Raw genomic sequence first — 54,278 nt, forward strand, 5'->3', positions numbered from 1 at the left:
CGGTGTAGTTTTTTTTTTTTTGTTATTCTCTGCCGTCCCGGTGGGCGGCGCGTGCGCGGCCGCCGCCGCCCCCCAACCGCCGTTCTACGGTCAGTTCTGCTCGTAGGTGCCGATCAGGGTGGCACGGCCGAGCGTGTGGAAGAACAGGTTGAAGCCGAGGTAGGCGGGCGTCGCGTCCGGTCCGACCTCGAGTTCGGGCACGTCGACGGCGTGCACGACGACGAAGTACCGGTGCGGCCCGTGGCCCTGCGGCGGGGCGGCGCCGACGAAGCCGGGGAAACCGCCGTCGTTGCGCAGGGTGACCGCACCGGCGGGCAGGGTGCCGCCTTCGCTGCCCGCGCCCGCGTCGAGCTCGGTGACCGAGGCGGGGATGTTGGCGACGGCCCAGTGCCAGAAGCCCGAGGCGGTCGGCGCGTCCGGGTCGTAGACGGTGACCGCGAAGCTCTGGGTGCCCTCGGGGAACCCGGACCAGCTCAGCTGGGGCGAGATGTCCTTGCCGCCCGCGCCGAACACACCGGAGACCTGGTCGTTGGCCAGCGGCTGACCCTCGGTGATGTCGGCGGAGGTGACGGTGAACGACGGAACCTGTGGCAGTGCGTCATACGGGTTGTAGCTCATGGAGTCTCCGATTCGTGGCGTCGTGCTCAGCTGTGCAGGAGGAAGTGTTCCAGTACCCGGGTGCCGAATTCCAGTGACCGCACCGGCACCCGCTCGTCCACCCCGTGGAACAGGGCGGTGAAGTCCAGTTCCGGCGGCAGCTGCAGCGGCGCGAAGCCGAAGCAGCGAATACCCAACCGCGCGAACGCTTTCGCGTCGGTGCCGCCGGAGAGCATGTAGGGCACGGTGCGCCCGTTCGCGTCGTGGGCGAGCACCGCGTCGTTCATGGCGTCGACGAGATGGCCGTCGAAGGTGGTCTCGTAGGAGTCGAGCTTGGTGATCCATTCGCGCTCGACGTCCGGGCCGATCAGCTCGTCGACCTCGCGTTCGAACGCGGCTTGGCGCCCCGGCACCACGCGGCAGTCCACCACGGCTTCCGCGGTCTGCGGGATGACATTGGCCTTGTAGCCGGCCTGCAGCATCGTCGGGTTGGCGGTGTCGCGCAGGGTGGCTCCGATGATGCGGGAAATGGTGCCGAGCTTGGCGAGCTGGCCCTCGATGTCGGGGCCCTCCGGGTCGAACTGCAGCCCGCTCTCCTCGCTGACCGCGGCGAGGAATTCGGCCACCGAGTCCGACAGCACCACCGGGAAGGTGTGCCTGCCCAGCCGGGCGACGGCCTCGGCGAGGATGGTGACGGCGTTGTCGTCGTGCAGGAACGAGCCGTGCCCGGCGCGGGCCTTGGCCCGCAACCGCATCCAGCCCAGCCCCTTCTCGGCGGTCTCCACCAGGTAGAGCCTGCGTTCGGTACCGTCGGGGCGCGGCACGGTGAGCGAGAAGCCACCGACCTCGCCGACCGCCTCGGTGACGCCGTCGAACAGATCGGGCCGATTGTCCACCAGCCACTGCGAACCCCACTTGCCGCCGTTCTCCTCGTCGGCGAGGAAGGCGAACACCAGATCGCGCGGCGGGACGGTGCCCTCGGCCTTGAACTGGCGGGCCAGGGCCAGCGTCATGCCGACCATGTCCTTCATGTCGATCGCGCCGCGACCCCACACATAGCCGTCGCGGACCGCGCCGGAGAACGGGTGCACGCTCCAGTCGGCGGCCTCGGCGGGCACGACGTCGAGATGGCCGTGGATCATCAGCGCGCCACGGCCGGAGTCGGCGCCCTTCAGCCGCGCGAAGACATTGCCGCGGCCGGGCGCGCCCGATTCGACGTACTCGGTCTCGTACCCGACCTCCTGGAGCTGCGCGGCCACCCATTCGGCGCACTCGCGTTCGCCTTTGGTGGTCGCCAGCTCACCGGTGTTGGAGGTGTCGAACCGGATCAGCGCACTGACCAGCTCCACCACCTCGTCCACCGCGCGGGACCGTTCGCTCGAACCAGAACTCTCGCCAGATGCCGACACGTCCCCTTTCCTACCACCCCGGCGGTGTCCCCCGCGCCATCTCCCCTGGCTCACCCGATTCCGCCGCTGCTGGCGACTACTGCTCGGGCTGAGCCGAATTCCGCCGGATTCGCGCGTCCGTCGCCCGGCGTGTTTGGCTGTGGCGATGAGATCGCGGGTCGTTCGGGTCGGGACGCTGCTGGTGGCGGGCGCGGCGACGGCGGCAGGCGCGCTGGGTGTGGCCCTGCACGTCGTCGGCTGGTCGGCCGAGCCGCTGGTGCTCGCCGCCTCGGGCGCGCCCTACCTGATGGGCGGGGCGATCCTGGGCGCGATGGGGTTCGCGGCGACCCGGCAGTGGGTGGCGACCGGTGCGGCGGTGGTCGTCGCCGGTCTCGGCGTCGCGACGCAGGCGCCGCTGTATGTCGCCGACGGTGGGGGCGACGGGCCCGCGATCACGGTGATGCAGGCGAATCTGCTCTTCGACGGCGCCGACCCGGCCGTGCTGGTGGCGCAGGTGCGGGCCAGGGATGTCGCGGTGCTCACGGTCAACGAGCTCACCCGGGCGGCCGTCACCGAGCTCGGGCGCGCGGGCTTGGACGACGCGCTGCCCTACCGCTATCTCGCGCCCGGTCAGACCGCCAGCGGCACCGGGATCTGGAGTCGGTTCCCCCTGTCGGACACCGTCGAATACGACGGCTACGTCCTCAATCAGATCTCGGCGACCGCCACCGTTCCCGACGTCGGGCCGGTCTCGGTATACGCGGTCCACCCGGTCCCGCCGGTCTACGACGCCGGGGTGTGGGCCGAGGAACTGTCCCGGCTCGACGAGGTCCTGCGCCGGGCCCCCGCCGATCGCCCGGTGATCGTCGGCGGCGACTTCAACGCCACCTACGATCACGCGCGGTTCCGGGCGCTGGCGTCGGGCCGGTTCGCCGATGCCGCCGCGCAGGCGGGTGCCGGGCATCTGGTCACCTATCCGACGGACAAGCGGCTGCCGCCACTGGTCGGTATCGACCATTTTCTGCTCGCCGGAGCACACGCCACCGCGGTGGCGACCGTCGCGCTGCCCGGTGCCGATCACCGGGCGCTGGTGGCCCGCGTGGTCCTCGACCGCCGGTAGGCGTTCAGCGGGCGGCGAGGAGTGCGTCGATCCGCGCTCCGACCGCGCGTCCGGCCGCGTGCAGTGGTTCGGCCGAGCGCAACGTTCTGGCCAGCACGAACGCGCCTTCCAGCGCGCTGAGCAGGCCGAGGACGAGATCGCGTGCCTCGCCCGCGGCCAGCCCGCGCCGCGTGAAATAGGCGGTGCCCTGGTCGATCCAGTCCGCGACGACCTCCGCGGCGACGGCCCGCAACTCCGGTTCGCTGTCGGCGATTTCCCCGGCGACGGTGCCGACCGGGCACATGTTGATCCACCCCGACTCGGCCATCGTGCGCGCGGCGTCGTCGAACGCGGCAGGCACCGCCACCCGCAGATCGGGGTGCGGGTCCATCAGCAGCGGCAGCAGCTGGATGTAGGCGGCGCCGGAGGTCCGCAGCGCCTCGGCCGCGATCTGCACCTTGCCGTGCGGGAAGTGGTGGTAGAGCGACCCCATCGGGGCCTGCGCGGCCGCGGTGATCTGTTTGACGGTGATCGCGCTGTACCCGTGCGTGCGCATCAGCTCGGCCACCGCGACGACCAGCCGATCCCGGGTGGCCGTTGACATCTTCTCGCTCACCGCTCCAGACTAGAGCAAACGCACTAGAGCGGATACTCTAACGCTGGAGGTTCTCATGCCGACCGCCGATCTGCCCGCGGGCCGCGTCCACTACCGCGAACGCGGCGACGGCCCACCGGTTGTGCTGCTGCACGGCCTGCTGATGAACCACACGGTCTGGGATTCCGTCCTCGACCTGCTCCCGACCGGCTTCCGCTACGTGCTGCCCGACCTGCCGCTGGGCGCGCACCCCGAACCGCTACGCCCCGGCACCGACCTGAGCCTGCGCGGCCTCAATCAGGTCGTCGCCGACTTCCTCTCGGCCCTCGACCTGCGCGAGGTCACCCTCGTGCACTCCGACTGGGGCGGTGCCCTGTTCCTCACCGCCTACGGTCTCGACGAGCGCGTCGGCAGGCTGATCGTCTTCCCGAGCGAGGCGTTCGACAACTTCCCGCCCGGGCTGCCCGGCAAGACCGCGACACTGGCCGCCTACCTGCCCGGCGGCGTCACCCTCGCGCTGCGTCAGCTCCGCATCCGGTGGTTGCGGGAGAGCCCGCTGATGTTCGGCTGGATGGCGAAGTTCCCGATCCCGCAGGACCTCGTCCACGGCTGGACCGCATCGGGGTTGCGCGATCGTGGCATCCGCCGCGACGTGCTCGCCTACATGCGCTCGGATCTCCGCGGGTCCGACCTCGTCGCGAATACCGAAGCGCTGCGGCACTTCCGGGGCGAGGCCCTGATCCTGTGGTCGTCGGCGGGCAAGGTCATGCCGCGCGAGCACGGCCGCCGCCTGGCCGAGCTGATCCCCCGCGCCCGGCTGGTCGAGATCGACGACGCCTATGTCCTGTCGATGCTCGACCAGCCCGTCGCGGTCGCGGCCGCCGTCACGGACTTCCTCGCCACCACCTCGGCGCAGCCGACCGAGCGCTGACGTCAGGTCTGCCGCAGCGGTTCGTAGGCGTCGGACCCGAGGCCGAAGGTCCAGGCGACGCCTTCACGCGCGGTGCGGGTGGTCGGCGGTACCCGCAGCCAGTACACGCGATGCGTGCCGTCGGGTTCGGGTGTCGAATTGACGACCTCGACCATGACCACGTCCTCGTCGCCGACGAGCTCGATCCGCCAGAGGATCCCGGTCTCGTCGCGATGGACGGGGCGGGCGTCGGATTCGGTCAGGTAGCGGTCGTAGCCGTAGTGCTCGAGCATGACCCGGCGCAGTTCGGCGTTCTCCTCGTCGCGAATACGCTGCGGTGTCAGCGAGGCCAGGCTGTCGAGGAATTCGGCCGGTACCGGCATCCCGCGCCACGCGTGCAGGGCGAAGCCGTCGGCGTAGGCCAGGGCGGGTCCGTCGGCGCGGTCGAGCCGGCCCGCTTCGTCGCGGTGCAGGGCCAGTGGGCGTTCGGAGATCACCGCGATCTTCTCGTAGGGCCACCACCAGCCCGCGTGCCGCGCTACGGCCGCGACCCCGCCGAGCGGCCCACCCGGTGCGGTGTCGTAGGCGCTGAGCCAGGCCGCCTCGTGCTGGCCGAGCACGGCATCGAGTAGCAGTACCCGGATCCGCCGTTCCTGCTTGCGGTCACCGGCCGCCGCCTCGACGACGCCGGCCCGGATCCGGTCGATCACCATCCCGGTGACCTCCCACAGATCGGCGCCGGTGGCTCGCCAGTGCGCGCTGTAACCGGGCCCGCCGAGTGCGGCGTGCAGGCGGGCACGTTCGGCCGCCCACGGCGCGCTGCGCACCGCCTCCCGCACCGGTGCGCCCGTCTCGATTCCCGAGGTCAGGATCCGGACGGCAGCCAGCGGTGAACGCGCCCAGCGGATCTGTTCGGGTTCGGGCAGCCCCGCGCGGGAATAGGCAAGGCGCACACCCGCTTCGGCGGCGGCCCGGTCGCCCGGTCCGGTGGCGGCGGCGATCGCCCGCCAGTCGTTGTCCGCCATCGTCGTCTCCCCGATCATCAGTCCGCCACCACCCGAACGGATCCCGGGATGTACTCGCGCTGGCGCACCACCCGGTACCACCCCTTCGGCAGGCCGATCGCCGCGTGCTCCTCGTGGACCACCCGTCCGCCTTCGGGCAGGTGCAGCAGCATCGGCCCGAACGCGCCCGCCTCCCTGATCAATCGGCCGGGCGCGGCGATCGCATGCGCGTGCCCGGTCACCTCCCCGAGGGCCAGCACGAGCCTGCCCCTCCCGTCGCGGTGCTCACCCCGCGCGGCCAGCGCGCTGCCGGGAACGGCCGTCTCGGCCACCGGCACGATCAGCACATCGCCTTGTCGATACATGAATTTCCTCCCGTCACGGCCCGCGACCGCTGCCGTGGCGAGGACGGTAGCGGCAGGGGCCGACAACTCGGGTCGCCGCGCGGATTGTCGGTGCCGCTTGGTAGAAACGCAGCTGTCACCACGGGGTCACTACGCCAGAAGGGGCGGGAACAGCTATGTCCATCGGAGAACATCTGCGCGGGTGGGGCGGTCTGCCCACCTATCCGTTCCCGGACCCGGAGAAGGACGCCGAAGCGCAGGAGACGGCCGTGCGGCTGCTGCCCGCCGCCGACGGTGTGGCATGGCGCATCGGTGTCGACTCCTACGACGCCGCCGAGACCTGGCCGGAGGCGTTCGCCCGGTTCCTCGACACCGTCGACGCGGCTCGGGTGCGGTCGATCGTGGTCGGTTCGTGGGCCGACGCCTACGACAACCGGCCCGACGATGTCATCGACGCCATCATCGCCGCCCGCGCGCAGCTGCCCGCGCTGCGGGCGCTGTTCGTCGGCGACATCGTCGGCGAGGAGTGCGAGATCTCCTGGATCAACCAGGGCGAGGTCACCCGGCTGCTCGACGCGTTCCCGCTGCTCGAGGAGTTCGGCGCGCGCGGTGGCGAACAGCTCGAGTTCCCGGCGGTCCGGCACGAGCATCTGCGCAAGCTGAAGGTGCAGGCCGGCGGCCTGCCGGTGGCGGTGGTGCGCGGTATCGCCGCGAGTGACCTGCCCGCCCTGCACGATCTGGAACTGTGGCTGGGCACCTCCGAATACGGTGGCGACGCCGATGTCGACGATCTCGCGCCGATCCTGTCCGGTGATCAGCTGCCCAGCCTCAAGCGTCTGGCCCTGCGCAACAGCGAGATCCAGGACGCGGTATGTGCCGCGATCGCCTCGGCTCCGGTGGTCGCCCGCCTCGAGGTGCTCGACCTGTCGATGGGTGTCCTCACCGACGACGGTGCCGCCGCGCTGCTCGGCGGCCAGCCGCTGACCCATCTGAAGTCGCTGGACCTGCACTACAACTACGTGAGCAAGGAGATCGGCGCCCGCCTCGCCGATACGCTCACCGCGGCGGGCGTGGAACTGAACCTCGACACCGACGACGCCGAGTCCGACGAGGACGACGACGGTTCGGTGTGGCGGTTCGTCGCGGTCGGCGAGTGATCCGACGTGCGCTGGGTGGTGGTCGGCAACGCCGAGAACCGGCGGGTCCGGCTGTTCACCGAGGCGGCCCGCGCCGCCGGGTTCCCGGCGCCGCGGGTGGTGGAGTGGCTGTCGGTCCTGACCGAGGGCGGTCACGAGTTCGCCGACGACGAGATCGTCCGGCTGGATTCGCCGGGCGAGAACATGGCAGTCGATGCACTGTTGCGCGGGGTGAATGATTCGACCCGGGTGGAGGGTTCGGCCCGCTGGTACACCCGATTTCTCGCGGCGGTGGACTCCCTGCGCGGCGGGCACCGGCTGGACGATCCGGCCGAACTCGCGGTGCTGTTCGACAAGCGGCGCTGCCATGCCCGCCTCGGCGCGGCTGGTGTGCCGGTCCCGCCGTCGCCGGTCACCGGTCCGGTGCCCGGCTGGGCCGAGGTCAAAGCACAGATGCGGGCGGCCGGGATGGCCAGGGTGTTCGTGAAAATCGCGCACGGTTCGTCGGCGTCAGGGGTGCTGGCGATCGAGTCCACCGCGTCGGGCCGCTGGCAGGCGACCACCTCGGTCGAGGTGAGTACCGGGGGCGCCCTGCACAATTCGCTGCGGGTGCGCCGGTATCGCGACGAACGCACGATCGGCGCCATCGTCGACCGGCTCGCGCCCGACGGGCTGCACGTCGAACGCTGGATCCCCAAGGCCACCACCGGCGGCCGCTCGGCGGACTTGCGGGTGGTGGTGATCGCGGGCCGGGCCACCCATGCCGTCGTCCGCACCAGCCGTGGCCCGCTGACCAACCTGCACCTCGGCGGTGCCCGCGGTGACCTCGACCAGGTCCGGGCCACGATGGGTGACCGTTGGGCCGAGGCGAGGGAGAGCTGCGAACGCGCCGCCGCGTGCTTCCCCGGAACCCTGTGCGTCGGGGTCGATCTCCTGCCCGGTGCGCAGTGGCGGCGGTTCACCGTCGGCGAGGTCAACGCGTTCGGCGACCTGCTGCCGGGCCTGACCGGACTGCCCGGCACCCCGGCCGAGGGACTCGACACCTACGCCGCGCAGCTCGCCGCCGCGGCCCCGATCGGAGCGTCACGATGACCGTCCCGACCACGTCACGCCCCGACATGACCGAGGTCGTCGGCCGCGACGACCTGTTGCTGCTGACCCTCGACACCCTGCGCTACGACGTCGCCACCGAACTCGCGGCCGCGGGCAGGCTCCCCACGCTGGCCGCCCATCTGCCGCAGGGCCGCTGGGAGAAGCGCCACGCGCCGGGCAGTTTCACCTACGCCTCGCACCACGCGATGTTCGCCGGGTTCCTGCCGACCCCGGCCGCGCCCGGCCAGCACCCGCGCCTGTTCGCGGCCCGCTTCGCCGGCAGCGAGACCACCGCCGACGGCACCTTCGTCTTCGAGGAACCCGATCTGGTGACGGCGCTGGCGGCCCGCGGGTATCACACCGTGTGTATCGGCGGTGTCGGCTTCTTCAACAAGCAGGGCGCGCTGGGCAGCGTGCTGCCCGGCCTGTTCGCCGAAAGCCATTGGGCGCCGGAGTTCTCCGTGGCCGCACCGACCTCGTTCGAGGCGCAGGTGGCCTGCGCCGAACGCGCGGTCGCCGCCGTGCCCGCCGATCAGCGGCTGTTCCTGTTCCTCAACGCCTCGGCACTGCATCAGCCGAACTGGTTCCACCTGCCGGGCGCGACCCGCGACGCGGGCGACAGCCGCGACACCCACGCGGCGGCGCTGGAGTACATCGACGCCCACGTCGGCAGGCTCTTCGACGCGATGCGCTCGCGCCGCCGGTGTTTCGCGATCGTGTGCTCCGATCACGGCACCGCCTACGGCGACGACGGGTACACCGGTCACCGGCTCGGCCACGAGTCGGTGTGGACGGTCCCCTACAGCCACTTCTTCCTGGAGCCCGACGCATGATCGACACCGCGCTACCGCGCCCGTACCAGAACTACGTCTACGCCTATCCGCACAAGACGGCCTATCGTCCACTGCCGGATCGACCGCCACTGTCACGGGTGTGGGCGGGCGAATCCCGGTCGGCGCTCTCGCTGTATCTGCACATCCCGTTCTGTGAGGTGCGCTGCGGCTTCTGCAATCTGTTCACCCGGGTCGGCGCTCCGGACGGTCTCACCGGCCGCTATCTCGACGCGCTCGCCCGCCAGGCCACCGCCGTGCGCGACGGTCTCGGCGACGCCGAACCCCTTCGCTTCGCCAACGCGGCGTTCGGCGGCGGCACCCCGACCTTCCTCACAGCCGACGAGCTGAGCAGGCTGTGCGATATCGCCGAGCGGATCATGGGCGCCGACCTGCGCACGATCCCGCTGTCGGTGGAGGCGTCGCCGTCCACGGCCACCGCCGACCGGCTGACGGTGCTGGCCGAGCGCGGGGCGACCCGGCTGAGCCTGGGCGTGCAGAGTTTCATCGACGCCGAGGCCAGGGCGGCGGTGCGGCCGCAACGGCGGGCCGAGGTCGAAGCGGCGCTGGGCCGGGTCCGCGACGCGGGCATCCCCGTCCTCAATATCGACCTGATCTACGGCATCGACGGCCAGACCGCCGCGAGCTGGCGGGTCTCGCTGGACGCGGCCCTGGCCTGGCGGCCGGAGGAGATCTATCTCTACCCGCTCTACGTGCGCCCGCTGACCGGCTTGGCCCGGCACGCCGATCCCGCTGTCGCCGACCGGGATTGGGACCGCGACCGGCTCGCGTTGTACGCGCGGGGCCGCGATCACCTGCTGGCCGCCGGCTACGAGCAGGTGTCCATGCGGATGTTCCGCCGCGCCGACGCACCGCCGCAGGGCCCCGACGACTACGCCTGCCAGACCGACGGCATGATCGGGCTCGGCTGCGGCGCCCGCTCCTACACGAGCACGCTGCACTATTCCTTCGACTACGCCGTCGACCTGCGCGAGGTGCGCGGCATCATCGACACCTACGTCGCGACGACGGATTTCGGTTCGGCCCTGCACGGCCGGGTGGTCGACAGCGACGAAGCCGCCCGCAGGCACCTGCTGCAATCCCTGCTGCAAGCCGACGGGCTCCCCGTCGCCGACTACCGCGCCCGCTTCGGCACCGATCCCCGGGACGACTTCGCCGACGAGTTGCGCACCGTGGCCGAGCGTGGCTGGCTGGCCGACACCGGCACCGACCTGCTGCGCCTGTCACCGGAGGGCCTGGCCTACTCCGATGCGATCGGCCCCGGTTTCTTCTCCCCCGCGGTACGCGCCGCGATGGCCGCCTACGAGCTGCGCTGACCGTGGACCTGACCCTGCTGTATCGCGGCCCGCTCGCCTCCTGCGACTACGACTGCCCGTACTGCCCGTTCGCCAAGCGCCGCGACTCTACCGATCAGCTGCGCGCCGACCGGGCCGCGCTGCGCCGCTTCACCGAGTGGGCGCACGCGCAGACCGGGGACCGGCTGTCGGTGCTGTTCACGCCGTGGGGTGAGGGCCTGGTGCGATCGTGGTACCGGACGGCACTGATCGAGCTGTCCCATCGCCCGCACGTCGACCGGGTCGCCATCCAGACCAACCTGAGCGGCCGGATCGACTGGACCGCCGACGCCGACCCCGACACCCTCGCCCTCTGGTGCACCTACCATCCCGGCCAGACGCCCTATCGACGCTTCCTGGACAAGGCCGAACGGCTGGCCGAGGCCGGAATCCGGTTCAGCGTCGGCATCGTCGGGCTGCCCGAGCACCTCGCGCACGCCCGCCGCCTGCGCGCCGATCTGCCCGAGCACGTGTACTTGTGGGCCAATGCCGCCGAGGGGCACACCTACACCGACGACGAGGCCGCGCGCTGGACCGCGATCGACACGCTGTTCCCGTTCAGCAGGCACCCACACCGCTCGGCCGGATCACCCTGCCGCACCGGGTCGTCGGTGATCTCGGTCGACGGTGACGGCGAGGTCCGCCGCTGCCACTTCGTGCGCACCCCGCTCGGCAACCTCTACGACGGTTCCTACCGCGCCGCGCTGACCCCGCGCCCGTGCCCACTGTCGGTGTGCGACTGCCACATCGGCTACGTCCACCTGGAAACGCTGCCGCTCTACGACGTGTTCGCCGGTGGCGTCCTGGAACGGATTCCCGCTCAGCCGACGTCGAGCGTGGTGCTCACCGGCGTGGCACCGGTCGACAGGTCCAGCACCGGGCAGTGCGCGTCGACCGCCTGCTGCAGTTCGGCGTAGCGCTGTGCGGTTTCGGGGCCGGTGATCCGCACGTGCACCCGCACCGCCTGGAAGCCGGGCCGCACCGTGTCGTCGATGCCGAAGAAGCCGCGCACGTCGAGGTCGCCCTCGGCGGTGATCGCGAGGTCGTCGACGGTGATGCCGAGGCGTTGTGCCCAGAAGCGGTAGGTGACCACCTGGCAGGAGATCAGCGCGGCCAGATACACCTCCACCGGGTTGGCGGCGGTGTCGGCACCACCGAGCGCGGCCGGTTCGTCGACGACGACCCGGTGCGTGCGCGCGGTGACGACGCTGCCGACCGTGCCCTCGGTGGTGCCCGCGGCCCGGAAGACGAAGTGCGCGTTGGCCGGATCGGTCGCCACCGCCTGCGCGGTCGCGTCGGAGATGTCGTTGAGCGTGGTGAGCTGACTGGTCATGGCCGGACGCTATCGCCGGGACGGCGACCCGCCCACCCATGTGTTCGCGCTGATTCCAACCGGTGTCAGCGCTCGCCCGACAGCTGGCGGGCGATCAGCTGATCCACGGCCTCGGGGGTGAGTGGTTCGCTGCCGGGAGGGTCGATCGGTTCCGGGCGATCGCCGAACAGGTAGTCGCGGAAGGCCCGCAGGTAGTCGTCGAGGTCGCGTTGCTCGGCGAATTCGGTTCCGGTCGGATCGAACCAGTCGTCCGGTGTCGGGCGCCACGCGATCATGAAATCGAGCGCTTCACTCAGCATTTTCCCGGTGGTGGGATCCCTGAGGCAGGCCGCGCGCAGCGCCGCCGCTCGCTCGCGCATTCCGCGGCTGTACTCGCGACTGTGCATGTCGACCAACGGCCATCGCAGGCTTTCGATGTGCGGGATTTCGTCCCACCAGGTGGGTTCGGCACCCCGGGTGGCTCGTCCTGATCCCGTGACCGGCACCGGGTAGTCGGCGGGTGCGTTCCTGCGGTCGATCGCGCGGGTCGGCCCGATTCCGAGGTTCACGGGTGGGTACCACACGCCACGCCACACCGGGACCCCGAGAGAGCGGTTCACCGGCGGCCGCTCGGCCAGGGAGATGTCGACCGTGATGCGCCGCACCGGTGGCAACGGTCCGTCGCCGACCAGGTCCGCCAGCATCGACAAGCAGTCCGGGACGTCGAAGCCGGTCACGCCGACGCCCTCCCAGAGCCGTGCGTCGGTGCCGTCCTCTCGGTCGAATTCGATCCAGTACCGTCGCGGCTCGGTCACCCGGGATGTCCTTCCATCGCCGTCAGTGTCGATGCCGATCCTGTCAGCGCGCGATGCCCAGGGACAAGGCGGCGAACGCTTTCGGTGCGCCCGGGTGGTAGAAGCGGTCGAGTTCGGCGGTCTCGAAGCCCGCGTCGGTGAGCAGGCCGGGTATGTCGCGGACGAGGTGGCAGCCGCCGGCGATCCGCTGCTGGATCGGGTCGAGCCGGTACTGCCAGGTCCGCACGGACGCGTCGGGGGCGAGCCCGTGTTCGACGAAATGCAGTGTGCCGCCGGGTTTGAGTACCCGGCGGATCTCGGCCAGGGCGGCACCGACATCGGGAATCGTGCACAGCGTGAACGTCGAGAGCGCGGTGTCGAAGGTCGCGTCCGGGAACGGCAGCGACTGACCGTCCAGCCCGGCCCGCTCGATCGGCACCCGGCTCTCCGCCACCCGCTTCGCCGCGATCTTCCAGGCGACATCGGCCGGTTCCACGCCGCTGACCCGCTCCACCGCATCCGGATAGAACCCCACATTGGTGCCCGACCCGAACCCGACTTCGAGCACGACCCCGTGCAGACCGGCGCAGGCGCGCCTGCGCAGGGTGTCGTTGGTGGCCACCCCGCACACCGTGTCGACGATGTGCGGCAGGATCCGCTCGCTGTAGAAGCCCATCCCCCGATCATCCCCCTCACGCGCGCCGAGCGCCGCCGAACGCACGGTCGCCCTGCCCGGCGACCGTGCGGCCCGCAGCTACTTCGCGGGGAACGGCGCGGTGATCGTGGAGACGTACTGGATCACGGCCCCGATCGCCACGGGCGCCGTCACCAATAGCTGACCCGCCACCGTGCCGAGCGCCCCGACCGCGAGGACACCCCCGAGGCAGCCGACCGCGGCCGCGGGCAGGAACGGACCGAACAGGCCGATGATGGTCGCCGCGGCGACGGTCGCGCCGACGATACCGCCGAGGACGCACCCGACGGCGGCGCCGCCGAGCCCGCCGATCAGGGTGCCGACGGCGGCGCCGGTGGAGATGGTGGTGGTCAGGCGCGCCCACGCCGCCTGCTCCCGGTCGTATTCGGTCTTCCACGGCGCCTTGTCCTCGAACGGCAACGCGACCGGCCGGTAGACCGCGCTGTCCGGGGACAGGTCGGGTGTCAGGGTCGCGGTGCGGCCGTCGATATGCGCGGCGATCGGGAAGACGAAGTCGTCGACGGCGAAACGCAGCGGTGTCGCGGCGACGACGGTGCCATCGTCGGTGCGCGCGGTCAGCGCGCCGTTCTCGACCGTGAGGGTGCCGGCGTCGATCGCGATGATCGAGGCCGACTCGGTGGCGTGCGCGGTGAATCCGACCGGTGCCGGGCCGGTGGGTTCGGCCTGCGCGGTGCCCGCCGCGGCGACCACCGTCAGCGCGGCGGCGGCCAGGGACTTCATCAGCATGGGGTGGTTCCTCATCATCGTGGGTTCTTCAGTGCAGGGGTGCCGCGGTGACGGCGCGGACGTGGTCTTCGGTGACGCCAGGCGCGCATTCGCGCAGCACCAATCCCGACGGTTCGACGTCGATGACGGCGAGTTCGGTGATGACGCGGTGCACGACGCCGACGCCGGTGAGCGGCAGGGTGCAGCGGGGCACCATCTTCGGGGTGCCCGCCTTGTCGGTGTGGGTCATCAGCACGATCACCCGGCGGGCGCCGTGGACCAGGTCCATCGCCCCGCCCATGCCCTTGACCATCTGCCCGGGCACCATCCAGTTGGCCAGGTCGCCGGTGGCCGAGACCTGCATGCCGCCGAGAACGGCGGTGTCGATGTGGCCGCCGCGGATCATGCCGAAACTGAGCGCGGAGTCGAAGAACGCGGCGCCGTCGGCGACGGTGACGGTCTCCTTGCCCGCGTTGATCAGGTCGGCGTCGACATCCTCGGCGCGCGGGTAGGGGCCGGTGCCCAGGATCCCGTTCTCCGAGTGCAGGGTCACCGCCACGCCGGCGGGTAGCTGGTTCGGGATCAGGGTGGGCAGGCCGATCCCCAGGTTGACGTACTCCCCGGGGCGCAGTTCCCTGGCGGCGCGGGCCGCCATCTCGGTGCGGGTCCAGCCGCCGGTCACGGTCGAGGTCACGAGACGGTCCGCCGTTCGATCGGTTTGGTCTGTGGGCCGGTGTGCACGATGCGGTCGACGAAGACCCCGGGCAGGTGCACCTGCGCCGGATCGAGCGTGCCCGCGGGAACGAGCGTCTCCACCTGGGCGAGGCACACCCGGCCCGCCATCGCGGCGAGCGGGTTGAAGTTGCGGGCCGCCTTGTTGAACACCAGATTTCCCGCGGTGTCGCCGATCAGCGCATGCACGAGCGCGTAGTCGGCGGTGATCGATTCCTCGAGCACGAACCGGCGGTCCCCGAAGGTGCGGACCTCCTTGCGCGGCGAGGCCACCGCCACGGACCCGTCGGCCCGGTACCGCCACGGCAGCCCGCCCTCGGAGATGGGGGTACCGACGCCCGCGGCGGTGAAGAACGCCGGAATGCCGGTCCCGCCCGCCCGCAGCTTCTCCGCCAGCGTGCCCTGGGGCGTCAGTTCTACTTCCAACTCCCCGGCCAGGTATTGGCGGGCGAACTCGGCGTTCTCACCGACATAGGAGGCGGTGACCCGGCGGATCCGCTTCTGCGCCAGCAGAATTCCCAGCCCGTGATCGTCGGTGCCGCAATTGTTGGAGAAGATCTCGAGGTCGCCGGCGCTGCCCGCCGCCAGCGCGCGGATCAGGGCGTCCGGGATGCCGCACACTCCGAACCCGCCGACGGCCAGCGACGCACCAGAGCCGATATCGGCGACCGCCTCGGCGGCGGTGGCGAACACCGTCGTCATCGGGCGAGCTCCGGGCTGTCGGTCATCGCGAGCAGGTCGTCGAGGAGTTCCTGTGCGCGCGGCCACGGCCCGTAGCCCGCCGCCGGATTCAGGTGCCCGACATCGCCGAGCTCGACCAGGCTGCTGCCCCACGCCTCGGCCATGCCGGACACCCGGCGGGTGGTCGCCAAGGGGTCGGTGCTGCTGGCGGCGACGATGCTCGGGAACGGCAACCGGCGGCGCGGCACCGGAGTCCAGCCGTGCGCGGCGAGGTCGGCGGCCGCGGGATAGCCGGGCGGGAGCGGTGTTTCGAAGTCGGGCGGCGTCGCGAGCACCGCGCCGCGGACGGGGCGGGTGGACTGCTGGGCCCAGTGCACGGTGATCATCACGCCCGCGCTGTGCGCCACCAGGACGACGGGTCCGTCGATCTCGGCGAGCACCGCGTCCAGAGCGGCGACCCGTGCGGGCAGGCTGAGCCCGTCGCGTTCCAGCGGCGGCACGATGGCCACCTGGTCCAGAGTAGCGGCCAGCAGGGTCTGCCAGTGGTCGGCGACGTGATCACGCAGACCGGGGACGATCACGACGGTCGGGGTGGAAAGGGAGTTCATCGGTGTGGTTGTCCTTGTCGACGAGAGTCAGTGCGGTGCCGCGGCGTGGACGGCGGCGAGTTTGCGCAGCCCCAGCGGGTAGACGCGACGGCCGAGCAGCAGGGCGGCGACGGCGAGCACCGACACCACCGGGGTCACGCGCAGCGCTTCCCACAGGCCGAGGTGATCGGCCAGCACGCCGACCACGAACGGGCCGAGCGCGAGCCCGAGCAGGCTGTTGGCCAGGGTGAGGGTGCCGAAGGCGGAGGCACGCACGGAGGCGTGGGTGAGGTTGGCGACCATCGCGACGGTCGGGCCCGCCGAACCACCGGAGAAGAACGCGCCGATCCCGAGCAGCACCAGTTGCGGGACCCCGGCGCCCAGGCTGAACCCGAGCCCGAGGCTGACGAGCGAGATCAGGCAGAACACGATCGCGGTGACCCATTTGCGGCCCATGTCGGCGCGGCCGACCCGATCGGTGATCACCCCGCACACCACCATGCCGGTCCCGACGAGCGTCACGATGACCGCCGCCAGTCCCGCCGCCCGATCGGGCGCCAGCCCGTAGTAGCGATTGAAGAAACTCGGCATCCACGACAGCAGCACGGCCGCGGTGAACATCTGCAGGCCGCTGCCCACGTAGGCGCACAGCACCGCCGGGTTGGTGAACAGGGTCGAGATCGGTGCGCGGTAGGCGATCTCGGGCGCGGGATCGGTGGCGTGGCGGGCGGTGCGCTCCTCGGTGACCACCGACCGGAACGCCACCGCCAGCACCAGTCCGAAGATCGCCATGGTCGCGAACGACCACCGCCAGCCCAGGTGCACCGCGATCACGCCGCCTGCCGCTACGCCGAGCACCGATCCGAACGAGCCACCCGCCATGAACGCCCCGCTCAGCGCCGCGTGCCTGCGCGCGGCGAACACGCTGAGCACCAGCGCGATACCGACGCTGCCGTAGGCGGCCTCCCCGACCCCGACGAAGAAGCGGGCGGCCAGCATCTGCGGGTAGTTGTCGGCGAGCGCGCACACCAGGGTCGCCGCGCTCCACACCAGGGCCATCAGCACCAGGCTTCGCACCCGGCCCCACCGGTCGGCCAGCACCGACAGCGGAAGGGTGAGCAGCCCGACCATCAGGGCGACGACGCTGCTCAGCGACGCCAGTTGCGAATCCGACAGCGCCCATTCGGCTTTCAGGAACGGAAAGACCGCGCTGAGCACTTGGCGCGACATGTAGTCGGCCAGTAGCAGGCCGAAGGCCAGCGCGAACACCAGCCAGGGATAGGTACGGGAGACGGACGAGGTGCGATACGGCGCCGCGACGGCGGTCGTGGTGTGGTCCATGAGTGCTCCTGCGAACCGGTGGACGTCGTCGCTGACGTCCACCGGGTTGTCGAGACAGGGGGAGCTGATCCCCCGGGAGGGTCAGGCGTGGTGGGTGAACCCGACCTGGCCCGGCTTGCGGTTCGGGGCGAACCCGATCTTGGCCAGCGTCTCGTCGGCGTCGGCGTAGTGTTCGTCGAGCCGGTAGATCTCGCGCGCTTCCTTGCCGGTGGCGACCTCGCGGCCGAGTTCCCCGGCGATCCGGACCAGCTGCTGGATCTGCTGGACCGAGGTCATCCGCTCGCCCTTGCGGCCCCACAGGGTGTCCTCGTTGCCGCAGCGCGCGTGCAGACCCATCGCGATGGCCATCGTGTTCACCGGCAGCACGCTGCGCATCAGCGTCTCCAGGGTGAGTACGGCGCCGTCGGGGGTGCGGCGGATGAACTCCATCATGTTGTAGGGGTTGGGGCCGTCGAAGCCGCCGCCGATGCCGACCCAGGTCAGCATGAGCGGGCCGGTGTAGATCCCGCGCCGGATCAGCCGCTCGACGGTCTCCAGCTGCGGGATGCTCGACAGCTGGAAGTGCGGCTGGATGCCGTTGGCCTGCAAGCGCTTCAGGTGCTCGGCGACCCAGGCCGGGCCCGCGGGCACATACATCTCCCGGTACGCCTCGTACACCTCGGGCCGTTCGAACGAGGTGCCCGCGATGTCGTCCTCGGTCATCAGCTCGACGATGTTCATCTGGCTGGTGTTGATCGCGATGGTGACCTGGTCGGGCTTGGGGTCGAGCTCGGCCAGCATGTGCCGGGCGTCGTCGGGCAGCCACAGCGCGTCGGCGCCCTCGCCTTCGGGCGAGAACGAGATCGACCCGCCCACCTGCAGGATCATGTCCGGCACCGCCTCGCGCAGCCGGCCGAGCAGTTCGTTGAACTTCGACAGCCGCTTGGAGCCCTTGCCGTCGAGTTCGCGTACGTGGATGTGCAGCACGGTCGCGCCGGCGGCGTAGCAGTCCACGGCCTGCTGGACGTGTTCGTCCATCGTCAGCGGGAGGTCTTCGCGGAAGTCGTCGAGTTCCCATTCCGGACCGTACGGCGCGGCGGTGATGACCAGCTTTTCCTGGTTCTCGGGGAACAGTGCGTCGTCGTGAAAATGCATGGGGGTACTCCGATCGGAATTGCGAGGGTGAAAGGAAAAGAGAAAGTGTCAGAAGGGACGGTCGCCGACGATGCCGGCCCGTTCCATCTTGCGCACCGCCGGCCAGTAGTCCTGGACCGCATAGTGCTGGGTGGAGCGGTTGTCCCAGATCGCGAAGCTGTTCTCGGTCCAGCGCCAGCGCACCTGATACTCCGGAATGGCGGCCTGCCGCATCAGATAATTCAGCAGTTCGCTCGCACCGGGCGCGTAATCGGCGCCGAATCGCACGTTTTCGGGGGTGTGGTAATTCACCAGGTGGGTGGTGAAGGAATTGACGAACAGAATTTCCTCACCGGTTTCCGGGTGAATACGCACCACCGGGTGTTCGGCGTCGGGAAAACGTTCGTGCAGCGCGAGGCGGTCCTCTTCGAGCATGGCCGCGCCGAAGCTGGCCTCGATACTGTGCCGGGCCCGCAGGTGCGCGATCCGCGACCGCACCGACTGCGGCAGCCGCCGGTAGGCCTCGACCATGTTCACCCAGATGGTGTCACCGCCGACCGGCGGCGATTCCACACACCGCAGCACGGCGCCCATCGGCGGATTCACCCGCCAGGTGGCATCGCAGTGGAAGGCGTTCTCGTAGTGCTCGGGCGCGCTGTCGAGGTCCTTGTAGATGCGGACCAGGCCCGGATGGTCGGGATCGCCCGCCGCGACCGGGTGGTCTTCGAGCGGGCCGAAACGTTCGGCGAGCGCGACGTGTTCGGCCCTGGTGATGTCCTGGTCGCGCACGAACAGCACCTTGTGGCGCAGCAGCAGGGTGCGCAGTTCGGCGAACAGGGCGTCGTCGGCGGCGACCTCGGCGAGGTTCACCCCGTGCAGTTCGGCGCCGATCGTCGCGGTCAGCGGCACCGCGTGCAGGGCGGTACGGACGGTCATGGCTGGTTCCTTTCCGGTGGACGCGTCAGAGCGTGAAGACCGACGCGCCGACGCTGCGGCCCGCTTCGAGGTCGCGATGCGCCGCGACGGCGTCGGCGAGTTCGTAGCGCTGGTTGATCTCGACCCGCAGGCGACCCGCGGTGAGGTGGTCGAAGAGCTCGCCCGCGAGTTCGGCGCGTTCGGCCGGGTCGGCGATGTAGTCGGCCAGGGCGGGCCGGGTGACGAACAGCGAGCCCTTGACGGCGAGCTGCATCGCCTCGATCGGCGGCACCGGACCCGAGGCGGTGCCGAAGCACACCAGCAGGCCGCGGCGGGCCAGCGAGTCCAGCGAGGATTGGTAGGTGGTCTTGCCGATGCTGTCGTAGACCACCGGAACGCCCGCGCCGTCGGTGATCTCGCGCACCCGGGTCGCGACGTCCTCCCTGGTGTAGATCACCACGTGGTCGCAGCCGTTGGCGCGGGCGACGGCGGCCTTCTCCTCGCTGGAGACGGTGCCGATCACGTGCACGCCGAGCAGCTTGGCCCACTGGGTGAACAGCTGACCGACCCCGCCCGCCGCGGCGTGCAGCAGGACGGTGTCGCCCGCGCGCAGCGGATGGATCCGCCGCAGCAGGTAGGCGGTGGTGAGACCGCGCATGGTGGTGGCGGCCGCGGTGTCGGCGGCGATACCGTCGGGCAGGGCGATCAGGTGCTCGGCGGGCATCACCCGTTCGGTGCTGTAGGCGCCGAGCGGGCTGCCGGTGTAGGTGACCCGGTCGCCCGGCGCGAAGCCGGCGACGCCGGGGCCGACCGCCTCGACGACACCGGCGCCCTCGACGCCGAGTCCGGCGGGCAGGGCGGCCGGGTAGAGACCGGTGCGGAAGTAGGTGTCGGCGAAGTTGAGTCCCACGGCCTCGTGGCGGAGCCGGACCTCACCGGGCCCCGGATCGCCGACCTGGGTGGTCTCCCACCGCATGACGTCGGGGCCGCCGATCTCGGCGAAACGAATTGCGTGTGCCACTGCATCTCCTTCGGTGTGATGGACATAACAGTAGGGACGGACACCGGTCAGTGCTTATCCTGACGGGACAGAGGACCATTCCTCTCGGGACATCGAGGAGGTGGTGGCGTGAAGCCGTTGTCCCGGTACGCGTCGCTGAACGACTACCTCGACCTGGCTCGTTCGCTCGGGTTGGAGCCGGCGCGGCTCATCCGCGACTGCGGTCTCGATCCGGCCGGTTTCGGCACCCAGGACCGCTGGATCCCGGCCGAGGCGGTCGCCGAACTGCTGGAGCGCTCGGCCGCCGAATCCGGCCGGGAGGACTTCGGATTGCGGATGGCGCAGCTGCGCCGCTTCGCCAATCTCGGCCCGCTGAGCCTGGTCATCCGCGAGGAACCCGACGTGCGCAGCGCACTGCGGCTGCTCGCGCGCCACGAGCACATGTACAACGAGGCGCTGCACACCGAGATCATCGAGGCCAACGGGGTGGCCACGCTGCGGGTCTCGGTCGACGTGGGCCGACCGGCGCCCGTGCGCCAGGCGGTCGAACTCACCACCGGCGTCCTGCACGGGCTGCTGCGCGGCTTCCTGGGGCCCACCTGGCGGCCGATCCAGATCTGCTTCTCCCACCCCGCGCCCCGCGACCGCGCCACCTACTACAAGATGTTCGGCCCGCACGTCGAGTTCGACCAGGACTTCGACGGAATCCTCACCTACAGCACCGATCTCGACGCCCCCAACGCGATGGCCGACCCCCAGTTGCGCACCTACGCCCAGCGGTTGATGGGCAGGCTGACACCGACGCGCGAAGCCACCGTCACCGACCGGGTCCGCGAACTCGTGGAACTGCTGCTACCGACCGGACGCTGCACCGTCGAGCAGGTGGCCCGCAGTCTCGGCGTCGACCGGCGCACCGTGCACCGCAGGCTCGCCCAGGACGGCACCACCTTCAGCGCGATCGTCGACGACACCCGCGCCGCGCTGGCCGAACGGCTGGTCACCCATCGCCGCCACTCCCTCACCGAGGTCGCCGACCTGCTCGGCTTCTCCTCGGTGAGCAACTTCTCCCGCTGGTTCCGCACCCGCTACGGCACCAGCCCCCGGCAGTGGCGCGAGCAGCGCCCGCGCCCCTGACCGGTCGCGCTCAGGCCAGGCGACGATCGAAGACCTGGGTACCCGCACCGGAGGCGGCGTCCACGGTGACTACCCGCAGGTTCACCTTCTCCTGACTCAGGTCCATCACCATGAAGCCCAGTTCGTGCTGGGTCTCGTACAGCGCGGGATGCGCGGAATCCTTTGGCGCCGCGGGCTGACCGGACGCCGTCTTGCCCGCCGCGCCGGAGACGATCTGCCGGGTACCCTTCGACGCCGCGGTCGGTTCGAGCACCTGCAGGGTGTGGTCGTGGCCGGACAGCAGGAACGAGACCTTGCCCAGCACATGGTCTTCGAAGAACCGCTTGGCGTGCACGCCGTTGATCGGCTCGATCGGCAGGCCCTCGTAGTTGCCCGCGTCGCCGTGCGGCCCGTTGCTGAGGTACGGGTGGTGGGTGCAGGCGATCTTCCACGGCGCGGTCGACTCCGCCAGCGCCCGGTCCAGCCAGGCGCGCTGCTCGTTCATGTACTGGCCGTCCACCGACCAGTACGGGTCGAGCAGCGGTGGGATGTAGGCCGCGAGCGGATTGACGTCGAGCACGAAGAACTCCACCACCGGGTTCTCCTCGGGCACCCGCACCGAGTAGTAGCGGCTCGGCATCCACCAGCGGCGTGACCTGGCGTGGTACTCGACCTCGTGATTGCCGCGCAGCAGCCAGCCGCCGTCGCCGGGGAACACCGCGGAGGTGTCGTGGTTGCCCAGCACCATCGCCCACGGAAAGTCCAGGCCCGCGTTGGGATCCTCGAACTTCGTCGCGAACTGGACGTCGTCGGGGCCGTTGGGCCCGGACTCGTAGATGTTGTCGCCGAGGCCGACCGCCATCGTGAACGGCTCGCGCGCGTGGAAGGCCCTGGCCGCGTCGGCCACCGCCCACTGGGTGCGGCTGCCGGTACCCGCGTCACCGGTGATCAGGATCCGGGCGGTGCGCCCGGCGCCCGGCGCAAACTTCGGCACCTCGGCCGGGACCGCCGCCGCGGGCGTCAGCCCGACGAGGGTGATGCCGGCGACGACGCCTGCCGCGCCGGCCAGCACTTCCCGCCTGCCGATACCGGCCGGGGTGGAACCTGGGGTGGAGTGCGACACGTGGATGCTCACCTTCTGGTCTGGGATCGGTGGAAACTTACACCGCGCACATCGACTGGATGACGCCGCGCACGATCGGTGCGCCGTAGTCGGTCGGCGCGAAGACCAGCTTCTGCACGATCGACAGCGGCGTGAGGACCGCGTCGGCGACCCCGGCGTACCCGGCGACGGAGGTACCCGCCGAGAACAGCAGGCTGGTGATGTCGAGGGTCAGCGTGGCCAGGTCGAACGCGTTCTCGACCTCCACCTGCGCCAGCGGCACGGTGTCGAGCGCGGTTCCCGCGGCGACGTCGGCGCCGAGATTGGCCAGGAAGGTCAGCGGGCCCATGTCGAGGGCTTCGACCAGCGGTCCGAGTTCGTCGGAGCGGCGCATCAGCATCACCTTGGCGACGCGATTGCCGGCCAGGAACACCTGCAGGTCCGCGGCGGCCTGGTCGACGGCGGCGGGGTCGACCCGCACGGCACCGCTGGTCAGGAACGCCCGCGAGCGTTCGACGACGGCGGCCATCGTCAGGTCGGCGATCGGCGTGCAGTGTCCGTCGGCGGTCATGACCAGGGCGGCCAGGTCTTCGATCGGCTGGGGAACGTCGACCGGTTCGGTGGTGGCGGCACCGAGGTCAAGGGGCGGGTACACGTTCGGGGCGACGCAGCCCGCGTCGATCGAATTCTGCACGGCCCTGGCCAGGGCCTTGGTCCCGGTGAACGCGGCGCCCACGATCGGCTTCAGGAAGATCCCGACCGTGGGGACCATGCCGGCGGCCAGCTTGGCGGGAATCTTGACGATGCCGGTGGCGAGGATGAACACCTCGATCGCGTCATCGACCGTCAGCTGCGAGACCGACATGGTCTGGTCGATCCGGCCGGTGCGGACCGCGTCGAGGCCGTTCACCAGGTAGGTGACGATGGGGTCGTCGAGTTCGGCGGGCCGGGTGCCGACCAGCTCGGGTCGCATCGGCAGCCCGTCCCGGTGCACGCGCACGGCGGCGATCTGGGCACGGACGTCGGCGACCTGCCGGTCGTAGGCGGCCAGCTGGGCGGGCCCGACCATCCCGCGCAGGATCGACGCGGCCGCGGTCACGACATCGTCGAAGGTCGGCGCGCCCGTGGTGCACAGCGCTGTTGCGTCGGCGATCGGGGTGGCCGCGAGGGTGTCCGCGGCGCTCGCCTGCGCGGTTCCCGGCGCGAGCAGGACACCCGCGGCCACGGTGAGCGCGGTGAGGGAACCGGCGCAGGGCGCGGTGCGGCGGGACAGGGTCAGGCGCATGCGGTGTGATCTCCGGCTGGGCGGCCGCTCGGCGCACCGCCGAGGGCATCGGATGGAAGGTGCGCACCGAACCTAGGGCGGCGTAGTTTCCGAAACGGTGGCATTTACATGAACGGCCGACCAATTTGGACGTACGTTCAGTTAATCCGTGCTCACCGAACACGGGTGTTCGCCACGATGTAGCGACCGAGCGCGCCGCGACACGCGCCCGATCGTGGCTGTCACCACGATCGGGCGACAAGCACGGTTGCCCGATGGATACTGGGCCGATGGCCGACAGGTTGTCTCCCCTGGTGCTCAGCACCGAGAGTGTCTCGCGCAGGGAGGCTTTCGACTTCTGGCGCGACAGCGTGTGCGCGATGTACTTCCGCATGCAGGTCGATCCGATGACCAGCGCGGATTTCAACGCGCGCATCGAATACGCCACGCTGGAGAACGCCGTCGGCCTCTCGCGCGTGCGCGCCGACGCGCAGCGGGCCCGCCGACGCCACGTCGACCTGAGCGCCGACACCGAGGACTGCGTGCTCGGCATCATCACCCTCGACGGGCGCGCGGTCCTCGAACAGGACGGCCGCACCGTCGAAGCCGCGCCCGGCAACCTGGTCTTCCTCGACAGCACCCGCCCCTACTGCGCGACCTGGACCTCCACCTTCGAGGAACTGGTCGTGCAGGTGCCCACCCGCCGGATCTCGGTCGCCGACACCCGCTCGCTCACCGCCAAGGCCTTCGGACCCGGCACCGTCGCGCCGACGGTCACCTCCTGCTTCACCGCCCTGTTCGACCTCGTCGCCACCGACCCGGCACAGGCGGCGCCGCTGGTCCCGCACGCGCTGGGCCTGTTCGGTGCCGCCGTCGCGACCGCGGCCCGCCGCAAGAGCGAGCCGGAGGAGATCACCGCGCTGCTGCGCCAGCAGGTCTTCGACTTCCTGCGCGCCAACGCGTGCGACCCCGAACTCACCGCCGACGTCGTCGCCGAGGCGTGCGGGGTCTCCCGCCGCACGCTCTACCGGATCGTCGGCGGTGGCGGTGTCGCCCAGCACATTCGGGTGATCCGCATCGATCGGGCCAAAAAACTGCTGCAACGCGAGCGCTACCAGTCGATGGGCGCGATCGCCGCCGCCTGCGGTTTCGGCAGCGAGTCCGGCTTCCATCGGGCGTTCCGGGAGGCGGTCGGCGCGACACCGGCCGACTACCGGCAGATGGTGCGGCCGTAGCGATCACACCGCCGACGCGGGCCGGTCCACGCCGGTGGCGGCGTCCATGTCCTCGAGCGACATGCCCTTGGTCTCGGGCACGAACCGCGCGACGAACAGCAGCGACAGCAGCGCGAACACCGCGTACATGCCGTAGGCGACGCCGAGCGAGAACGTCTTCAGGCTCGGGAAGGACACGGTGATCGCCCAGTTCGCCGCCCACTGGCCCGCGGCCGCCAGCGACAGTGCGGCGCCGCGGATCCGGTTCGGGAACATCTCGCCGAGCAGCACCCACACGACCGGGCCCCAGCTCATGCCGAAGAACACGACGAACAGGTTCGCCGCGACCAGCGCGATCGGCCCGCTCGCCCCGGTCAGCTGCGGCTCCAAGGTGCCTTCGGAGTTCGCCACCTGGTCGGCGGTGCCGAAGCACACCGCCATCGTGGCCAGCGTGATCGTCATGCCGATCGAACCGATCAGCAGCAGCGGCCGCCGCCCGATCCGGTCGATGAGCAGGATCGCGACGATGGTGGTGGCGATATTGACCACCGAGGTGAACACGCTGATCTGGAACGACTGGGACTCCTCGAAACCCACCGCCTCCCACAGCACGTTCGAGTAGTAGAAGATCACGTTGATGCCGACCGCCTGCTGGAACACCGACAGCAGCAGACCCACCCAGACGATCGGATAGATCCCGCCCGCCGGGCGGCGCAGGTCCTTCCACGACGGCTTCACATCGCCTTTGAGGCTGTCCTCGATCCGGCCGATCGTCAGTTCGAGGTTCTTCTCGCCGAACAGCAGGGCCAGCACCTTGCGGGCCTCGGGAATGCGGTGGGTGGCCACCAGGTAGCGCGGCGATTCCGGAATCGTCGAGGCCAGCACGCCGTAGACGACCGCGGGCACCATCATCGACAGGAACATCCACCGCCACGCCTCGAGGCCCAGCCACAGGTTCTCGCTGGCGCCGCCGGCGATCTCGGCGAGCACGTAGTCCACGAGCAGGGCCAGGAAGATACCGAGCACGATCGCGAGCTGCTGGAGTGATCCGAGCCTGCCGCGAATGCGCGCGGGCGAGGTCTCGGCGATGTAGGCGGGGGCGATCACCGAGGCGACGCCGACGCCGAGACCACCGATGACGCGCCCGATCACCAGGATCCACACACTGGGCGCGAGCGCGGTGACGACCGCGCTGACGAAGAACAGCACCGCCGCGATCTTCATGACCTTGATCCGGCCGATCCGGTCGGCGATGCGGCCCGCCGTCATCGCGCCCGCGGCGGCGCCGAGCAGCGCCGAGGCCACCGCGAAGCCGAGAACAGCGTCGTCGACGGCGAATTCGTCCTGGATCGCGGCCACCGCGCCGTTGATCACCGCGCTGTCGAAACCGAACAGCAGACCACCCAGCGCGGCGACCGAGGCGATCCGGATGATGTGGCTGCCCGGCGCGCTCTCGTCGTCGGGGGCAGCGGACTGATCGGTGAAAGAACCTCCGTCGGACATCGGCGTCGTCCTCTCCGCGGCGTGGCACTCGTGCCACGCTGGTCGCTGTGTGGTCTGGTCGCAGTATGCCCCGACCGGCGGGCCGCTTCGTCGAGGACACGCACACCACCGACGGGACCGAAAGGCAGGGCTTATGGACGACCGCATCGAGGAATTGCTCGCCACCCTGGATCTGGCGGGCAAGCTGCGGCTGATCTCCGGCGCGAGCCTGTTCCGGCTGGCCGGTGATCCCGCGATCGGGCTGGCCGAGATGCCGGTGTCGGACGGTCCGTCGGGGGTGCGCGGCGAGAACTGGGACGAGCGCGATCCGTCGGTGAGCCTGCCCTCGGGCACTGCGATCGCCGCCACCTGGGACCCGGCGCTGCTCGACGAGATCGGCGCGCTCATCGCCGCCGAGGCCCGCCGCAAGAACGTGTACGCGGTACTCGGGCCGACGATCAACCTGCATCGTTCGCCGGTGGGCGGCAGGCACTTCGAATGCTTCTCCGAGGACCCGCTGCTGACCGGCGAGCTGGCGGCGGCGTATGTGCGGGCCGTGCAGGCGCACGGCGTCAGCGCGTGCCCGAAGCACTACGTGGCCAACGATTCGGAGACCGATCGCTTCACCGTCGACGTCCGCGTCGACGCGCGGGCCCTGCGCGAGCTGTACCTGTACCCGTTCGAGCGGGCCGTCGACGCGGGCGCGTGGATGATCATGGACGCCTACAACGCGGTCGACGGCGTCACCATGACCGAGAACCCGCTGCTGGACGAACCACTCAAGGGCAGCTGGGGATTCGACGGCGTGGTCGTGTCGGACTGGACCGCGGTGCGCACCACCGACAGCGCCGCGCACGGCACCGACCTGTGCATGCCGGGTCCGCCGTATTTCTGGGGCGAGCCGCTGGCCGAGCGGATCCGGGCCGGGGCGATCCCCGAGTCGGCCGTCGACGAGAAGGTGCGCCGCATCCTGCGTTTCGCGATCCGGGTCGGCGCGCTGGACGGGACGCCACGGAGCACACCGGTTTTCACCGACGCGCGGGCGCGGGATCTGGTGCGCGCGGTGGCCGCCGCGGCGATGGTGCTGGTGCGCAACGACGGTGTCCTGCCGTTGCCGCCGCGGACGACGGTCGCGCTGGTCGGTCCGTCGGCGGGCGAACCCCGCTATCTCGGCGGCGGCAGCGCGACGGTGATTCCCGGCCACACCACCTCCCCGGTCGAGGGCTTGGCGGCGACGTTGCCGGTCACCTACACCGCGGGCGTGCGCCTGTCGGAGGATCTCGTGCCCGCGCCGCTGTCGGTGGTGACCGATCCCGCGACCGGCGAACCCGGCCTGTCCGTGCGCTACCTCGCCGCGGGTACCGAACTCGGCGTCCAGCACCGCTCCGCGAGCCGGTTGGTCCTGCTCGGCGAGCCGCTGGCCGCGCGGGCCACGACGGTGGAGGTACACGCGCGGCTGCGCGCCGACGTCCCGGGCGCGTGGCAGATCGGTTTCGCCGGTGTCGGGCACATCCGGCTCGATCTGGACGGCGCGACGGTCATCGACGAGCACGTCGCGCTCGACTCCGGCGATCCGGCGGCGGTTCTGCTCGATCCGCCGCAACGTCAGGTGACGCGCACGCTGGCCGCCGGGGACGAGGTCGACGTGCGGGTGGTGATCGATCTCGGCGCGGCGGCGGTGCCCGGGTTCGGTGTCATCCTCGGGGCGACCCTCGGCATCCGCCGCCCGCAGCGCCCCGACGACGAGGAGTTCACCGCCGCCGTCGAACTCGCGCGCGCCGCCGAGGTCGCCGTCGTCGTGGTCGGCACCACCGAGCAGATCGAGAGCGAGGGCGTCGACCGCACCACCCTGCGCCTGCCCGGTCGCCAGGACGACCTGGTCGCCGCAGTGGCCGCGGCCAACCCGCGCACCGTGGTGGTGGTGAATTCCGGTGCGCCCGTGGAGATGCCGTGGCGCGACGACGTCGCCGCGGTGCTGCTGGCCTGGTTCCCCGGCCAGGAGTTCGGTGCCGCGCTGGCCGATGTGCTCACCGGGGCCGCCGAACCCGGCGGTCGGCTGCCCACGACCTGGCCCGAGACCATGGCCGAGGTGCCCGTGCTCGACACCACCCCCGTCGACGGCGTCCTGGACTACGCCGAGGGCATCCATGTGGGCTACCGCGCCTGGCTGCGGGCGGGCACCGCACCGGCCTACCCGTTCGGACACGGACTCGGCTACACGACCTGGTCCACCGGCGGACTCGTCGTCGCGGGCCGCACGGTGTCGCTGACCGTCACCAACACCGGCGACCGACCGGGCAAGCATGTCGTCCAGGCCTACCTGTCCCGCCCGACCAGCGCGATCGAACGACCGGTCCGCTGGCTGGCCGGATTCGCCGCTGTCACCTGCGCGCCCGGGGAAACCCGCACCGTCGACATCGCCCTCCCCCGGCGCGCTTTCGAGCACTGGGACGGCCAGGGCTGGGCGGTCGAGCCGGGTGCGTTCACGGTGCTGGTCGGCACCTCGGTCGAGGACCTGCCGCACACCGCGACGGTGTCCTGAGGGCGGCCCACACCGCATGTTCACCTCGCCGACACGCTCGTCGTCTAGCGTCCGCGAGATGACCGATGTCGACACGCGTCCGATCCCCCGAGAGGTCAGCGAGATCGCCGATCTGGCCACCGCCGTGAACCTCGCCGACACCTCGGCGTTCACCGTCGACGACAGCGACGACGACGATCCGTTGCTGCTCACCGCGCCCGGCGGGCTGATCGTCGACACCTGGCGCGAGGGCTACCCCTACGACGAGCGCCTGGCCCGCAATCAGTACGAGCTGGAGAAGCGGCTGCTGCAGATCGAACTGCTGAAGCTGCAGAACTGGACCAAGGCGACCGGGCGCCGCATCGTCATCGTGTTCGAGGGCCGCGACGCCGCGGGCAAGGGCGGCACGATCAAACGGTTCATGGAGCATCTGAATCCGCGCGGCGCGCGCGTGGTGGCGCTGGAGAAGCCCTCGGCGCGCGAATCCACCCAGTGGTATTTCCAGCGCTACGTCGAGCACCTTCCCGCCGCGGGTGAGATCGTGCTGTTCGACCGGTCCTGGTACAACCGGGCCGGGGTCGAGCGGGTGATGGGTTTCTGCACGCCCGAACAGCATCGCCGGTTCCTCGCGCAGGTGCCGCTGTTCGAGCGGATGCTCGTCGACGACGGCATCGACCTGGTGAAGTTCTGGTTCTCGGTGTCGCCGCTGGAGCAGCGCACCCGCTTCGCCATCCGCCAGGTCGACCCGGTCCGGCACTGGAAGCTCTCCCCCATGGACCTGGCCTCGCTCGACAAGTGGGAGCAGTACACCGCGGCCAAGGAAGAGAACTTCGAGCACACCGACACCGATCACGCGCCGTGGATCGTGGTCAAGAGCAACGACAAGAAGCGGGCCCGGCTCAACGCGATGCGGCACGTGCTCAACCGCTTCGAGTACGACAACAAGGACGAGGAGATCGTCGGTACCGCGGACCCGCTGATCGTGGGCCGCGGTCGCGACGTCCTCGGTTCCTAGCGCACCAGCGCGGCGGTGTGCGCGGCGGCCATCAGGCTGGCCAGCTCGTCGCGTTCGGCGGCGTCGAGTGCCTCCTCGAAGCAGGGCGCGATGAGCTCGTCGGTGAGGGCCTCCGCGGCGTCCCAGCGGGCCCGCTGATCATCGGAGATCTGCTCGAACGGTTCGGACCAGCCGAGCATGCGCGCGTGGGTCGGGCCGTCCGACATCGGCGAACCCGCGATCAGGATCGCCTGCAGCGGGGTGAGACCGTGGGCGAGCACGGCGATCAGGTGCAGGCCACCGCGCAGTTCGCGCAGCACATGGGTCAATTGGAGCGCGGCCGCCCGGCTGTCGGTGGGCAGCGGCATCGCGCGCCAGCCGGCGAACAGCGGCAGCCCGGTCGACGGCGCGGCCGCGACGACCCGGCCGAGCAGCTCGGCGAGCCGCTCCGCGTCGTCGTAGGCGGCGAGTTTGCGCCTGCCGAAGTCGTGGCAGGCCGCCAGGTAGGCCGTGGCCGCGTCGGCCGCGGGCAGCGGCACCGATTCCCAGGCGGCCCGGATACATCCGGGCTCGAAGAAGCCGAAGGCCGCGGAGACGACGTCGGCGTCGACGTCGCCGAGGACACCGCCCCGCCCGCGGGTGTAGGTGCCGTGGAAGCCGGGGACCCCGACCGCCTGCCCGAATTCCTTGGCCTCGCGCGAGATCATGAATGCCCCACCGAGTTCGAGCACCTGCTGTTTCACTGCTGTCGACGTCATTGTCTGCCTTTCACTCTTGTTCCACTCAGGCAGACTTTAGCGTGCAATAGCCAGATTGGGCAGCCCCCTCGGCGAGATCGCCCTACGCTGAACCCATGACCAGCCGACCCCTCGTGGCGATCCTGTCCGGCGCCGGTGTCTCCACCGACAGCGGGATCCCCGACTATCGCGGACCGCAGGGCCTGTGGCAGCGCGACCCCGACGCCCAGAAACTGGTCACCTACGACTATTACATGCGCGATCCCGACATCCGCCGTCGTTCCTGGCTCATGCGCGGCGAACACCCGGCCTGGCGCGCCCAGCCCAACGCCGCCCACCACGCCGTGACCGCGCTGGCCGCGAGCGGGGTGCCGGTGCGGGTGCTCACCCAGAACGTCGACGGCCTGCACCAGCTCGCCGGTCTGCCCGACCGCAAGGTCGTCGAACTGCACGGCAACGCCCGCACCGCCGTCTGCACCGAATGCGGTGACCGCACCACCACCGAGGCGGCGCTGGCGCGGATCGCGGCGGGTGAGGACGATCCGGCCTGCCTGCGCTGTGGCGGCATCCTCAAGACGGCCACCGTCATGTTCGGCCAAGCCCTCGATCCCGACGTGCTCGCCCACGCGATGGCGATCGCGCAGGCGTGCGGCGTGTTCATCGCGGTCGGGACGAGTCTGCAGGTGCAGCCCGCCGCCTCGCTGGCCGGGATGGCCGCCGAGCACGGCGCCCGGCTGGTCATCGTCAATGCCGAACCCACGCCCTACGACGCCCTCGCCGACGAGGTGATCCGCGAGCCCATCGGGACGGCCCTGCCCGCGCTGCTGGCCACCCTCGGCTGAATCCGGCCCGGCGCGATCGCGCCGCCGCGGCTAGTCTCGGGACCATGACCGTCGATACCGGCGTGGGTAGCCGGAAGACATGGCTCACAGTCGAATTCGTCGTCCTCTTCCTCGGGGTGGCCGCGCTGTACGCGGTGTTCCTGCGCGGGGTCGGGCCGCTGCCGTTCCTGCTCGTCGTCGCCGGTGGTGTGGTCGTGTATCTGTGCCGCACCGGATTCGACCGCCGCGATTTCTGGCGCCCCGGGGCACTGCGCGCCGCGCTGCCGGGCATGCTCGCGGTGTGGGCGATCGCCGCGGTCGGGCTCGGGATCGCGGTCGCGGTGCTGCGCCCGGCGTCGCTGTTCGATCTGCCCCGCGAACGGCCCCTGCTGTGGGTGCTGGTGCTGGTGTTCTATCCGCTGGTCAGCGTGTATCCGCAGGAATTGCTGTTCCGCGCGTTCCTGTTCCACCGATACGCGCCCGTGTTCGGTGACGGCGCCCGGATGGTGGCCGCCAGCGCGGCCGCGTTCGGTATCGCGCACCTGATGTTCGGTAGCTGGCTGTCGGTGCTGCTCAGCACGGCCGCCGGGTTCCTGTTCGCCGAGCGCTATCGCCGCACCCGTTCGCTGCTGACCGTGTCCGTCGAGCACGCGCTCTACGGCTGCCTGGTGTTCACGATCGGCCTGGGCGAGTTCTTCTATCACGGTGCCGCCGGCTGACCGGGTGAACCCGGCGCGCCGCTGTTCCGTATCACGGCAAGGGCCCGGGACGCGGCCACACGAGCGACGGAGGCCTCATGCGGGTGATGTTCGTGGCGATGCCGCTGCTCGGGCACCTGTTCCCGATGATGCCGCTGGCCACCCTGCTCCAGCGGCGCGGGCATCAGGTTCTGCTCGCCACGGGCGGTGCCGCCGCCGACGCGGTGGGCGAGCACATCCCGGTCACCGCGGTGGCCCCGCCGATCCACTATCTACGCTCGGCGGCACGCGGTCTCGGCGCCCATCCTCTACTGGCGGTGCGTTCGGCACACGGGATGGCCGAGCCACGTGGTGGCGCCCGGGTTTTCGCCGTCACCAACCGACCGATGCTCGCGCCTTTGCTCGCGGCGGCCCGGGAGTTCCGGCCCCAGCTGATCGTGCACGAACCGTTCGCCGCGGCCGCCGCGATCGTGGCCGCCCAGCTCGGCGTGCCCACGATCCTGCACAACATCGCCCTCGACGACGGCACCGTCCTGCGCCGGGAGCTGCTGCGCCTGCTCACCGACACCGATGTTCCCGCACCGGCGCAGACGCTGTCGATCGCGCCACCGAGCATCGTCGAGGTGAGCGGGCGCGCACTGCGCTACACCCCGTACGCTCCGCCCGGCGTCACCACCCCGCCGTTCCTGCGCGAACCCGCCACCCGTCCGCGCATCCTGGTCACCCGCAGCACGATGCTCGGTGACGGCCCGGACGCGATGCTGCGCGCGATCATTCGCGCGGCGCCCGCGGTCGACGCCGAGATCGTCATCGTCCGGCCCAACCGCACGACCGCGCGCACCGGCGACCTTCCCGGCAATGTCCGCACGACGGGCTGGATCGCCCTGCACGAGGCCCTCCCGCACTGCACCGCCATGGTCGATCACGCGGGTGCGGGGTCGGTCTTCGCGGCCCTGCGGGCGGGGGTTCCGCAGTTGGCCACCCCCGCCGCAGGCGACCGCGCCTGGAACGCCACCGTCGTGCAGCGTCGCGGCGCCGGACTGGCGGTCGCGGCCCGGGCGATCACCGCCGACCATCTCACGACCCTGATCAGCGATCCCGGCCTCGCCGCCACCGCCCGGTCGGTGGCGGGCGAGATCGCCGCGATGCCCGGCGTCGCCGAGATCGCCGACGACGTGGCGACATTCGTGGCCGCCTGCTGAGAGTCCCGCGCTACGCTGCCGCCCGACAGCACCGAGCGGATCAGCGGTGCGGCGTGCCGAATTCCTCGATCAGCACGGGATACTGCTCGCCGCCGTGTCCCGCGGCGATCGCGCGATCGGCCATCGCCTTGAACAATCGCGGCAGTTCGGCGTTGACGCCCAGGGCCTCGCACTCCTCGATCAGATGCGCCATCGACCGCGCGTCGGTCTCCAGCGCGGCGACCTCGGCGGGGAACGCGCCACGGTCGACCTGGGCGGCGTATCCGGGCAGCCAGGTCGCGACACCGGCGGCGATCTCCTGCGCGAACGGCGCGTAGGTGGCGGCGTCGACCCCGGCGACCCGGAGCATCGCGGTGCCCTGCAGCCAGGCATTGAGCACGCTCCACATCATGGCCAGACCGGCGGCGTCGTAGAGCGACGCGAGCCCGTGGTCGGTACCGAGATGACGGACGGTACCGAGCGTGTCGAGGGTCGATCGGTGCGCGGTGACGTCGTCGTGCGCTCCGCCGAGGAGGATGACCGCGTCGGCGGTCCCGATGGTCGAGGGGATGGCCATGATGGCGCCGTCGAGGTAGCGGGCACCGCGCGATCCGGCCCAGCGGGCGGTGTCCCTGGCCTGGGCCGAGTCACCGGAGGTCAGATTGAGCAGGGTCGCGCCCGCGAGGACGGTGTCGCCGAGCAGGTCGCGCACGGCCGGGTAGTCGGTGACGCAGAGGATCGTGAGGGACCCGGCGGCGACGGCGTCGCCGACCGTCGGGGCCAGGCGGGCGCCGCGGGCCACGAGCTCCTCGGCCTTGGTGGCGGTGCGATTCCAGACGGTGGTCGGGTACCCGGCGTCCAGGAACGCGCCGGCGAGGGCACGGCCCATCAGGCCGAGTCCGAGAACGGTGACGGGTGTGGCGGTGGTGTTGTTCATGGCAGCATCGTCGACGTTCATACCGGTGTGAGGGTCAAGTGGAGGATGCGGATGCGGATCGGCGAACTGAGCCATCGGACGGGTGTCCATGCCCATCAGCTGCGCTATTACGAAGCGCAGGGCCTGCTCACGGCCGACCGGAGCGCGAACGGCTATCGCGTCTACGACGAGGGCTCGGTCCTGCGCGTTCAGCAGATCCGGCATCTGCTGGGCGCTGGACTGTCCTCCGACGACATCGCCTACCTGCTGCCGTGCGCGCAGGGCGAGGTCCCCGAGTTGCCAGGGTGCCCGGAGCTGCTGGGCGCCATGCGATCACGGATGCGGCGGATCACCGAGCAGATCGACCGGCTGGCCCGGTCCCGCGACGCGCTGGCCGACTACATCGCGGCGGCCGAGCGCATCGGGGGCGACAGCTATCCGCCGTTGGACGGCTCCGGCCGTGAGCCGGTCTCGGCCTGAGGGTCAGGACCCGGCGGTCCAGGCGATCGCGGGCGGTGTCACTCGCGCGCACACCGGGTTTCCGGTGGCGTCGGTGAGTCCGAGCCGGGCCTCGAGGACTCCGGAGATCGTCGCGGCGGCCAGGACGTCCGCGGGGACGTCGGCGAGCATCAGTTTCGCGCGGCGGAACATGGTGGGGGTGCCGTCTTCGCCCGCGGCGGTCCAGCTGAGGTAGACGAACCGCACGCCGGGGCGGCCCTGTACGTAGGGTCCGCGCACGTCGGTGCCATCGACGGTGCAGTCCAGTGTCCAGCCGACCGATTCCGCGTCGCCGGGCTGCGGATCGAGGAGTTCCCGCGGGCGGTTCTTGCGCTGCACGCCGACGTGGATGTCGGTGTAGCGCGGCGCTCCCGCGGGTCGGCACGACGAGCCGGGCATCCGGGTCCCCACGATGCGGATCAGCACCCGCTCATTCTCGCCCACGACCGACCTCACGGCTGGAACACGGTCGCCGCGATCCGCAGCGACGACCACACCAGCAGCGCGCCCGCGCCGATGGTGAAGAACACGATCATCGGAAGATCGCCGTCGTCCCGGGCTTTCGTGATGATCTTGATCGTGCCCGCCTCCACGAACAGGGCCGCCACGAGGAGCGCGTTGATCGCGACCGCCGCCCACACCGCGCTCGGCTGGTACGCCCAGTAGCTCGTGACCCACCCGAACAGCAATGTGCTGGGCAGACCGAACATCATCCAGCCGAAGCCGAGCACGACCAGGTTCTCCCCGTGCGCCTTCGGATCGGTCTCGGCGGCCCCCACCGGCAGCACCCGGCCGATCTGCACGACCGCGTGCCCGACGCAGGCCAGCGCGCACGCGACGATCAGCGCGAAGTATCCGTCCGCCGCCTCCAGCGGTGGGTTGCGTGCCCAGCGGAACGGCAGCCAGCCCGCGCACACCACCAGCCCGACGGCGAAGACAACAGCGGGCCGGGCCAGCAGGTGGACGCGCACGTAACCGGCGGGGAAGAGCTCCGCGCGCCGCCCGTACAGCCAGCCGACGCACACCGGCGCCACGGCACCGACGAGCACCGTCAGCCAGCGCCACTGCGTCGGCGCCAGGAACATCGAGACGAGCGCGAGTAGCCAGCTGGTGACCACGAGGGCGAGCGCCGGTCGCGCGAGCGCCGTCCACAGCCGGTCGGCCCGGGCGCCGGCCTCGGCCATCGGATCGGGCTCCGTCGCCGGATCCACCTGCGCCACAGGACGTTCCGGCTCCCGGGTACGGGGCGGGGTCGGCCACTCCCCGGCGAAGGCCGAGCCCGGGCACAGGACGAGGCTGTCGTCGGCGTGGTAGTCGTAGTCGACATCGACCTCGCCGTAGTCGCGCATCAGCTCCATCCGCTCGGTGATGGCCAGCCCGTGCCACGGTTCCTCGCAGTGCGGGTTGGGGCAGTCGGGGTAGGTCGGGTCGTCGTAGTCGTAGCCGATGCGGGGTTCGCCGTCGCGCATGCTCTCCTCGACGAGCTGATCGATCTCGTCGAGCACTCGTTGCGCCGGTGCGGATTCGACGGTCGGGGTGGTGTCGACGGTGATCGTTCCGGCCGCGACCACGGCGTACTCGGCCGACACCACGTCGAGGTCCACCGCGACCGGCGCGGTCCGGAACCATCGACGCCGCACCGCGATCGCGTGGGCGGTGCCGCCCACCATCAGCCCGAACAGGCAGACGTCGAAGACGGTGTCGCGCACCGGGTCCGACTCGATCGCCCAGATCTCCAGGACCAGCAGCCCCAGGTACGCGAGCGCGGCACCGGCCAGCGGCCACGATCGTGCTCGCACGGCGAGGAGGGCGAACACCGGCCAGGTCAGCAGGCCGAGGGAGAGCAGCGGGACGAACGAGACGATCCAGCTGGCACCGTTGCGTACGGCTGACACGACCACTACCCCCACTGCCCGGACACGATCCGACGATCCTAGGGTCGCCGCATCATCGGGTCCACACGATTGGCGGCTACTCCGGGGTGGAGGTCTCCGCGGGCCGCCGGCGATCGCGCACGACCAGGACGACGGCCGCCACGGACCAGATGACGGCGTAGGCGACCGCGCGCATCGGACTCCAGTTGGTGAGCAGCAGGATCACGGCCACACCACCGAGGAGGCCGAGGATGCGGGTGGTGCTGGCCGGGCCGGTCATCCGGCGATCATCGCACGAACGCGGTCAGCCGTCGACGCGGGCGTCGGCCGGACGCGGTCGCGCACCGGTGGGCGGGCGGCGCGTGCTCCAGGCCAGGGCCGGGACGATGAGCAGCGCGATCGCCGCGCCGAGGTAGGCCAGGCCGGGGTAGTCGGCCGCCGCCACGATCAGTCCGGAGCCGAGGCCGCCGCCCGCGCCCGCGACGGCGATCCCGACGTCGACGGTGCCCTGGGTGCGAGCGCGGGTCGCCACGGGGGTGGCGTCGGCGATCATCGTGGTGCCCGCGACCAGGCCGAGGTTCCAGCCCAGCCCGAGCAGGCCGAGGGCGGCGGCCAGCGCGGGCACCGAGTTCGGCGGGGCCAGCGCGGCGGCCAGTCCGGCCGCGACCAGGGTGCCCGCCGCGGCGACGGCGACCCTACCGGCGCCGATCCGGTCGACGAGCATGCCCGACAGCAGCGAGGGCAGATACATCCCGGCCACGTGCACCGCGATCACGATGCCCGCCGCGCCGACGTCGTGGCCGTGGTGCTGCATGTGGATCGGGGTCATCGTCATGACCGCCGCCATCACCAGCTGGGTCACCACCATGACGGTCGCGCCCGCCACGATCGGCGCCGACCAGGTCCTGGTCGCGGTCGGTTCATCGGTGGTGGCGGGCACGTCGGTGACGGCCATGTCCCGGGCCAGGACGAGCGGATCCGGTCGCAGCAGCACCCACAGCACCAGACCGGCGATCAGATAGGCGGTGCCGGAGAGCACGAACGGCCCCGACAGCGGCGGGATGCCCCAGGCGGTGGCCAGACTCGCCATGGGGTGCAACAGATTCGGGCCGACGACGGCGCCGACCGTGGTCGCGACGAGCACGGTGCTGATGGCGCGGGCCCGGTGCGCCGGGGTCGCCAGATCGGCGCCCGCGTACCGGGCCTGCAAGCTGGTCGCGGTGCCCGCGCCGTAGACGATCAGCGACGCGAACAGCAGGGCGATGCTCCCGGTGACGGCCGCGACGACGACACCGAAACTGCCGAGGGCCCCGACCAGGTAGCCGGCGGTGAGGCCGGTCCGGCGGCCGGTCCGCTGCGAGATCCGGCCGACGCCGATCGCGGCCGCCGCCGACCCGACGGTGAACAGGGCACTGGGCAGACCGGCCAGCCCCGTCGACCCGAGCATGTCCTGCGCCAGCAGCGCGCCGACCGTGATGCCCGCGGCCAGTCCCGCCCCGCTGAAGATCTGGGCCGTCACGAGCACGGCGAGAGTGCGCCGCTGGGCCGGATGTTCGCTCATGATCGTCAACAGTGCGGCAAAGATGGACGCCGGTCCAATCGTTTCGTCGGCGCACGATCGGAGCTGTCCAGTGTTGCGCTCACCGCGAGCGGATCAGGCGGCCAGGTCCATCCGCAGGAACTCGGTGATGCGCAGCAGCTTCGGTGGCCGGGTCACGTCGTCGGCCAGCGCCCGGAACGCTTCGGCCTCCCCCACGACGACCGGGGCGGTGAGATCGAGTTCCCGCCCGTCGACCCGCAGCCGCGCCCGGCCCGCGGCCAGGACGTTCTGGGCCCAGTCGCAGCGCGCGCCGTACACGAGGACGAACAGGTAGCCGCCGTCGACGGGATAGGCGTCCAGGGGCGTGTGATACGTCGCCCCCGACCGACGGCCGACGTGGGTGAGCACCGGCCATTTCCCGCCCTTGATCGCGCGCGGGTTGAACACCCGCTTGTTGATGTGACCCCACCACCGCGGCATCGGCATCGGGCTCTCCTCACTGTGAAATCCGGCTGGTCTTACACCTGTAAGGCTGACTTACATGTGTAAGACTGTCAAGGCCGTCCACCCTCGGAGCTGCGATGACCCGACCACCCCTCAGCCGCGAACGTGTCCTCGACGCCGCCATCCGCGTCGCCGACCGCGCCGGCGCCGAGGCGATCACGATGCGCCGGGTCGCCCAGGAACTGGGGGTGGAGGCGATGTCGCTGTATCACCACGTGCCGAACAAGGACGCGATCCTCGACGGCGTGGTCGACGCCGTCTTCGCCGCCATCGACCTGCCCCCCACCGACCACGACGACTGGCGCGACGCCATCCGCGCCCGCGCGCGCTCGGCGCACCGGGTCCTGGCCCAGCACACCTGGGCACTGGGCCTGATGGACTCCCGCCGCCATCCCGGCCCGGCGACATTGCGCCACCACGACGCGGTGCTCGGGGTGCTGCGCACGGCCGGATTCACGCTGCCGATGGCAGCGCACGCCGTCTCGCTGATCGACAGCTACGTCGGCGGCTATGTCCTGCAGGAAGCGAATCTGCCGGTCACGACACCGACCGAGGTCGAGGACGTCGCGTCGGACATCCTCGCGAGCCTGCCCGACGGCGAGTTGCCGTACCTCACCGAGCTCATCGTCGACCACGCGCTGCGGCCCGGCTACGACCACACCGCCGAGTTCGCCTACGGCCTCGACCTGATCCTGGACGGGCTGGAGAGCCGTCGCACCTGACACGACGACCACCGTCCGGGCGGGTGAAACCCGCCCGGACGTGGACTACGGCCGCACCCTCAGTGACCGGCGGGGTCGGTCAGGTGCAGTCCCTCGCCGACTTTGATGCGGCGATGTTCGGCCAGCACGATCGTCACTCCCGTCAGCAGACACACGCCGCAGATCACCCCTGCGATCACTGCCCACCCGGCGAAGCCGGAACCCGCGGCCGTCAAGGTCGCGGCGAGAAAGACGATGCCGATGCCGATGAGGAGCAGTCCGGGCCAGTTGAGGGAGTCCTGGATGGATTCCCCCGCGTGGGAGCGGAAGGTGCGTTCGGTATCAGGGAACCTGTGTACGTGCGGATCCACGTGTGTCGCCCACGGGTCGGGATGTGTAGCCATGGCCTGCCGTCCTTTCGACGAGCCGTTCCATATCCCATGCCTACCCTTGATCCCGCCGATTCACCAGCGGTGTTGTGTGTCAGTCCCGACCGAGAACGAAGAAATAGGGATCGGGTAGGTCACGGAAGTCCATCAGACCGAACACGGTGTCCTCGTCGACCCGGCGGAACACGTCGATGATGGCCAGATGGTCGTAGACCATCGCCGCCGTCACGACCCCACGATGCTCCACCGACCGCAACCGCGCCCGATAGTCACGGGTGCGCAACGCCGGCTTCAGCACCCCGAGCAGGCCGCGGCCCCGCCGTACGAGCGTGTGCGGCACCTTGTCGGCCACACCCAGCGGCACCCGCTTCGGGTCGACGGCGAAGATCTCGCCCGCGGGAGCGCGGAACAGCAGCGGATGCACGCTGTCGACGCCGTCGAACTGCTTGCCGTACCAGCCCGATGCCTCGAGCAGCCCGTCGAGCCCGTGCCCGGTGGCCAGCTCGCGCCCGTGCCATCGACCGGTCAGCTCCGCGGGCGACACCGGCGCGAGACTGTCGAACAGGGCCAGCGCCGCCGCCCTGGTGCAGGCGGGTTCGAGCGCGGCGAGTTGTGCGGTGGCGGTCATGGCGTCCTCTCCGGAGCGGGTCATGCGGGCAGGCGCAGCGCGCCGGGCGCCGACTCGGGGACCACGGGCCGGGTGGGGGCGACAGGGCTGACCCGCTGATAGCCGGCACCCAGCGCCGGGCGGGGATCGGCCTCGCCCTTGTTGGGCCAGAACGCCATCGCCCGTTCGGCCTGGGCGGTGATGGTCAGCGACGGGTTGACGCCGAGGTTCGCGGTGATCGCGCTGCCGTCGGCGATGTGCAGGCCCGGGTAGCCGTAGATCCGCTGGTACGGGTCGATCACGCCGGTGTCGCTGGAATCGCCGATCGTGCAGCCACCGATGTAGTGCGCGGTGGCGGGGATGTTGAAGATGTCGGTGGCGATATTGCCGCTGACACCGTCGCATTCGTCGGCGTACTTGCGGGCGATGTCGTGCGCCAGCGGGATCCACGCGGGATTCGGTTCACCGCTGCCCTGTTTGGTGACCAGCCTGCGGCCCTTGAGATATGAGGTCAGCGAGTTGTCCAGCGACTGCATGACCAGCAGGATCACCGACCGGTTCGAAGCGCCGTGCGCGTTCTGCGACCGCAGGAACTGGATCGGGTGCAGCAGCATCGTCAGCAGCAGGCGCAGGAACCGGAACGCGCCACCGTCGACCATCGGCACCGTCTGCAGGAACAGCGCGTTCTGCCCGGTGCCGTACGTGCACACCTCGACGTGGGTCTGCGGCTCGGGATGGATGGAGGAGGTGATGGCCACGCCCTGGGAGAAGTCCTTGCGGGACTTGCTGGTGACGCCGATGATCGCCTCGGAGTTGCTGCGGGTCAGCTCACCGACCCGGGGCGAGAGCTGCGGCAGCGAACCGTCGGCACGCAGCTTGTGCAGCAGTTTCTGGGTGCCCAGCGCGGCCGCGGCGAACACCACCTGCTGCGCGGTGAACGTGCGCCGTTCCTTGCGCAGCCACCCGTTCGACGCGACGGTCTCGACCCGGTACCCACCGTCGCCGTCGGGCGCGACAGAGGTGACCGTGGTCAGCGGATGCACCTGCGCGCCCCGGCTTTCCGCCAGATGCAGGTAGTTGACCGTGGTGGTGTTCTTGGCATTGTGCTTGCACCCGGTGAAGCAGTCCGAACAGTGGATGCAGCCCGCCCGCCGTGGGCCCGCGCCACCGAAGTACGGGTCGGCGACCTCGACACCCTCCTCGCCTTCGTTGAAGAACACCCCGACCTGGGTGCGGTGGAAGGTGTCGGCGACGTTCAGCCCGCGCGCGACTTGCAGCAGCACCTCGTCCTTCGGGCCGATCCGCGGGTTCTCCACGACGCCGAGCATCCGCTTGGCCTGGTCGTAGTAGGGCGCGAGTTCGCTCTTCCAGTCGGTGATGTGCGCCCACGCGCGGTCCTGATAGAACTCCGGCAGCGGTTCGTAGAGGGTGTTGCCGTAGATCAGCGACCCACCGCCGACACCGGAACCGCTGAACACCAGGCACTTGCCGAGCACGCTGATCCGCTGCGGCCCGGTCAGGCCCAGCCGCGGCGCCCAGATGGCCTTGGGGATGTTCCAGTTCGTCTTCGGATAGTCCTCGGCGTTCCAGCGCCTGCCGGATTCGAGCACCCCGACCCGGTAGCCCTTCTCGGTCAGCCGCAGCGCGGTGACGCTGCCACCGAATCCGGAGCCGACGACGATCACGTCGTAGTCGTAGTCAGTCATGCGGAGATCACCTCGTAGTCGGCGGCGTCGAATCGCGCCTGCTTCTTGTATTGGATTCCGAGCAGCGGCCAGTTCGTGGTGATCCGGCCGTCGGCCTGCCGGTACCACGACGAGCACCGGCTCCACACGCTGTCGGTGAGCTGGTCCTGGATCCGGGCGTCATAGGCCTGTTCGACCTCGGGCCGCACCGTCAGCGGTTTGCCGGTGGCGGCGAGATGGGCGACGTAGTCACCGAGGTACTCGGCCTGGGCCTCGAGGAAGTAGATGATCGAGCCGCCACCGGTATTGGTGTTGGGCCCGTACATGATGAACAGGTTCGGGAACCGCGGCACGGTCATGCCGTAGTAGGCGTGCGCGCCGGTGCGCCACTCCTGATCGAGCGCGAGCCCACCGGTGCCGGTGATCGCCATCGGCGCGAGGAATTCGGTCGATTTGAACCCGGTCCCCCAGATGATGACGTCGACCTCGTGTTCGCGCCCGTCTGCGGTGCACACCCCGGCCGGGGTGATCCCGGTGATCTTGTCGGCGCTCACCTCGACATTCGGCTGGGTCAGCGCGGGCAGGTAGCTGTCGGAGAACAGCATCCGCTTGCAGCCGATCGGATAGTCGGGCCAGACCTGCTCGAACAGGCCCGGCTTGGCCGCGGTCTGCCTGCGCATGTGCCACTTGGAGATCGCCCGGATGGTGGCGGCGAGCGGCTTGGCGTAGACCCAGGCCAGGCTGAGCCCTTCGACCACGCTGTACCAGGTGCCGCGCTCGGCCAGTTCGGTCACCGGCAGCTTCTCGAACACCCGATGGTGCAGGTCGCTGAATTCGCGATCCGGGCGCGGGACGATGTAGGGCGCGGTGCGCTGGAACAGGGTCAGTTTCCCGACCCGCGGCTGGATCTCGGGCACGAACTGCACCGCGCTGGCCCCGGTCCCGATCACCGCGACGCGCTTGCCCGTCAGGTCGATGTCGTGGTTCCACTGCGCGGAATGAAAAGTGGTGCCCGCGAACGACTCCCGGCCTTCGATGGCGGGCAGCGCGGGCCGCGAGAGCTGCCCGACCGCGGGCACGACGACGTCGACCTCGACCGAGTCGCCCGAATCCAGGCGCACGGTCCACTTGCCGGTGGTGTCGTCGAACGCCGCCCCGGTGACCTCGGTGCCGAAGCGGATGTGGCGGCGCACGTCGTACTTGTCGGCGACGTCGCGGATGTAGTCCAGGATCGCCGGTTGCCGCGAGAAACGGTGCGGCCAGCGCGGATTGGGCTCGAAGGAGTACGAGTAGAACGGCGAGGGCACATCGCAGGCCGCGCCGGGGTAGGTGTTCTCCCGCCAGACGCCACCGACGTCGTCGGCCTTCTCGAACACGACGATGTCGTCGAAGCCGCGTTTCTTCAACGCGATCACGGCAGCCAGGCCACCGAATCCACTGCCGATGACCGCGATCGAGGGTTTCATGGCGCACTCCGGTTGTCGAGGATGGTCCGAACACACAGCTCGGGGGCGTCGCTGAAGGGCAGATGGCCGCACCCGGGCAGATCGGTGTGGCGGGCGAACGGCAGCACCGCTCGCGCGCGGGCGCTCTGGGTGCGGTGGGTGAGCACGACGTCGCGGGTGCCCCAGGCGATCGTCACCGGGATGCCGGTCAGCGCGCCGGGGTCGTCGCTCGCGTCCAGGACGTAGGTGGCGAAATCGTCGCGGGCCGCGGCGAAGGAGCTCGCGCCCGCCAGTCCGGCCAGGTCGACCCTGGCGGCGTCGGGGGTGACCCGGGTCGGATGCCCGAACATGACGGACAGCAGTGCCGCGCGCCCGGCGGGAAAGTCGACCGCCTTGTCCAGCGCCGGACCGGCGAAACGCGCGACCGCGCGCATGGCGGTCAGCGACCCCTGGACCCACCGCAGTCCGGGACCGCCGTAGAAGCCCACCGGCGAGAAGGCGGTGACAGCGGCGGCGACACCGCTACGCCCCAGCTCGAGCGCGATACCGCCGCCCATGGAGCTGCCGACGACGTGCGGGCGCCGGATGCCGTTGTCGCCGAGCCACTGCGCCATCCAGTCGGCATACCCGCGCGGGCCGGGCAGCACACCGGGCAGCACACCGGGCAGCGTCGGTGTGTCGCCGAATCCCGGCAGGTCGAGGGCGATCACCTCGTGCCGCTCGGCCAGGAGATCGATCACCGGCGCGAAGATCTGCCAGCGGCTGCCGAGCCCGTGCACCAGCACGATCGGCGAGCCGGCGCCCCGGCGGATATGAGAGATCTGCGTCATCGCAGCCCTTCATTCGGAAAAAACAGTTACTGCGTACGGTTTCTTGATTGCATCAGGTTGCTGTCCCTGCGTCAATAGGCAATCGCACGTCGATTCGCGGGCCGTTCGCTCTTGTTACCGTCACCGCGTACGATTTGTCGGGTGACCCTGCAACAACCGCGCCGCACCCAGGCCGAACGCCGGGCCTCGACCAGGGCCCTGATCCTCGCCTGCACGGCGGAATGCCTGCTCGAACGCGGCTACGCGGCGACCACCGTCAGCGCCGTCCAGGAACGCGCCGGACTCGCCCGCGGCACCGTGCAGCACCACTTCCCCACCCGCGCGGAACTGCTCATCGCGGCCACCACCCGCGTCGTGGACCTGCGCCTGGAACAGTTCCAGCGCGAAGCCGAACTCCTGCCCGCCGGCCGCGACCGGCTGCAATCGATCGTCGACCTGGCCTGGCGCGACCTCAACAGCCCCGCCTTCTTCACCGCCCTGGACCTGTGGGTCGCCGCCCGCACCGACGCCGAGCTGCGCGAACGCCTCGTCCACGAGGAGCGCCGCGTCTTCACCGAGATGCGCAGGCTCTACCTCGACGTCGTCGGCGAACCATACGCCTCGGACCCGCGCGCGGAAGTCCTCGTCGAATTCACCATCGACCTACTCACCGGCCTGTCGATGACAGCCATGCTCACCGGCACCCTCGGCGAACGCGAAGCGGTCGTACGCCGCTGGAAGCGCGCCCTGGCCGTCCTCATCGGCCGCCTGCCCAGCGACGAACTCCTCGACGGCAGCCCCCTGCCCGCCATCGCCGACTGAATCCCTCCCGCGATCAGCCGATCCCGGCCAACCCGTTCCAGCACAGGGCGACCGTCGTCTCCACCGCGTCCTGCTTGGGAATCGGCCTGCCCGTGTCCAGCCACAGCCGCGCCGCCTGATGACTGGCCCCGACAACTCCGAACGCGCACGCGAACGCCCGCGCGTCGTCCATTCCGGCCGCGCGCAACTCGGCGCTCACCAGCACCGCGCACTCGCCGAAGGCGTGCCGGGCCCGCCAGCGCACGCTCGGTTCGCTCGGCACCGGCGATTCGTAGATCAGCACGTGCCCGTCCGGGTCGTCGTCGACGAAGTCGAAGTAGGCCCGCACCGCACGCCGGACCTTGTCCTCCTGCCCGCTCGCGCCGGTCAGCGCGTTGCGGATCCCGCCGACCATGCGGTCCAGATGATGTTGCAGCACCGCCAGGTACAGATCGAGCTTGTTCGCGTACAGGGTGTAGAGCACGGGCTTGCTCATGCCCGCCCGCAGGCCGATCTGATCCATGCTCGCGCCGTGATAGCCGTGCGCGACGAACACCTCACGCGCGGCGTTCAACGCCGCGAGCAACCGTTCGGCGCGCGCCGCCACCGTCGCCGCGTTCGACGGGATGTCCTCGTCCTCGGCGCGCAGGATGTCGCTGTGCAGAATCGTCATGAGCGGGACCGTTCGCGGGAGTAGTCGTTCACCATGTCAGCACCGGTTTCACCACACGCCCGGCGCGCTGGTCGGCCAGCGCGGCGTCGACCTCGGTGTGCGGGTACCGGCCGATGAGCCGATCGACCGGGAACCGCCCGTCCGCGTACAGCCCGAGCAGGTGCGGCAGGAACGTCGACGGCACGCTGTCGCCCTCCAGGCATCCGCGAATCGTCTTGCCGCGCAACACGATATCGCCGACATCCACCGGCGGGGTGCCCGTACCGAGCCCGACCGCGACCACGGTCGCCCCCGTGGCCAGCGCGGCGACGGCGTCGCCGAGCACCGCGGGCACGCCGGTGGTATCGATCGCGTGCGTGACACCGCCACCGGTGAGCGCACGCAGCCGCGGCACGGTCGGCCCCTCGGCGGGGTCCAGCGCGGTCTCGGCACCGAGCTCGAGCGCCAGTTCCCTGCGCGCCGCGGAGGTTTCGACCACGACCACCCGCACGCCCTCGACCGTGCGTGCCGCCAGCAGGGCGGCCATCCCGACCGCCCCCGCCCCGAACACCGCCAGCCAGGCCCCCGCCGTGGGCCGCAGCACGTTGAGCACCGCGCCCGCCCCGGTCTGGAAACCGCAGCCGAACGGCGCGGCCACGGCCAGGTCCAGCGCCGGGTCAACGACGATGGTGTTGTCCTCGGTGGTCAGGGCGTATCCGGCGAAGCTCGACTGGCCGAAGAATCCGTCCAGCACCGGGACGCCCTCGCGCGACACCCGCGCTCCCTCGTGCGCGCGCCGGCCGAACTGGTTGAGCGCGACCGAATGCTGACAGTAGGCGGGCCGCCCGTCCACGCAGGTCGTGCACTCGCCGCAGTGCCGGAACGTCAGCACGACATGATCGCCGGGGCGCACCGCGCGCACCTCGGGCCCGACCGCGGCCACGACACCGGCACCCTCGTGCCCGAGCAGGATCGGCCGATCCGCCGCACCGGCGCGCCGGGTCACCAGGTCGGTGTGACAGATGCCCGCCGCCGCGATCCGCACCAGGATCTCCCCGCCGCGCGGCTCGTCGATCTCGACGTCCTCGATCGAGAACGCCGCGGCCGGATCACGCGACAGGACCGCCGTCGTGCGCATCAGGACACCCGTTCCAGCAGGAAGTAGAAGTACTCGCCCTTGGACAGGACCAGTTCGGCGCGCCCGTTCATGATGCCCATCAGCGTGTTCTCGTCGAGCCACTTGAAGTGGTCGAACACCGCGCGCCCGTCGTAGACCATGGTCGCGGTCACCTCGCCGCGGAACTCGATGTTCCACAGCGTCGCCTCGCCCTGTCCCAGTTCGACATTGGAGAACAGGGTGCCGTCCTCGGCGCGGCAGATCAGCGGCTTGGCGTCGTCGACGGCGAGGAAGTTCTTGCCGTACCAGCGGCTCGCGGGCAGCGCCCGGCACAGCGGGTGGCCGGTCTGGAAGGCGTCGCCGCGCCATTCGCCGAGGATGTCGTCGGTGCGGGCCGGACGTAGCCGGGTCCATAGCGCGTCCAGTTCGGCGGTGGAGACGCCCTCGGTCTGCTCCCGGAGTTGCTGCCAACGTGGCTTGTCCGCGCCCATGGTGTCCTCGTCTCGCCGATTCCAGAACCATCTGGTTCCGAACGGACCATAGTTCCGAACCAGTTGGTTCGGCAAGAGGGGTACGATTCCGGCCATGCGTGCGGCAGGCGAGGCAACCCGGGAGCGAATACTCGCTGCCGCCAAGGCGGAGTTCGCCGAATACGGCATCGCCGGCGCCCGGATCAACCGCATCGCCGACGCCGCCCACGCCAGCAAGGACCGCCTCTACGCCTACTTCCCCGGCAAGAACGAGCTCTACGCGGCCGTCACCGAGCGCTGGACCACCGAAACCGCCGAGGAGACCGCGCTGCGCGCCGACGACGTGCCCGCCTACGTCGGCCGCCTCTTCGACCACTTCGTCGCCCACCCCGACAACGCGCGCCTGCAAGCCTGGTCCGACCTGGAACCCGAAGGCGCCCACATCGGACCGCTGCTGCGCCGCACCATCGACGCCAAACTGACCGAACTGCGCCGCGGACAACGCGAAGGGCTGCTCACCGACGCCGTGCCGCCGGTCATCCTGCTGCGCATGCTCTCCGACCTGACCCGCACCAATGCCATGCAGGCCCGGTTCGCGGCCGAACGCGGCGACACCGAACAGCTCTCGACCCGCCGCGCCGCCACCGTCTTCGCCGCCGCCCGCATCATCGCGCCCTGAGCCGCCGCTATCGTGGGTTCGGTGGGGACCGTGTGGGCGTCGTGGGGGCATGTCCTGATCGTCTGGCTGGTGGCGGTGCCCGTGCTGGCGGGCGCGACCGCGCTGCTCGTCCGTCGCAGGCTCCGCGCCGGACTACCGCGCAGACAGGCGTTGCGGCATTCGATCGCCGAGGTCGGGATCCTCGGCGCCACGCTGCCGTGGGTGTGGATGATCCTCACCCCCGCCGCCGGAACACCCGCGATCAGCGCGGTGCCCCTGCGGGACCTGCTCGACACGCTCGGCGCGGCGCCGGGCACCGCCGTCGTCCAGGTCGGCGCCAATCTGATCCTGTTCGTGCCGCTGGGTTTCCTGCTCCCCCTTCGGTTTCCGCGCCTCGCGGGCGTGCTGCGGATGACGATGGTCGGCGCACTCGTCTCGACCACGCTCGAGCTGCTCCAGTACGTGCTCGCGCTGGGCCGGGTGTCCTCGATCGACGATGTCCTGCTCAACGCGGCCGGGGCGGGCATCGGCGCCGCGCTCGCGGCGGTTCATGTCGCCCGCAGGGAATCCGGGTCCTCGCGCAGCGACCGGGTACTGCGTCGGCTGGGCTGGGCGAGCTGACCTCGCGCCGCGCGGACTCCTAGGGTCATGCGGGTGAGTACAGATCTTCGCGTCTTCTTTTTCGGCGACTCGTTCGTGCAGGGCATCGGCGACCCCGAGTACCAGGGGTGGGTGGGCCGCGTCCTCGCCGCCACCGGCGCCGGAACGACCGCGTTCAACCTCGGAATCCGGCGCAACACCTCCTCCGACGTCCTGCGCCGCTGCTGGGCCGAGATCGAGCCGCGCGTGCAGACCGAAGCCGACCAGCGACTGGTCCTGTCCTTCGGCGCCAACGACGCGGTCGAGGAGAACGGCGCGCCCCGAGTCGATCCGGACCGCACCCTGGACAATCTCGCGACCATCCTCGACGGCGCCCACCAGCGCGCGCTGGCCCCGCTGGTCGTCGGCCCGCCGCCGGTGATCGACGCGGGTGAACCGCATCTGCGCCGGGTCACGAAGCTCGCCGAACAGCTGGGCGCGCTGTGCCACGCGCGAGAGGTCCCGTTCATCGATGTCACCGCGACCCTGGCCGAGGACCCGATCTGGTGTGCGGAGGTGACGGCAGGCGACGGCGCGCACCCGGGCAGCGAGGGTTACCGCCGGCTGGCCGAGCTGGTCCTCGCGGGTGGCTGGCACGACTGGATCGCCCGGCCGCGCGGCTGAACTCAGCCGGCGGGGGTCGCGCGCGGGTTGTCGGCGAACCTGATCTGGAGCAGCTGGCGGGCGATCACCTCGGTGAGGTGCTCGCGGGAGGTGCCGAACTCCCCGCGCATCCACGCGGCGACCAATTCGAGGGTGCCGCTGACCACGGTGTAGGCGGCCATCTCGGAATCCAGTTCGCGGGTCGCCGATTCGGGGAACAATTCGCGGCCGACGACCGCCATGGCGCGGGCGATGGCGTGCTGGGTCGAGACCCGCGCTGATTGCAGCGCCTCGGTGCTGTGGGCGGTGAACAGCAGGGCGGACCGGCGCGGGTCGGCGACCAGGAAGCCGAGGGCGGCATCGGCGGCCGCGTGGACCTGACTGTCGACGTCGGGGGCGGCGGCGCGGGTGGCGGTGACCACGGCCGCGATGCCCTCGGTGGTCAGGTCGTCGGCCAGTGCCGTCAGCAGCACGTCGCGGTCGGCGAACTGCTCGTAGAAGTAGCGGTCGTTCAGCCGTGCGCGTGCGCAGACCGCTCGTTTGGTGACCGCGGGGGCACCGCCCTCGGCGAGCAGGTCCAGTGCCGCCTCGAACAGGGCCGCCCGGCGGCGCGCGCGACGTTCGTCGGCCGTCACGCCCGCGTAGGCGCGCGGCGTCGCGGAATCCTCACCCATGCTCTTGACCATCCCGCCATTCTGGTGCACTCTGACACCACACGAGTTTCTGGAGTCGCATGACACCAGAATAGCGCCGGAACAAAGGAGTTCCCATGACCTGCCCCGTGCCCCACCTCGCGACCGCGACGACGCCCGACCACGTCTCCGACGCCGTCGCCCGCTTCGAACGGGTCGGCGGCTCCGTGCTGTTCAGCCTCTTCGGTGTCGGCCTGTTCGACCAGACGATGCTGCCGCCGGTCTCCGCGGCCCTGGAGGACACCGGACGCGCACGCACCGAACCGTGGGCCCGCGCGGTCCGCACCGCCGCCGCCGACCAGCTGATCTACCACGGCGAAGACCCCGACCGGGCGACCGAAGCCGAACGGCTGATGGTGCTGCACCGCGACGTCAAAGGCGTCGGCCCGGACGGCGAACGGTACTCCGCGCTCAACCCCCAATCGTGGAACTGGATCCTGTACTCCACCTTCTTCGTCCAGCGCGGCGCCTACCTCGCCCTCACCGACGGCGAACCGACCCGCGCCGAGAACCAGGCCATCTGGGACCACTACCGGCACAAGACCGCCGGCCTGCACCTGCCCGGCAAGTCGCGACCGATCGAGGACTACACCGAACTCGTCGCCCACTACGCCCACATGGCCGCCACCGAACTCCGGCCCACCCCCGCCCTGGCCACCGCCGTCGCCACCGTCCGGCACGCCCCGCGACCGTTCTTCCTGCCCGCCGCCACCGGACCGCTGTGGCGGCTCAGCTCACCCGCGCTCGGCCACCTCCTGATGGTGCTCGGCTGCGGCATCATGCATCCCGACGTGCGCGCCCACATGCCCTACCGCTGGACCCGCCGCCACGACCGCGAATTCCAGGCGATCACCACCGCCCTGCGGGTGGCCTTCGACCGCCTGCCCGCGACCGTCACCGACTCCCCCATGGCCCGCAACCGGCGCAAATACCAGCAGCTCGTCAGCAAGTACCGCGACGTCGGACTCACCTCCTTCGCCCCCGACGCCGCCCTCCGCTGACCGGTCAGGGCGCGTCGCCGTAGACGACGAGCCAAATGGCCCGCCCCAGCGCCGCGGCCAGCTCCCCGTCCTCGATCCCGGTGTCGGCGGAGCAGGCCACGGCCATCGTGCGCTCGACCATCGAGGTCAGGATCACCGCGGTGGCGCGCGGATCCAGCTGCGCGGCGACCCGTCCCGCCGCCCGATCCGCCGCCAGCCGCGCCCCGACCAGCTCGGTGAACGCGGCCACCCGCGCCCGCCAGTAGGCGCCGACCTCACGGTCGTACGCGGCGACCTCACTCAACGCCAGCAACAGATAGCGGTGCGCCCGCACCCCCTCGATCATCGCGGCAGCGGCATCGACGACACCGGCCTGCCGCTCGGTGCGCTCGGCACTCCACCACCGCTCCGCGGCCGCGAACAGGTCGGCGGTGGCCAGCTCACCGAGCCGCACCAGCAGACTGCTCTTGTCCGGAAAATACCGGTAGAAGGTGGATCTGGCCGACCCCGACGCGGCAGCGATCCGCTGCACCGCCAGCTCGGTGAACGGAGTGCCCTCGGCCAGCAGATCCTCCACCGCCCGCAACACCCGCGGCTCGAACTCCGAACGACGATCACCGGGCGCCTTACGCGCCGATCGCGGAACACGGGTCAGCGAGGACATCAGCGGCTCCCGAACTGCTCGGCCGCGAGCCCACGTGCGTCGACCATGCGCCCATTGTGCCCCGCGACCACCGCCGTGGACCGGCAACGGCCGAGCGACCGTGAATCCCGCTGCCGCCACGCTCTGTTGACAGTGGTCGCCGCCGACCGGATCATCTTCTCGGACACACTGTCCGAGACTCGATGACCGAGGCGGTACCCATGCTCGATTCCCCCGTCACCTCGGCCGAGTCGGCCGACGTCGTCATCGTCGGCGCGCGCTGCGCCGGCGCGGCGACCGCAGTGACGTCGGCACGAGCAGGCCGCAGCGTCATCGTCCTCGACGCCGCACCCCTGCCCTCGGAAACCCTGTCCACCCACCTGCTCTGGCCCGCCGGACTCGCCGAACTCCGGACACTGGGCGTCCTCGCCGACGTCGAGGCCCTCGGCGCACCCCGGCTGACCCAGGCCTACGCCGAAGGCGCCGGCTACGGCATCACCTCCACCTTCCCCACCGTCGACGGCATCGACTACGCCATGTGCGTGCGCCGCACCGGCCTCGACGACGTCCTCGTGCGCGCCGCGATCGCCGCGGGCGCCGACGTCCGCACCCGCTGCCGGGTCACCGCCGTCCTCTGGGCAGGCGATCGCTGCGCCGGCGTCCGCTACACCGACCGCACCGGCGCCGTCGTCGAGATCCGCGCCGCGCTGGTCGTCGGCGCCGACGGCAGGCACAGCACCATCGCCCGCGCCGTGGGCGCCGACGAACCGTTCCTCACCGTCCCCAGCGGCCGCGACTGCTACTACGCCTACTGGCGCGACCACGGCGACACCCCGCGCGACACCGCCGCCCAATGGCGCGCAGGCGCCGATCTCGGCACCGCGTTCCCCTGCGACGACGGCCTGGTCCTGAGCCTGGTCCAGCCACCGGCGAGCCGGGAACGCACCGGCCCCGGCGAAGCCGAGCGCCGCTACACCGACGCCGTCGCACGAATTCCCGCCCTCGCCGCCCGGCTCCACGGCTGCGAACGCGTCGGACGCGTCCGCTCGGCGACCGGTATCGCCTCCTACTTCCGCCGATCCACCGGCCCCGGCTGGGCACTGCCCGGCGACTCCGGCCACTTCAAGGACCCGGTGACCGCCCAGGGCATCCGCGACGCCCTTCGCTACGGCCGACTACTCGGGGAGACGGTGGCCGCCACCCTCGACGACCCGGCCGCACTCGACCGGGCACTGCACGAGTGGGAACGCCGCCGCATCATCGACTGCCGCGCCATCTTCCACTGGACCAACCGCCTCGCCCGCGGCGAAGCCATGCACCCCTTGGAGATCGAGCTCTACCGCCGCGCCACCACCGACCCCGAACTGGCCCGGATCACCACCGGCATCTTCTCCCGCACCCGCCCGCCCGCCGACCTGCACACCCCCGCCCTCGCCCTGCGCCTCGTCGCCGGTGCGCTGCGCCATCAGCGCGGCAACGCACCGGCCGTCCTCGCCGACCTCGCCCGCGAGATCCGCGGCGCCGCCCGCAACGCCCTGGTCACCCGGACCACACTGCGCGGCGAAGCCCCCCGACCGTCGCCGCCAAGCACGCCGCTGCTCGCCACGGCCCAGAGTGAATCCCACTGACCCGGACCGCTACTCGCTCCCGTGACCGAGCAGACCGAGCCCGGCCAGATCGCGGACATACTTGCCGATCAGCTCCGGACCCAGGTGCGGGATATCGCGTTCCGCACCGATCCCCGCCGCCCGCACCGCCGCCCGGAATCCCTCGGCGGGCAGTGCCGAACCCGGCAGCGGCCGCCCCGGACGACGATGCGCCTGCAACAGCGGCAGCAGCGTGTACTTGCGCTGCTCCTCCGGCAGTGCGCGCAGCGCGGTCTCGAAACGCGCGAACCAGTCGGCGTAGTCATCGATCCGATCGATCCGATGACCCGCCTCGATCAGCCAATCCACGAAACTGTCCAGCGAAACACCGTCGTCGTGCGGATTGACCACATCGAAGGTCCGGTACCCCGTCACCGCCGCCGCACCCAGCCCCGTCACCGCCGCGGCGACGAAATCGGCAGGCAACCCGTCGTAGTGCGCGCGCTGCCGCCGCCCGTTGGCGTCGGTCAGGTAGAACGACGCGGGCGCGAGACCGGTCACGAGCACACTCAACAGCAACCTTGTGAACACGTCGGGCACATTCAGCTGACCGGGATAGTCGCTGTGCGCAAGGATCATGTCCGACCGGAACACCGCCACCGGCAACCCGAACCGCTCCGACGCCTCCCGCAACAACACCTCACCGGCCCACTTGCTGTTGCCGTACCCGTTCGCGTAGCTCGCGTCCACCCGCCGGACCGGACTCATCACCCGCACGTCACCGTCCTCGGCGAACGACTCCCCCTGCGCCGCCACCGCCACGGTCGACAGATAACTCACCGGCTTGCGCGTCGCTGTCAACGCCAGCCGGATCACCTCGGCGGTCCCGACCACGTTCGGACCGAACAACTGCCCATACGGCAGCACATGATTCACCAGCGCCGCCGAATGCACGATCAGATCCACCTCCTCGGCCAGCCGCCGCCACACCGCCGCGGACAGCCCGAGATCCGGCTCCCCGATATCCCCCGGCACCACCTCGAGCACACCGTCGGCGAGCGCGCGGAAGTGCTCGCGCAGTGCCGGATCGGTCTCGA

At 70.8% G+C, this 54,278-nt stretch carries 59 protein-coding genes (1 of these 59 running past the window's edge); 22 read left to right on the plus strand and 37 right to left on the minus strand.

The window, feature by feature from the left end:
- Nucleotides 1–90: 90 nt before the first annotated feature.
- Together ACFVW6_RS16350 and ACFVW6_RS16355 are read right to left on the minus strand one after the other, a co-directional pair.
- Nucleotides 91–618, minus strand: coding sequence for a YbhB/YbcL family Raf kinase inhibitor-like protein (locus tag ACFVW6_RS16350; protein WP_378828214.1), 528 nt, complete (start codon nucleotides 616–618; stop codon nucleotides 91–93).
- Nucleotides 619–644: 26 nt separating this feature from the next.
- A complete protein-coding gene (locus tag ACFVW6_RS16355) occupies nucleotides 645–2,006 on the minus strand; it encodes a M20/M25/M40 family metallo-hydrolase (RefSeq protein ID WP_378828216.1) in 1,362 nt (453 codons plus the stop codon).
- A 145-nt stretch (nucleotides 2,007–2,151) separates the two neighbouring features.
- Here ACFVW6_RS16355 and ACFVW6_RS16360 point away from each other — a divergent pair, with 145 nt between their 5' ends.
- Nucleotides 2,152–3,105 (plus strand): endonuclease/exonuclease/phosphatase family protein, encoded by a 954-nt coding sequence (locus ACFVW6_RS16360; RefSeq protein ID WP_378828218.1) that lies wholly within the window; start codon nucleotides 2,152–2,154, stop codon nucleotides 3,103–3,105.
- A 4-nt stretch (nucleotides 3,106–3,109) separates the two neighbouring features.
- Here the strand turns inward: ACFVW6_RS16360 and ACFVW6_RS16365 are convergent, their stop codons facing one another.
- Nucleotides 3,110–3,700 (minus strand): TetR/AcrR family transcriptional regulator, encoded by a 591-nt coding sequence (locus ACFVW6_RS16365; protein WP_355272182.1) that lies wholly within the window; start codon nucleotides 3,698–3,700, stop codon nucleotides 3,110–3,112.
- Between the two features lie 55 nt (nucleotides 3,701–3,755).
- Here ACFVW6_RS16365 and ACFVW6_RS16370 point away from each other — a divergent pair, with 55 nt between their 5' ends.
- Nucleotides 3,756–4,610, plus strand: coding sequence for an alpha/beta fold hydrolase (locus tag ACFVW6_RS16370; protein WP_378828221.1), 855 nt, complete (start codon nucleotides 3,756–3,758; stop codon nucleotides 4,608–4,610).
- Nucleotides 4,611–4,612: 2 nt separating this feature from the next.
- Here ACFVW6_RS16370 and ACFVW6_RS16375 read toward each other — a convergent pair whose 3' ends face one another.
- Both ACFVW6_RS16375 and ACFVW6_RS16380 read right to left on the minus strand, forming a co-directional pair.
- Nucleotides 4,613–5,614, minus strand: a complete 1,002-nt coding sequence (locus ACFVW6_RS16375; protein WP_378828223.1) for a DUF6745 domain-containing protein — start codon at nucleotides 5,612–5,614, stop codon at nucleotides 4,613–4,615.
- A 17-nt stretch (nucleotides 5,615–5,631) separates the two neighbouring features.
- Entirely contained in the window at nucleotides 5,632–5,958 is a 327-nt protein-coding gene (locus ACFVW6_RS16380; protein WP_355272188.1) for a hypothetical protein, read from the minus strand.
- Between the two features lie 155 nt (nucleotides 5,959–6,113).
- Here ACFVW6_RS16380 and ACFVW6_RS16385 point away from each other — a divergent pair, with 155 nt between their 5' ends.
- The 5 genes from ACFVW6_RS16385 to ACFVW6_RS16405 are packed head-to-tail and all read left to right on the plus strand — an operon-like array spanning nucleotide 6,114 to nucleotide 11,267.
- A complete protein-coding gene (locus tag ACFVW6_RS16385; RefSeq protein WP_378828225.1) occupies nucleotides 6,114–7,094 on the plus strand; it encodes an STM4015 family protein in 981 nt (326 codons plus the stop codon).
- A 6-nt stretch (nucleotides 7,095–7,100) separates the two neighbouring features.
- Nucleotides 7,101–8,165 carry an STM4014 family protein gene (locus ACFVW6_RS16390; RefSeq protein ID WP_378828227.1) on the plus strand — a complete coding sequence of 355 codons (1,065 nt, stop codon included), beginning with the start codon at nucleotides 7,101–7,103 and terminating at the stop codon, nucleotides 8,163–8,165.
- A complete protein-coding gene (locus ACFVW6_RS16395; protein WP_378828230.1) occupies nucleotides 8,162–8,998 on the plus strand; it encodes an STM4013/SEN3800 family hydrolase in 837 nt (278 codons plus the stop codon). The genes ACFVW6_RS16390 and ACFVW6_RS16395 overlap by 4 nt, the downstream gene beginning before the upstream one ends.
- Nucleotides 8,995–10,332 carry an STM4012 family radical SAM protein gene (locus ACFVW6_RS16400; protein ID WP_378828232.1) on the plus strand — a complete coding sequence of 446 codons (1,338 nt, stop codon included), beginning with the start codon at nucleotides 8,995–8,997 and terminating at the stop codon, nucleotides 10,330–10,332. The genes ACFVW6_RS16395 and ACFVW6_RS16400 overlap by 4 nt, the downstream gene beginning before the upstream one ends.
- 2 nt (nucleotides 10,333–10,334) lie before the next feature.
- Entirely contained in the window at nucleotides 10,335–11,267 is a 933-nt protein-coding gene (locus tag ACFVW6_RS16405; RefSeq protein ID WP_378828234.1) for an STM4011 family radical SAM protein, read from the plus strand.
- On the opposite strand, the gene ACFVW6_RS16410 is transcribed toward ACFVW6_RS16405, so the two are convergent.
- The 11 genes from ACFVW6_RS16410 to ACFVW6_RS16460 all read right to left on the minus strand — a co-directional run bounded on the left by ACFVW6_RS16410 (nucleotide 11,171) and on the right by ACFVW6_RS16460 (nucleotide 20,266).
- On the minus strand, nucleotides 11,171–11,683 hold the full coding sequence (locus ACFVW6_RS16410) for an OsmC family protein (RefSeq protein WP_365011827.1): 513 nt from the start codon (nucleotides 11,681–11,683) through the stop codon (nucleotides 11,171–11,173). The two genes, ACFVW6_RS16405 and ACFVW6_RS16410, sit on opposite strands and share 97 nt — an antisense overlap.
- Before the next feature lie 65 nt (nucleotides 11,684–11,748).
- Entirely contained in the window at nucleotides 11,749–12,477 is a 729-nt protein-coding gene (locus ACFVW6_RS16415) for a hypothetical protein (protein WP_378828236.1), read from the minus strand.
- Nucleotides 12,478–12,520: 43 nt separating this feature from the next.
- Nucleotides 12,521–13,132 carry a class I SAM-dependent methyltransferase gene (locus tag ACFVW6_RS16420; RefSeq protein ID WP_378828238.1) on the minus strand — a complete coding sequence of 204 codons (612 nt, stop codon included), beginning with the start codon at nucleotides 13,130–13,132 and terminating at the stop codon, nucleotides 12,521–12,523.
- A gap of 78 nt (nucleotides 13,133–13,210) precedes the next feature.
- The gene (locus tag ACFVW6_RS16425) at nucleotides 13,211–13,897 is read right to left on the minus strand and encodes a hypothetical protein (RefSeq protein WP_378828240.1); all 687 of its coding nucleotides are present in this window, start codon (nucleotides 13,895–13,897) and stop codon (nucleotides 13,211–13,213) included.
- A gap of 28 nt (nucleotides 13,898–13,925) precedes the next feature.
- Nucleotides 13,926–14,531 carry a 3-oxoacid CoA-transferase subunit B gene (locus ACFVW6_RS16430; RefSeq protein ID WP_378829407.1) on the minus strand — a complete coding sequence of 202 codons (606 nt, stop codon included), beginning with the start codon at nucleotides 14,529–14,531 and terminating at the stop codon, nucleotides 13,926–13,928.
- A 35-nt stretch (nucleotides 14,532–14,566) separates the two neighbouring features.
- Complete coding sequence (locus ACFVW6_RS16435) at nucleotides 14,567–15,310, minus strand: CoA transferase subunit A (protein WP_378828242.1); 744 nt, start codon at nucleotides 15,308–15,310, stop codon at nucleotides 14,567–14,569.
- Entirely contained in the window at nucleotides 15,307–15,897 is a 591-nt protein-coding gene (locus tag ACFVW6_RS16440; RefSeq protein WP_378828244.1) for an RBBP9/YdeN family alpha/beta hydrolase, read from the minus strand. The genes ACFVW6_RS16435 and ACFVW6_RS16440 overlap by 4 nt, the downstream gene beginning before the upstream one ends.
- A 27-nt stretch (nucleotides 15,898–15,924) precedes the next feature.
- Nucleotides 15,925–17,217 (minus strand): MFS transporter, encoded by a 1,293-nt coding sequence (locus ACFVW6_RS16445; protein WP_378828246.1) that lies wholly within the window; start codon nucleotides 17,215–17,217, stop codon nucleotides 15,925–15,927.
- Between the two features lie 81 nt (nucleotides 17,218–17,298).
- The gene (locus ACFVW6_RS16450; protein WP_378828248.1) at nucleotides 17,299–18,351 is read right to left on the minus strand and encodes a 3-keto-5-aminohexanoate cleavage protein; all 1,053 of its coding nucleotides are present in this window, start codon (nucleotides 18,349–18,351) and stop codon (nucleotides 17,299–17,301) included.
- Nucleotides 18,352–18,399: 48 nt separating this feature from the next.
- The gene (locus ACFVW6_RS16455) at nucleotides 18,400–19,266 is read right to left on the minus strand and encodes a TauD/TfdA family dioxygenase (protein WP_355272210.1); all 867 of its coding nucleotides are present in this window, start codon (nucleotides 19,264–19,266) and stop codon (nucleotides 18,400–18,402) included.
- Nucleotides 19,267–19,291: 25 nt separating this feature from the next.
- Entirely contained in the window at nucleotides 19,292–20,266 is a 975-nt protein-coding gene (locus ACFVW6_RS16460; protein ID WP_355272212.1) for a quinone oxidoreductase, read from the minus strand.
- A gap of 108 nt (nucleotides 20,267–20,374) precedes the next feature.
- On the opposite strand from ACFVW6_RS16460, the gene ACFVW6_RS16465 reads away from it, so the two are divergent.
- A complete protein-coding gene (locus tag ACFVW6_RS16465; RefSeq protein ID WP_355272214.1) occupies nucleotides 20,375–21,379 on the plus strand; it encodes an AraC family transcriptional regulator in 1,005 nt (334 codons plus the stop codon).
- 10 nt (nucleotides 21,380–21,389) lie between these two features.
- On the opposite strand, the gene ACFVW6_RS16470 is transcribed toward ACFVW6_RS16465, so the two are convergent.
- A complete protein-coding gene (locus ACFVW6_RS16470; RefSeq protein ID WP_378828251.1) occupies nucleotides 21,390–22,481 on the minus strand; it encodes a metallophosphoesterase in 1,092 nt (363 codons plus the stop codon).
- Nucleotides 22,482–22,518: 37 nt separating this feature from the next.
- Nucleotides 22,519–23,745 (minus strand): hypothetical protein, encoded by a 1,227-nt coding sequence (locus ACFVW6_RS16475; protein ID WP_378828253.1) that lies wholly within the window; start codon nucleotides 23,743–23,745, stop codon nucleotides 22,519–22,521.
- Between the two features lie 269 nt (nucleotides 23,746–24,014).
- Between ACFVW6_RS16475 and ACFVW6_RS16480 the strand changes: the two genes are divergently transcribed.
- Nucleotides 24,015–24,959 (plus strand): AraC family transcriptional regulator, encoded by a 945-nt coding sequence (locus tag ACFVW6_RS16480; protein ID WP_378828255.1) that lies wholly within the window; start codon nucleotides 24,015–24,017, stop codon nucleotides 24,957–24,959.
- A gap of 3 nt (nucleotides 24,960–24,962) precedes the next feature.
- On the opposite strand, the gene ACFVW6_RS16485 is transcribed toward ACFVW6_RS16480, so the two are convergent.
- Nucleotides 24,963–26,441 (minus strand): sugar porter family MFS transporter, encoded by a 1,479-nt coding sequence (locus ACFVW6_RS16485; protein ID WP_378828258.1) that lies wholly within the window; start codon nucleotides 26,439–26,441, stop codon nucleotides 24,963–24,965.
- A 133-nt stretch (nucleotides 26,442–26,574) separates the two neighbouring features.
- Between ACFVW6_RS16485 and ACFVW6_RS16490 the strand changes: the two genes are divergently transcribed.
- Together ACFVW6_RS16490 and ppk2 are read left to right on the plus strand one after the other, a co-directional pair.
- Nucleotides 26,575–28,962 (plus strand): glycoside hydrolase family 3 protein, encoded by a 2,388-nt coding sequence (locus tag ACFVW6_RS16490; RefSeq protein ID WP_378828261.1) that lies wholly within the window; start codon nucleotides 26,575–26,577, stop codon nucleotides 28,960–28,962.
- A 58-nt stretch (nucleotides 28,963–29,020) separates the two neighbouring features.
- Entirely contained in the window at nucleotides 29,021–29,956 is a 936-nt protein-coding gene (gene ppk2 / locus ACFVW6_RS16495; RefSeq protein ID WP_378828263.1) for a polyphosphate kinase 2, read from the plus strand.
- On the opposite strand, the gene ACFVW6_RS16500 is transcribed toward ppk2, so the two are convergent.
- A complete protein-coding gene (locus ACFVW6_RS16500; protein WP_378828265.1) occupies nucleotides 29,953–30,693 on the minus strand; it encodes a hypothetical protein in 741 nt (246 codons plus the stop codon). The two genes, ppk2 and ACFVW6_RS16500, sit on opposite strands and share 4 nt — an antisense overlap.
- Nucleotides 30,694–30,788: 95 nt before the next feature.
- Here ACFVW6_RS16500 and ACFVW6_RS16505 point away from each other — a divergent pair, with 95 nt between their 5' ends.
- From ACFVW6_RS16505 to ACFVW6_RS16515, 3 genes are all read left to right on the plus strand, one after another.
- Nucleotides 30,789–31,514: an NAD-dependent deacetylase gene (locus ACFVW6_RS16505; protein ID WP_378828267.1), complete on the plus strand. Its 726-nt coding sequence runs from the start codon at nucleotides 30,789–30,791 to the stop codon at nucleotides 31,512–31,514.
- Between the two features lie 44 nt (nucleotides 31,515–31,558).
- The gene (locus tag ACFVW6_RS16510) at nucleotides 31,559–32,212 is read left to right on the plus strand and encodes a CPBP family intramembrane glutamic endopeptidase (protein WP_378828269.1); all 654 of its coding nucleotides are present in this window, start codon (nucleotides 31,559–31,561) and stop codon (nucleotides 32,210–32,212) included.
- A gap of 77 nt (nucleotides 32,213–32,289) precedes the next feature.
- A complete protein-coding gene (locus ACFVW6_RS16515) occupies nucleotides 32,290–33,393 on the plus strand; it encodes a glycosyltransferase (RefSeq protein ID WP_378828271.1) in 1,104 nt (367 codons plus the stop codon).
- 40 nt (nucleotides 33,394–33,433) lie between these two features.
- Here ACFVW6_RS16515 and ACFVW6_RS16520 read toward each other — a convergent pair whose 3' ends face one another.
- The gene (locus ACFVW6_RS16520) at nucleotides 33,434–34,309 is read right to left on the minus strand and encodes an NAD(P)-dependent oxidoreductase (RefSeq protein ID WP_378828273.1); all 876 of its coding nucleotides are present in this window, start codon (nucleotides 34,307–34,309) and stop codon (nucleotides 33,434–33,436) included.
- A 51-nt stretch (nucleotides 34,310–34,360) separates the two neighbouring features.
- Between ACFVW6_RS16520 and ACFVW6_RS16525 the strand changes: the two genes are divergently transcribed.
- Nucleotides 34,361–34,768, plus strand: coding sequence for a MerR family transcriptional regulator (locus ACFVW6_RS16525; protein ID WP_378828276.1), 408 nt, complete (start codon nucleotides 34,361–34,363; stop codon nucleotides 34,766–34,768).
- Between the two features lie 3 nt (nucleotides 34,769–34,771).
- Here the strand turns inward: ACFVW6_RS16525 and ACFVW6_RS16530 are convergent, their stop codons facing one another.
- The 5 genes from ACFVW6_RS16530 to ACFVW6_RS16550 all read right to left on the minus strand — a co-directional run bounded on the left by ACFVW6_RS16530 (nucleotide 34,772) and on the right by ACFVW6_RS16550 (nucleotide 38,686).
- Entirely contained in the window at nucleotides 34,772–35,230 is a 459-nt protein-coding gene (locus ACFVW6_RS16530; protein ID WP_378828278.1) for a DUF5990 family protein, read from the minus strand.
- Nucleotides 35,231–35,238: 8 nt separating this feature from the next.
- Entirely contained in the window at nucleotides 35,239–36,681 is a 1,443-nt protein-coding gene (locus ACFVW6_RS16535; RefSeq protein WP_378828280.1) for a hypothetical protein, read from the minus strand.
- Between the two features lie 76 nt (nucleotides 36,682–36,757).
- Nucleotides 36,758–36,940: a hypothetical protein gene (locus tag ACFVW6_RS16540; protein ID WP_355272239.1), complete on the minus strand. Its 183-nt coding sequence runs from the start codon at nucleotides 36,938–36,940 to the stop codon at nucleotides 36,758–36,760.
- A 24-nt stretch (nucleotides 36,941–36,964) separates the two neighbouring features.
- Nucleotides 36,965–38,221, minus strand: coding sequence for an MFS transporter (locus ACFVW6_RS16545; RefSeq protein ID WP_378828283.1), 1,257 nt, complete (start codon nucleotides 38,219–38,221; stop codon nucleotides 36,965–36,967).
- A 93-nt stretch (nucleotides 38,222–38,314) separates the two neighbouring features.
- Entirely contained in the window at nucleotides 38,315–38,686 is a 372-nt protein-coding gene (locus tag ACFVW6_RS16550) for a nitroreductase family deazaflavin-dependent oxidoreductase (RefSeq protein WP_355272243.1), read from the minus strand.
- Between the two features lie 95 nt (nucleotides 38,687–38,781).
- Between ACFVW6_RS16550 and ACFVW6_RS16555 the strand changes: the two genes are divergently transcribed.
- On the plus strand, nucleotides 38,782–39,426 hold the full coding sequence (locus ACFVW6_RS16555) for a TetR/AcrR family transcriptional regulator (RefSeq protein WP_378828286.1): 645 nt from the start codon (nucleotides 38,782–38,784) through the stop codon (nucleotides 39,424–39,426).
- Between the two features lie 59 nt (nucleotides 39,427–39,485).
- Here ACFVW6_RS16555 and ACFVW6_RS16560 read toward each other — a convergent pair whose 3' ends face one another.
- From ACFVW6_RS16560 to ACFVW6_RS16580, 5 genes are all read right to left on the minus strand, one after another.
- The gene (locus ACFVW6_RS16560) at nucleotides 39,486–39,809 is read right to left on the minus strand and encodes a hypothetical protein (RefSeq protein ID WP_355272246.1); all 324 of its coding nucleotides are present in this window, start codon (nucleotides 39,807–39,809) and stop codon (nucleotides 39,486–39,488) included.
- Between the two features lie 79 nt (nucleotides 39,810–39,888).
- Nucleotides 39,889–40,422, minus strand: a complete 534-nt coding sequence (locus tag ACFVW6_RS16565) for a DUF4334 domain-containing protein (protein WP_378829409.1) — start codon at nucleotides 40,420–40,422, stop codon at nucleotides 39,889–39,891.
- A 20-nt stretch (nucleotides 40,423–40,442) separates the two neighbouring features.
- Nucleotides 40,443–42,107 carry a GMC family oxidoreductase gene (locus ACFVW6_RS16570; protein WP_357346937.1) on the minus strand — a complete coding sequence of 555 codons (1,665 nt, stop codon included), beginning with the start codon at nucleotides 42,105–42,107 and terminating at the stop codon, nucleotides 40,443–40,445.
- A complete protein-coding gene (locus ACFVW6_RS16575) occupies nucleotides 42,104–43,552 on the minus strand; it encodes a flavin-containing monooxygenase (RefSeq protein ID WP_378828289.1) in 1,449 nt (482 codons plus the stop codon). The genes ACFVW6_RS16570 and ACFVW6_RS16575 overlap by 4 nt, the downstream gene beginning before the upstream one ends.
- Nucleotides 43,549–44,361, minus strand: a complete 813-nt coding sequence (locus ACFVW6_RS16580) for an alpha/beta fold hydrolase (RefSeq protein ID WP_378828291.1) — start codon at nucleotides 44,359–44,361, stop codon at nucleotides 43,549–43,551. Before ACFVW6_RS16580 ends, ACFVW6_RS16575 begins: the two co-directional genes overlap by 4 nt.
- A 141-nt stretch (nucleotides 44,362–44,502) precedes the next feature.
- Here ACFVW6_RS16580 and ACFVW6_RS16585 point away from each other — a divergent pair, with 141 nt between their 5' ends.
- Entirely contained in the window at nucleotides 44,503–45,162 is a 660-nt protein-coding gene (locus ACFVW6_RS16585; protein WP_365011884.1) for a TetR/AcrR family transcriptional regulator, read from the plus strand.
- Between the two features lie 13 nt (nucleotides 45,163–45,175).
- On the opposite strand, the gene ACFVW6_RS16590 is transcribed toward ACFVW6_RS16585, so the two are convergent.
- The 3 genes from ACFVW6_RS16590 to ACFVW6_RS16600 are packed head-to-tail and all read right to left on the minus strand — an operon-like array spanning nucleotide 45,176 to nucleotide 47,401.
- Entirely contained in the window at nucleotides 45,176–45,814 is a 639-nt protein-coding gene (locus ACFVW6_RS16590; protein WP_355272254.1) for a TetR/AcrR family transcriptional regulator, read from the minus strand.
- A 28-nt stretch (nucleotides 45,815–45,842) separates the two neighbouring features.
- Entirely contained in the window at nucleotides 45,843–46,931 is a 1,089-nt protein-coding gene (locus ACFVW6_RS16595; protein WP_378828294.1) for an NAD(P)-dependent alcohol dehydrogenase, read from the minus strand.
- Nucleotides 46,931–47,401: a DUF4334 domain-containing protein gene (locus ACFVW6_RS16600; protein ID WP_357346932.1), complete on the minus strand. Its 471-nt coding sequence runs from the start codon at nucleotides 47,399–47,401 to the stop codon at nucleotides 46,931–46,933. The genes ACFVW6_RS16595 and ACFVW6_RS16600 overlap by 1 nt, the downstream gene beginning before the upstream one ends.
- A gap of 94 nt (nucleotides 47,402–47,495) precedes the next feature.
- Here ACFVW6_RS16600 and ACFVW6_RS16605 point away from each other — a divergent pair, with 94 nt between their 5' ends.
- Genes ACFVW6_RS16605 through ACFVW6_RS16615 form a run of 3 tightly spaced genes read left to right on the plus strand, consistent with a single transcriptional unit; the run spans nucleotide 47,496 to nucleotide 49,301 of the window.
- A complete protein-coding gene (locus ACFVW6_RS16605; protein WP_355272260.1) occupies nucleotides 47,496–48,059 on the plus strand; it encodes a TetR family transcriptional regulator in 564 nt (187 codons plus the stop codon).
- A gap of 21 nt (nucleotides 48,060–48,080) precedes the next feature.
- Nucleotides 48,081–48,659 (plus strand): VanZ family protein, encoded by a 579-nt coding sequence (locus ACFVW6_RS16610; RefSeq protein ID WP_378828297.1) that lies wholly within the window; start codon nucleotides 48,081–48,083, stop codon nucleotides 48,657–48,659.
- Between the two features lie 33 nt (nucleotides 48,660–48,692).
- Nucleotides 48,693–49,301, plus strand: coding sequence for a GDSL-type esterase/lipase family protein (locus ACFVW6_RS16615; protein WP_378828299.1), 609 nt, complete (start codon nucleotides 48,693–48,695; stop codon nucleotides 49,299–49,301).
- 2 nt (nucleotides 49,302–49,303) lie between these two features.
- Here ACFVW6_RS16615 and ACFVW6_RS16620 read toward each other — a convergent pair whose 3' ends face one another.
- Complete coding sequence (locus ACFVW6_RS16620; protein WP_378828301.1) at nucleotides 49,304–49,966, minus strand: TetR family transcriptional regulator; 663 nt, start codon at nucleotides 49,964–49,966, stop codon at nucleotides 49,304–49,306.
- An 83-nt stretch (nucleotides 49,967–50,049) separates the two neighbouring features.
- On the opposite strand from ACFVW6_RS16620, the gene ACFVW6_RS16625 reads away from it, so the two are divergent.
- Nucleotides 50,050–50,973: an oxygenase MpaB family protein gene (locus ACFVW6_RS16625; protein WP_378828303.1), complete on the plus strand. Its 924-nt coding sequence runs from the start codon at nucleotides 50,050–50,052 to the stop codon at nucleotides 50,971–50,973.
- A gap of 4 nt (nucleotides 50,974–50,977) precedes the next feature.
- Here the strand turns inward: ACFVW6_RS16625 and ACFVW6_RS16630 are convergent, their stop codons facing one another.
- Nucleotides 50,978–51,616 (minus strand): TetR/AcrR family transcriptional regulator, encoded by a 639-nt coding sequence (locus ACFVW6_RS16630; RefSeq protein WP_378828305.1) that lies wholly within the window; start codon nucleotides 51,614–51,616, stop codon nucleotides 50,978–50,980.
- Nucleotides 51,617–51,816: 200 nt separating this feature from the next.
- Here ACFVW6_RS16630 and ACFVW6_RS16635 point away from each other — a divergent pair, with 200 nt between their 5' ends.
- Nucleotides 51,817–53,223: an NAD(P)/FAD-dependent oxidoreductase gene (locus ACFVW6_RS16635; RefSeq protein ID WP_378828309.1), complete on the plus strand. Its 1,407-nt coding sequence runs from the start codon at nucleotides 51,817–51,819 to the stop codon at nucleotides 53,221–53,223.
- Between the two features lie 9 nt (nucleotides 53,224–53,232).
- On the opposite strand, the gene car is transcribed toward ACFVW6_RS16635, so the two are convergent.
- Nucleotides 53,233–54,278: the 3' end of a carboxylic acid reductase gene (car, locus tag ACFVW6_RS16640; RefSeq protein WP_378828311.1), read on the minus strand. Its footprint extends 2,452 nt past the window's final position; 1,046 of the gene's 3,498 nt are visible here — the last part of the coding sequence; its start codon lies off the right edge, out of view — the gene reads right to left on this strand; it ends in the stop codon at nucleotides 53,233–53,235.

Origin of the sequence: Nocardia sp. NPDC058244 (assembly GCF_042882065.1) — a bacterium.
GTDB lineage: Bacteria > Actinomycetota > Actinomycetes > Mycobacteriales > Mycobacteriaceae > Nocardia.

Bases quoted from the DNA above. Each gene is read 5' to 3' on its own strand.
- ACFVW6_RS16455 (WP_355272210.1), bottom strand. From the start codon at position 19,266: ATGACCGTCCGTACCGCCCTGCACGCGGTGCCGCTGACCGCGACGATC.
- ACFVW6_RS16420 (WP_378828238.1), bottom strand. From the start codon at position 13,132: ATGGGCTTCTACAGCGAGCGGATCCTGCCGCACATCGTCGACACGGTG.
- ACFVW6_RS16525 (WP_378828276.1), top strand. From the start codon at position 34,361: ATGCGGATCGGCGAACTGAGCCATCGGACGGGTGTCCATGCCCATCAG.
- ACFVW6_RS16490 (WP_378828261.1), top strand. From the start codon at position 26,575: ATGGACGACCGCATCGAGGAATTGCTCGCCACCCTGGATCTGGCGGGC.
- ACFVW6_RS16600 (WP_357346932.1), bottom strand. From the start codon at position 47,401: ATGGGCGCGGACAAGCCACGTTGGCAGCAACTCCGGGAGCAGACCGAG.
- ACFVW6_RS16520 (WP_378828273.1), bottom strand. From the start codon at position 34,309: ATGAACAACACCACCGCCACACCCGTCACCGTTCTCGGACTCGGCCTG.
- ACFVW6_RS16380 (WP_355272188.1), bottom strand. From the start codon at position 5,958: ATGTATCGACAAGGCGATGTGCTGATCGTGCCGGTGGCCGAGACGGCC.
- ACFVW6_RS16575 (WP_378828289.1), bottom strand. From the start codon at position 43,552: ATGAAACCCTCGATCGCGGTCATCGGCAGTGGATTCGGTGGCCTGGCT.
- ppk2 (WP_378828263.1), top strand. From the start codon at position 29,021: ATGACCGATGTCGACACGCGTCCGATCCCCCGAGAGGTCAGCGAGATC.
- ACFVW6_RS16635 (WP_378828309.1), top strand. From the start codon at position 51,817: ATGCTCGATTCCCCCGTCACCTCGGCCGAGTCGGCCGACGTCGTCATC.
- ACFVW6_RS16350 (WP_378828214.1), bottom strand. From the start codon at position 618: ATGAGCTACAACCCGTATGACGCACTGCCACAGGTTCCGTCGTTCACC.
- ACFVW6_RS16410 (WP_365011827.1), bottom strand. From the start codon at position 11,683: ATGACCAGTCAGCTCACCACGCTCAACGACATCTCCGACGCGACCGCG.
- ACFVW6_RS16510 (WP_378828269.1), top strand. From the start codon at position 31,559: ATGACCGTCGATACCGGCGTGGGTAGCCGGAAGACATGGCTCACAGTC.
- ACFVW6_RS16550 (WP_355272243.1), bottom strand. From the start codon at position 38,686: ATGCCGATGCCGCGGTGGTGGGGTCACATCAACAAGCGGGTGTTCAAC.
- ACFVW6_RS16475 (WP_378828253.1), bottom strand. From the start codon at position 23,745: ATGCGCCTGACCCTGTCCCGCCGCACCGCGCCCTGCGCCGGTTCCCTC.
- ACFVW6_RS16560 (WP_355272246.1), bottom strand. From the start codon at position 39,809: ATGGCTACACATCCCGACCCGTGGGCGACACACGTGGATCCGCACGTA.
- ACFVW6_RS16515 (WP_378828271.1), top strand. From the start codon at position 32,290: ATGCGGGTGATGTTCGTGGCGATGCCGCTGCTCGGGCACCTGTTCCCG.
- ACFVW6_RS16565 (WP_378829409.1), bottom strand. From the start codon at position 40,422: ATGACCGCCACCGCACAACTCGCCGCGCTCGAACCCGCCTGCACCAGG.
- ACFVW6_RS16605 (WP_355272260.1), top strand. From the start codon at position 47,496: ATGCGTGCGGCAGGCGAGGCAACCCGGGAGCGAATACTCGCTGCCGCC.
- ACFVW6_RS16400 (WP_378828232.1), top strand. From the start codon at position 8,995: ATGATCGACACCGCGCTACCGCGCCCGTACCAGAACTACGTCTACGCC.
- ACFVW6_RS16545 (WP_378828283.1), bottom strand. From the start codon at position 38,221: ATGAGCGAACATCCGGCCCAGCGGCGCACTCTCGCCGTGCTCGTGACG.
- ACFVW6_RS16485 (WP_378828258.1), bottom strand. From the start codon at position 26,441: ATGTCCGACGGAGGTTCTTTCACCGATCAGTCCGCTGCCCCCGACGAC.
- ACFVW6_RS16555 (WP_378828286.1), top strand. From the start codon at position 38,782: ATGACCCGACCACCCCTCAGCCGCGAACGTGTCCTCGACGCCGCCATC.
- ACFVW6_RS16570 (WP_357346937.1), bottom strand. From the start codon at position 42,107: ATGACTGACTACGACTACGACGTGATCGTCGTCGGCTCCGGATTCGGT.
- ACFVW6_RS16360 (WP_378828218.1), top strand. From the start codon at position 2,152: ATGAGATCGCGGGTCGTTCGGGTCGGGACGCTGCTGGTGGCGGGCGCG.
- ACFVW6_RS16430 (WP_378829407.1), bottom strand. From the start codon at position 14,531: ATGGCGGCCCGCGCCGCCAGGGAACTGCGCCCCGGGGAGTACGTCAAC.
- ACFVW6_RS16590 (WP_355272254.1), bottom strand. From the start codon at position 45,814: ATGACGATTCTGCACAGCGACATCCTGCGCGCCGAGGACGAGGACATC.
- ACFVW6_RS16445 (WP_378828246.1), bottom strand. From the start codon at position 17,217: ATGGACCACACCACGACCGCCGTCGCGGCGCCGTATCGCACCTCGTCC.
- ACFVW6_RS16450 (WP_378828248.1), bottom strand. From the start codon at position 18,351: ATGCATTTTCACGACGACGCACTGTTCCCCGAGAACCAGGAAAAGCTG.
- ACFVW6_RS16625 (WP_378828303.1), top strand. From the start codon at position 50,050: ATGACCTGCCCCGTGCCCCACCTCGCGACCGCGACGACGCCCGACCAC.
- ACFVW6_RS16500 (WP_378828265.1), bottom strand. From the start codon at position 30,693: ATGACGTCGACAGCAGTGAAACAGCAGGTGCTCGAACTCGGTGGGGCA.
- ACFVW6_RS16505 (WP_378828267.1), top strand. From the start codon at position 30,789: ATGACCAGCCGACCCCTCGTGGCGATCCTGTCCGGCGCCGGTGTCTCC.
- ACFVW6_RS16375 (WP_378828223.1), bottom strand. From the start codon at position 5,614: ATGGCGGACAACGACTGGCGGGCGATCGCCGCCGCCACCGGACCGGGC.
- ACFVW6_RS16425 (WP_378828240.1), bottom strand. From the start codon at position 13,897: ATGCTGATGAAGTCCCTGGCCGCCGCCGCGCTGACGGTGGTCGCCGCG.
- ACFVW6_RS16480 (WP_378828255.1), top strand. From the start codon at position 24,015: ATGGCCGACAGGTTGTCTCCCCTGGTGCTCAGCACCGAGAGTGTCTCG.
- ACFVW6_RS16540 (WP_355272239.1), bottom strand. From the start codon at position 36,940: ATGACCGGCCCGGCCAGCACCACCCGCATCCTCGGCCTCCTCGGTGGT.
- ACFVW6_RS16385 (WP_378828225.1), top strand. From the start codon at position 6,114: ATGTCCATCGGAGAACATCTGCGCGGGTGGGGCGGTCTGCCCACCTAT.
- ACFVW6_RS16395 (WP_378828230.1), top strand. From the start codon at position 8,162: ATGACCGTCCCGACCACGTCACGCCCCGACATGACCGAGGTCGTCGGC.
- ACFVW6_RS16630 (WP_378828305.1), bottom strand. From the start codon at position 51,616: ATGTCCTCGCTGACCCGTGTTCCGCGATCGGCGCGTAAGGCGCCCGGT.
- ACFVW6_RS16440 (WP_378828244.1), bottom strand. From the start codon at position 15,897: ATGAACTCCCTTTCCACCCCGACCGTCGTGATCGTCCCCGGTCTGCGT.
- ACFVW6_RS16435 (WP_378828242.1), bottom strand. From the start codon at position 15,310: ATGACGACGGTGTTCGCCACCGCCGCCGAGGCGGTCGCCGATATCGGC.
- ACFVW6_RS16620 (WP_378828301.1), bottom strand. From the start codon at position 49,966: ATGGTCAAGAGCATGGGTGAGGATTCCGCGACGCCGCGCGCCTACGCG.
- ACFVW6_RS16370 (WP_378828221.1), top strand. From the start codon at position 3,756: ATGCCGACCGCCGATCTGCCCGCGGGCCGCGTCCACTACCGCGAACGC.
- ACFVW6_RS16595 (WP_378828294.1), bottom strand. From the start codon at position 46,931: ATGCGCACGACGGCGGTCCTGTCGCGTGATCCGGCCGCGGCGTTCTCG.
- ACFVW6_RS16580 (WP_378828291.1), bottom strand. From the start codon at position 44,361: ATGACGCAGATCTCTCATATCCGCCGGGGCGCCGGCTCGCCGATCGTG.